This window comes from Methylobacterium sp. AC433 (assembly GCF_979253015.1).
Genome location: NZ_CEEDBN010000023.1, coordinates 1 through 53190, shown reverse-complemented (window position 1 = coordinate 53190; position 53190 = coordinate 1). Strand labels below are relative to the sequence as shown.

Genomic DNA, 53190 nt, shown 5'->3' with positions numbered 1-53190 from the left:
CCCCCACAACAGGGGATCCGCAAGAGCAAAATCGCCGCCCACGCTTCTCTTTCTCAGATTCACTTGTCAAAGAACACGATGCGACTACGGACAAAAACAGTTGGTCATCCAGCTTGGCGCCGGATCCCCATCCGATGATCTCTCTGTAGAAGCGCCGACGTGCTGCCAACCCCGTTGGCCGCCGCCGATGGGCCGGGGTATACGGACGCCGCCGGAGCCCGTCAACACCCAACATCACATTTTTACGACGCCCGTGCACGCAAGACCGCAGCAGCGCCGCGCGCTTGCGACGCCGGAATGCGTTCGACGCCCTCAACCTGGCACGGAGCCGGCGGACAGACGAGTCCATCGCGCCGGCCATCCACCGGGATCGTCGGCTCGGGTCCGCCGACGGCGCGTTCGGCGTCGCGACCGGGTCCGCGGCAGGGCGGTGAAATCCATTCACCACATCTTCACACGGTTGCCACATGACTGTGGGATGCGCGTCGGCCTCGCCGAAGCGAAGCCGTCGTTCGGTGCTTCGTCCGGCCTCGCTCCACCGCCCGGGCACGAGAATCGGGTCCGGGCGGGTTCCGAGGCCGGGCGGCTCAAGACCTGCGGGACCTCGGCCGCCGGTGCCGAAACGCTTGCTTCGGTCCGAGCGTCGCGCTCACATTGCAGTCGTCGAGAGGGGCGGACCGCGCCGGCCCCTCCGGGAAGGAAGCAGATCGTGACGAAGGCCCGGGAATCCGCCGAGCTGGTCTCGGCACTGGCGCAGTGCCGCACGGCGTTCATCGGCGTGGCCGCCATGAGCGGGCTCGTGAACGTGCTCTATCTCACCGGCTCGTTCTTCATGCTGGAGGTCTACGACCGGGTCATCCCGAGCCGCTCGGTGCCCACCCTGATCGGCCTCTGCATCCTCGCCCTCGTGCTCTACGCCTTTCAGGGCTTGCTGGAGGCCCTGCGCTCGCGCGTCCTCGCCCGCATCGGCGCGGCGCTCGACGAATCCCTGAGCGGGCGGGTGTTCGACATCGTGGTGCGCGCGCCCCTGAAGGGCGCGGCCCCCGGTGACGGCCTGCTGCCCCTGCGCGACCTCGACCAGCTGCGGGCCTTCCTCGGCGGATCGGGCCCCTCCGCCTTCTTCGACCTGCCCTGGATGCCGATCTACCTCCTGATCTGCTTCCTGTTCCATCCCCTGATCGGCGTCGCCGCCCTGGTGGGGGCGGCCGTGCTCGCGACCCTGGGCTTCCTCACCGACCGGGCGACCAAGCATCCGGCCCAGACCGCCACCGCCCACGGCCTGCGCCGGAACGGCCTCGCGGAGGCCGGCCGCCGCAACGCCGAGGTGCTCGCCGCCATGGGCATGCAGGGGCGCTTCGCCACCCGCTGGGCCCTGGCCAACCGCGACTACATGCAGTCCCAGCAGCGCGCCTCCGACATCGCCGGCGGCTACGGCGCCGGCTCGAAGGTGTTCCGCACCGCCCTCCAGTCCGGGGTGCTGGCGCTGGGCGCCTACCTCGTCATCAACGGCCAGGCCTCCGCCGGCATCATCATCGCCTCGTCGATCCTGGTGGCCCGGGCCCTGGCCCCGGCCGAGCTCGCCATCGCCAACTGGAAGGGCTTCGTCCAGGCGCGCCAGTCTTGGTCCCGCCTGTCGGACCTCTTCGCCCGCATGCCGGCCGGCGCCCAGCCGCACGCGCTTCCGGCCCCCGCCCGCGCGCTCCAGGTCGAGGGGATCAGCGTCGCGCCGCCCGGCACCCCGCGCCTCGTGGTCCAGGACGTCAGCTTCGCCCTCCAGGCCGGCCAGGGCCTCGGCATCATCGGCCCCTCGGCCTCGGGCAAGTCGAGCCTGGTGCGTGCCCTCGTGGGCGTCTGGCCGGCCGTGCGCGGCAAGGTCCGCCTCGACGGCGCCGCCCTCGACCAGTGGTCGGCCGACGATCTCGGCCCCCATATCGGCTTCCTGCCCCAGGAGGTGGAGCTGTTCGCCGGCACCGTGGCGGAGAACATCGCCCGCTTCGATCCGCAGGCGCCGTCCGACGCGGTGATCGCGGCCGCGCGCGCGGCGGGCGTGCACGAGCTGATCCTGCGCCTGTCGGAGGGCTACGACACCCGCATCGGCGAGGGCGGCGCCGGCCTCTCCGCCGGCCAGCGCCAGCGCGTCGGCCTCGCCCGGGCGCTCTACGGCGATCCCTTCCTCGTCATCCTGGACGAGCCCAACGCCAATCTCGACGCCGAGGGCGAGAACGCCCTGACCCAGGCGATCATCGGGGTCCGGCGGCGCGGCGGCATCTGCGTCGTCATCGCCCACCGGCCGTCGGCCCTGGGCGCGGTCGACCTCATCCTGATGATGTCCGACGGCCGGGCCCAGGCCTTCGGGCCCAAGGACGAGGTCCTCAAGCGCGTGCTGCGCCCGGCCTCGGTTCCCATGGACAAGCGGGCCGCCCCCAGCGCCCTGCAGGAGAGTGCATGATGGCCGTCGCCCTCAGCCCGATCGATCTGCAGCCCGCCCTCACGGCTCCGCGGCCCACGGCCCAGGGCTCGATCCGCCGCCACCTCGCCCTCAGCCTCGCCCTGGGCGCGGTGCTGGTGGTGGGCGTGGGCGGCTGGGCCACCTTCACCCAGATCTCCGGCGCCGTGATCGCGCCGGGCCAGTTGGTGGTCGAGTCCGACGTCAAGAAGGTGCAGCACCCCACCGGCGGCGTGGTCGGCGAGCTGCGGGTGCGCGACGGCATGCGCGTCAAGGCCGGCGACATCCTGATCCGCCTCGACGAGACCCAGACCCGGGCCAACCTCGACATCATCCTCAAGGCCCTGGACGAGCTCGCCGCGAGGCGCGCCCGCGACGAGGCCGAGCGCGACGGCGCCGCCGCCATCACCTTCCCGCCCGAGCTGCTGGCCCGCCGGGACGGCGATCCGTCCGTCGCCCACCTGATCGAGGGCGAGACCCGGCTGTTCAACGCGCGCGTGGCCGGCCGGGAGGGCCAGAAGGCGCAGCTGCGCGAGCGCGTCCAGCAGTTGCGCGAGGAGATCAAGGGCCTGACCGAGCAGGTCGCCGCCAAGGCGCGCGAGGTCGGCTTCATCACCGGCGAGCTGCAGGGCGTGCGGGAACTCTATGCCAAGAACCTGGTGCCACTGGCCCGCGTCAACGCCCTGGAGCGCGACGCGGCCCGCCTCGACGGCGAGCGCGGCCAGCTCCTCGCCGCGACGGCCTCGGCCCGCGGCAAGATCGCCGAGACCGAGCTGCAGATCCTGCAGATCGACGGCGACATGCGCACCGAGACCGGCAAGGATCTCGCCGAGATCCGCGGCAAGTGGTCGGAATACGTCGAGAAGCGCGTCGCCGCCGAGGACCAGCTCAAGCGCGTCGACATGCGCGCGCCCCAGTCGGGCACGGTGCACCAGCTGACGGTGCACACCATCGGCGGCCTCGTGACGCCCTCCGAGCCCGCCATGCTGATCGTGCCGGAGGCGGACCAGCTCGCGGTGGAGGTGAAGATCCAGCCGCAGGACATCGACAATGTCCGCCTCGACCAGGCGGCGGTGCTGCGCTTCTCGGCCTTCAACCAGCGCACGACGCCGGAGATCGACGGGGTGGTGTCGCGGGTCTCGGCCGACGTCACCTCCGACCCGAAGACCGGCATGAGCTACTACACCGCCCGCATCCGGGTGCCGGAGGACCAGAAGGAGCGCCTCGGCGCGGCCCGCCTGGTTCCGGGCATGCCGGTCGAGACCTTCATGCAGCTCGGCAACCGCTCGGTGCTCAGCTACCTGACCAAGCCGCTGACCGACCAGATCGCCAAGGCCTGGCGCGAGAAGTAAGGCCTGGCGTGACAAGGAAGACCTGGCGCGCGGAAGCGGGTCGGGTGCCGAAGGTGGTTTCCTGCCCGATCAGGGGGTCGGCGGACGCGCCGGCTTGAGGCGTCCGAGAATAGCCCGGATATGCGCGCGAAGCGCCGGGATTCCTTCGGTTGGTGCTTCGGCGTCCGGACTCGCAAGCTGCCCCTCGAGGCCCGTCATCGATCCGCATCTCCGAACGTCGCGGGACGTTTTTGCAGTGCAACAACTAAGACGTATGATCGCCCTGGGGTTGTCAATACCTGCTTGTAGCTAAATTGCGCATCCGGGCCAGCGACGGCATCGTCCCTGAACGAGACGCCCGATTCCCACCGGAACACGCCGGGATCGGGCAACGACCCCACGCCGACCACGACGCAGCACACATCTGATCGGCACGGCGCTTCCGATCCGCTTCGCATCCTCCCGGCCGGACGGGGATGCGAAGCGGGTCGAGCGGCAGGCCAGCGGAAGCGAAGGCGTCAGGCCCATGCCGATCCCTGCCTCCCAAGGGCCATTTCCCCGATGCGCTTCCACTTCGACCTGACCGACGGCCGAACCACGATGTCCGACGTGAAGGGGGCCGAAGCAGCCGACCTCGGGCAAGCCATCGACCAGGCCGAACTGGTCATCGAGGAACTGCGCGGGGCGGGCGAGTTGCTCGATGTCGACGGCCCCTGGGACCTCCTGATCCGGGACGCGGAGGGGCGGGTCCTGCACCGTATGCCGGTGGTGCGGACGGACTGAGCGTCCGGCGCGGGGCCGCATCGGCCGGGTCCGGGATCGACCCTCCGTGAGCCGGACCCGCCGGGATGACGATGCCGCGTGCCCGATCGGGTCCCCGCCCCAGGCATGGGGTCGTCGGGCACCGCGCCGGGCGTCGCGTCGGATCCGGCCCTGCCTTAGGAAGGGCAGACAGGTCTACGAAGGGCAGACATGGACGAGGCGGCGACGGGACGCGCGATGACGGGACGCGCGACGACGAGGCGGATGCGCCTGCGCACCGCCTTGGCCCGGATCCGGGCGGGTGCGGGCTGGATCGGCCTGCTCGCGGGCGGAGCGGCCCTGGCGGCCGCGGCGGTGCCCGTGCTCGCGCCGGCCTACCTCGCGAGCCGCCTCCTGACAGCCGCCGAGGATCCCGGTGCCCTGGCGGAGATCCGCCTGGAGCGGGCGGCCACGCCCGAGCGCCTGGAGGCGGGCCTCGACGCCGCGATCGCGGCGGAGGACGAGGACTTGGCCCGGAGCTTCCTGGCACTGGCCGAGGCCCGCGGCCTGCCCGTCGATCCGGCCCGCCGGGTACGCGCCGAGGCCCTGGCACAGGGCCGGGTGGCTCGCGCGGCGCGGGACTTCGCCGCCGGCGCGGTCTCGGGCACCGCGGAGGGGATGGCAGGCCTCGCCGGCACCCTCGCGGCCGACGTCACCGGGATCGGCGACCTGCGCGACCTCCTTCGGGAGGGCGGACGCTACGCCCGCGCCGAGCCCTACGACCCGCTCCTCCTCGGCATGGCCCTGGTCGGCCTGCCGCTCACCCTCTCGACCTGGACGGCCGGGGCGGGGGCGGGCCCGCGCGCGGGCCTGACCGTACTGAAGGCGGCCCGGCGCGGCGGCCGGCTCTCGCCCGCCCTGGCGGCGAATCTCGGGCGCACGGTGCGCACCGGCATCGACGGGGAGGCCCTGGCCCGCGCGGTCGGCGCCTCCGCCCGCCTCGACCTCGCCGGCGCCCGGACGGCCGCGAGCCTCGCCATCCGCCCCGGTACGGCGACGCGCCTGACGGCCCTCGCCGGCGACGCCCTCGCCCTCGGCCGCCGCACCGGCCAGCGCGGGGTGATGCAGGTGCTCGGGCTCGCCCGGGACCCCGCCGACGTCGCCCGCGCGGTCCGCCTCGGCGAGCGCCTCGGTCCCCGCACCCGCGCCGCCCTCGCGCTCCTCGGGCGCGGCGCCCTGGCCCTCGGCGCCGGCCTCGCGGCCCTCGCGAGCGCGCTGCTGGCCGGCCTGGCCTGGTGCCTCGGCCTCGCCCTGTTCTGCCGCCGCCTCGGATTGCTGATCGGCCGCATGGTCTGGCGCCGCCCCCGGGCATCGGCGGCAGGCCCGGCAGAGGTCGGGGCAATCGGGGCCGGATGAGCCCGCCCCGCAGGCCGCCGCGACGAAGGCATGCGGCTGCGCCACACGGGTGTTCGGGCCGGTGGCAGACCATCGGCGAACCCGACGCCAGGGGCGGTCGGCTCAGGCCGCGCGCAGGCCGCCGAGGGCCACCTCGTCCGCCGGCGCCGATGCGTCGGCCGGCGTCGCGGGCGTGGGCGCCCGGCAGACCCGGTTCCGCCCCCCGGCCTTGGCCTCGTAGAGCGCGGCATCGGCCTGTCGCGTCGCGTCCTCGAAAGTCCCGGCCTCCGGGGACATCATGGCGCCCCCGATGCTCACGGTCACCGGCAGGGGCCCGGCCGGGAGGGGAAACGACGCGTCGGCGATGCAGGCCCGCAACCGTTCGGCCACGCTGAAGAGTTCGTTCGCATCGATGCCGGGAAGCACCACGAGGAACTCCTCCCCGCCCCAGCGGGCGACCATGTCCGTCGACCTCAGCACGGCCGTCATCCGGGCCGCGAACGCCGACAGAACGAGGTCCCCGCCCTCGTGCCCATGGCGGTCGTTGATGGCCTTGAAGTGATCGATGTCGAGGATCAGCACGCCCCCCGCCGGGCCGGCCCCCGGGTGCGGGAAGCGACGGCTCAGCATCTTCTCCAGGCCGCGGCGGTTGGACAGGCCGGTGAGCGGATCGGTCTCGGCGAGACGAAGGAGGGTGCGGTTGGCGCGCTCGGCGGTCATCGCGACGAATCCGAAGTAGATGAATACCCCCATGACCTGATCCAGGACCATGGAGATGCGCGCGCTCTCGGCCGAGGCGACCGGCCGGTCGGTTCCGATCATCATCCCGATAGAGAGCAGGAAGATGAGGGCGTAGGACCCGAACGCCACGGTTTCGATGGACTGCGCCCAGAGCCGCTCGGCCCCGGCCGAGAGGCGGACGGTCTCGAACACGGCGAGGAGGGTCGGCAGGAGGCAGCAGGCGAAGACCGCCGCAAGGGCCAGCCGGGTGGAGATGCCGAGGCCGTGGAGGGCCGGGTAGATCAGGCCGGGGAGGGCCGCGAGGACGAGGGCGAGCCCTAGCCGAACCGGTCGCCCGAAGAAGCTGCGCAGGCCGGTCCAGGCGAGGACGAGGCTTCCGCCGTAGAGCCCGTAGACGATCGTCGCGACGAGCAGCGGGGGCAGTTCGTCCGGCCCCGACCACATCATGACGAACGACCCCGTCATCGACAGGCCCATGGCGCCCATCCACTGCCAGAGATGAGTCTGGCGGCGCTGGCTCAGGACCAGAACGAGGAAGACGCACACGTAGGCGCACCGGCTGGTCGCGCTGGAAAAGTGCAGCGTATAGAGATCAAGCGTCATCGAACGACACGCTCCAGATCAGGAGAGCCACAAGGCCTCGCAGTACATGCCGGTCACGGATCTCTGTCATGTCTGGACTGGTTAGTAAAACGGCGGTCGATCCGGGCATTGCGGGCAGACCAGGGAGGGTGAACGATTTTCTTGAAATCCGATTCGTTTTTTCAGACAAAATCGGACCCAGCGAAGAGTAGCTCAGGACATATTAAAGATGGCACAATGTTTGGGCATCAATAGTCTGTAAAAGGTTTGGACCGATAGGATGGGGCTCCCGGAGAGGGAAACCGCGGGAGGCACGCTCCCGGCGGGTGTCCCCTCGGGGCGGCGAATCTCGACGCCGTCGCGCGGCGCATCCATCCGAAAGCAGATACCATGTCGGCGCTGACCCTACGCCCGATCCCGATCCTGGTCGGCCTCCTCGCCCTCGCGCCGGCAGCGCGGCCGGCTTCGGCGGCGGAGCCGGCCGCGCCGGGCGATGTCGCGGGCCTTCGGGCCGGGGACTGGCTCGTCCGCGGCCGCGTGTCCGGGTCGATTCCCACGGAACGCCACTCGCAGATCGACCTGATCGGCGGACGGGTCGACACGCCGGTGGCCATCCTCCCGGACGCCGACCTCTCCTACTTCCTCACGGATCACATCGCCGTCGAGGTCCAGGCCGGCGCGTCCCGGACCCGCCCGAGCATCCGGGGCACGCTGGTGGGCGACATCGCGGTCGGGTCGATCTGGAACGCGGCGGCGATGGGGATGGTGCAGCTCCACATCCTGCCGGGCGCGCGCCTGAACCCCTACCTGGGCGTCGGCCTCGCCGCGACGACGCCCCTGGCGATCCAACCGGCGAAGGGCATCGCCGACTTCCGGCTCAAGTCGCAGATCAGCCCCGTGCTCCAGGCCGGCTTCGACTATCACCTCAGCGGCCGCTGGTTCGCGAACGCCATGGTGAAGTACGTCTTCGTGCCGAGGCAATCCTACGGCCTCGGCGGCGTCGGGGTGGAAGTCGACCTGAACATGCTCATCGTCGGCGCGGGCCTCGGCTACCGGTTCTGAACGGCGGGCCGCCCGGCGCTCCTCACAGGTCGAGCACGTCCACCGCGTTCCCCAGCCGCGCCCGGGCCAGGTCGGCCACGTGGCGGTGGTGGGTGAACAGGATCGGCTGGATCGTGTCGCCCACCGCCGCCAGGGCCTCCAGGCCATGGGCGGTGCGGGCGTCGTCGAAGGTCAGGAAGAGGTCGTCGCCGATGAAGGGCGCGGGCTCGGCCCGGGCGGCGTAGTCCTCCAGGTAGGCCAGCCGCAGGGCGAGGTAGAGCTGGTCGCGGGTGCCCTCGCTCAGGCCCTCCACGGGCACGAGCGCGCCCGTGGCGCGGCGCCCTGCGAGGCGGGGGGTGTCGGCGGCGTCGTAATCCTGCGCGAGGCCCGCGAAGGCGCCCCCGGTCAGGGCCCCGAACAGGGCGCCCGAGCGGGCGAGCAGCGGGTCCTGCTGGCCGGCCCGGTGGCGGCCGATGGCGGTGCCGAGCATCAGGCTCGCGAGCTTCAGCACCGCCCAGTGCCGGGCGTTGGCCTGGAGTTCGGCCTCCGCCGCCTTGCGCTGGGCCAGCGCCAGCTCGGCGCCGATGCCGCCCTCGAGCTCGGCGCGGCGGCGCTCGTGCCGGTCGCGGTCGGCGAAGGCGAGCTTGCCCCGCTGGTCGAGGTCCTCCTCCTCCGCCGCGAGATTGGCGAGCCGGCCCTCGATGTCGTCGCCGGTGAGCGCGGCGAGGTCCGCCCGGAGGTCGGCCTCGGCGAGGCCGTCGGCGGCCCGGGCGAGCTCGGCCCGGCGCTCGGCGAGCTCGGCCTGGCAGGCCCGGCGCGCGGTGAGGCGCGCATGGATGGTCTCCGGGTCGGTGCCGGCGGGAAGCGCCGCCGCTGCCCCCTCGCCCATGAGGGCGACGAGGTCGGCGCCCGCGGCCAGTGCCGCCCGGGCCGCCTGCGCCCGGGCCGCCTCGGCCGCATCGCGCTGGCGCGCCAGCTCGGCCCGGCGGGACTCGCCCTTGAGGGCGTTCTGCAGGCGGGTGTGCAGCGCCTTCATGGCCGCGGTGGGGGGCAGGGCGGCGAGGTCGGGCGCCACCGCCCCGGTCAGGCGCGCCACCGCCCCGCGATAGACCTCGATATCGCGAGCGATGCCGTTGACGCGGCCGAGGCGGTTGTCGCGCTCGGACAGGGCCGCGGGCACGGCCCGCCAGGCGGCCAGCGCCACCTCCGCCTCGTCCGTCGAGGCTGCGCCCATCAGGCCGAGATCGGCGATGGCGGCCTCCCAGGCGCTGCGCCAAGCGGCCTCGCGGGCCAGGGCCTCGGCGAGGGCCGCATCCGTGCGGGCGATCTGCTCGGCGGCGGTCTCGGCACGGGTCTTGGCCTCGCGCACCGTCTCCCAGCGCAGGGCGAGCTCGGCGACCCGGTCCTCGAGGCGGGTGAGCATCCGGCCGAGATCGAGCCCGTCGAGGTCGGGCAGGCCCGCCCGGCGGCTGAGATCGGCCAGGGGCGCCCGGCAGGCCTCGGCCCGGGCGGCCATGCGGGCCTGCTCCAGCCGGGTGGTCTCCAGCCCCTGCGCGGCATCCTGCAGGGTCTCGACCTCGGTGAGCCAGGCGGCCATCTCGGCCGGTGCGGCGGGGTCGATCCCGCAGGGCGCCCAGGCCGCGCGCCAGGCCGCGGCGCCCTCGGCCAGCCGGGTTTCGCAGGCGGCGAGGGCCTCGTCCGCCGCGGCGGCCTCGGCCTGCTCGGCGGCGAGGCTGCGGGTGTCGGCGCCCTGCTCGGCGACACGGGCCGCGTCGCTCACGAGGTCGTCGGCCGCCCGGTCGGCGGCGGCCAGAGCCGCCCCGAAGCGGGCGAGGGCGTCGGGAGCGCCCCCGGGCAGGTCGGCCAGGAGGGCGTCGCGGCGGGCGCGCAGGTCGAGGAGGTCGGCCAGGCTCGGGATCGGCCGCCCCGCCGCCCGGGCCTCCAGGCGGGCACGGCGCTGGGCCACGGCCGCCCGGGCCGCCGCCAGCCGGTCGGCGGCCCGGTCGCGCTCGCGCAAGGCCCCGTCCAGGGTGCGGCGGTAGCGCGCGACCGCCTCGGCCGAGGGCGGGCGCCCGGCGGTGTAGGCGTCGAGGTCCGGGATCGGCGGGCTGAGGCGGCCGGCCTGGGCCCGGATCGAGGCCGCCTCGCGAGTGAGGGCGGCGTCGAGGTCGTCGCGCCGATCGAGGTCGCGCCGCAGGCCCGCGAAGGCCTTGAGATCCGTCCGCAGGGGCGCCGGATCGGCGAGGACGCCCGCCTCCTCCATGGCGGCGGCGAGGCGGTCCCGCTCGGCCTGGCGGGCGGCGAGGTCCTGGCGCAGGCGGGCGATCGTGGCGGCGCCCTCGCGGCCGGCGCGGATCAGGCCCTCGATGCGGGTCCGGGCCGCGTCGGAGGGCTGGCGCGCGCGCAGGGCCTCGGCATCGGGCAGGCCGATCCGCGCCGCGAGCTGGGCGAGCTCGCGCGCGAAGGCGTCGGCCTCGCCCTGGATGCGGGGCAGGTCGAGGCCGCCCTTGTCGAAGCGGTCGGTGCCGCGGAACGACTCTAGGATCTCGTCGGCCCGGGCGAGCACGCCCTCGTCCACCGGCACCTGCTCGAGCACCAGGGCCGCTTCCGCCGCGGCGGCCTGGGTGCGGGCCGCGGCCTCCGCCGTCGTCCGCAACGCCGCCAGGGCTTGGCCGAGGCGGTCGATCCAGGCCTCCGGTACCCCGATCAGGTCGGGCTCGGCCTCGGCGCGGGCGGCGGCCGCATCGATGGCCTGGAGGAGCGGACCGACCCGGCGCAGGCGGGTGAGCCGGGCCTGCTCGGCGGCGATGCGCCCGCGCTCCGCCTTGAGGGCAGCCAGCGCCGCCCCGGCCGCCTCGATCTCGCCGTTGAGGTCGCGCCAGTCGCCCGCCCGCAACTCCCCGGCGCGGATCGCCTTGCGGGCCTCGTCGTAGCGGCCGAGCGCTTGGTAGAAGGTCCGGCTCTGGGCGGCGCGCGGCATGAAGATGTTGGCGGCCTCGCCCTCCAGCTCGGCCTGGAGGCCGCTGTAGCCGCGCAGGCCCGAGGCCGCCGCGAACAGGCTGGCGCCGACCTCGCCCTCGGCATCCATCATCTCGGCCGCCCCCGCCCGCAGGGCGCGGGCGTCGAGGCCGAAGGCGCGGCAGAACACCTCGCGGGAGAGACCGCCGAGGAAGGGCGCCAGGGCGTTCTCGGGCAGGGGGCCGTCGGCCGCGTCCACGAGGGTGTTCCGGTTGCCCTTGCGCCGCCGGAAGGCGAGGCGGCGCCCGTCGGCGGCGCGGATCTCGGCACCGATCCGCATCTGCGGCATGTCGTGCAGGAAGTCGTAGCGGGTGCGCGTCTCGATGCCGAACAGGAGGTCGGTGACGGCGCTCAGCGCCGAGCTCTTGCCGGCCTCGTTGGCCCCCAGCACCACGTGCAGGCGCGCATCCTCGCGGAACGTGACGGTGCGGCCCGTGAAGGGGCCGTAGCGTTCGAGGGCGAGGGAGAGGAGACGCATCGGAACCTTGCGGAGGTGCGGGTCTGGAAATCGGGGTCCGACGTTTGGTCCCGGCCGGGACCATCCGCAAGCGCCGGGACGGACCGGCGCAGCGTCATCCGGCGGCCGGCCGGGATTCACGCCGGCTGCGGACCAGGGACGCGATCGCCCCGCCGATGCAGGCCACGATCAGGAGGGCGATGACCAGGAGGGTGACCGTCCGGTTCCAGAGCCGGTTGAGGCCGAGATCGGTGGTGGCGAGGTCCGGGCGCACCGGGTCGGCCAGGACCGCGAGGCGGACCTCGCCGGCCTGCAGCCCGGCGAACACGTAGTTCACCCGCCGCGTCACCGCGCCGCTGGGCGCGGGCAGGCTGAGCGTCGCATCGCAGATGTGGAGGATAAGCTTGGCGCTGCAGGAGCCGTCGCGCACCCTGGCGCCGGGAACGGGCTGTGCGCTCGCGCGGACCTGCCAGTCGGAGGCCACCACCGGCGCGGTGTAGACCGCGCAGGCCACCAGGATGCCCCCGAGGCACGCGACGCCGAACAGGATCCAGAACGCGTTCATCCAGCCCAGGGCGTGGGACGGCAGGAGGGGGGGAACGGGGGCAGCCGTGGGAGCGGGCGCGACGGGCGAGCGCCGCTCGGCGGGTCCGGCATCGGCCTCGGCCAGGAGCCGCCGCGCCTCCGCCATGGCCCGGTAGCGGCCGATCGCGTCGGCGAAGTCCTGCGGCGTCATCCGGCGCGGCAGGCCGAGGGCGATCGTGACGATCCGGCGCTTCGGGTCGAGGGTCAGGCCGCGCCCGCCCGGTACGCGCCCGGGGAATGGCGTCTGCGGGGACAGCAGCAGGCGGGTGACGAGGCCGGTCCGATTCACCGTCATGTCGAGGTCGGCGATCTCGCCCCAGGCGATCGTGCGGTCGAGGCCGGGCACGGCGAGCCCCTCGGGACGCAGGATCAGGGTGGTCCGCTCGCCCCGCCACAGTCGATAGGCGCCGAGCGCGCCCAGGAGGGCGCCGAGAGCGAGCGTCACCGCGGCCACGAGGCCGGCCTGCCCGGTCGCGAGGCCGGGGAAGCCGAGGCCGACCAGTCCCAGGGCCGCGGCGGCGAACAGGCCGCCGGCCACCAGCAGGACGATGGCGCCGGGGCGGCTGTTGTCGCGCAGCACCCAGTCCGCCTCGTCGACGGCCTCCGCCGTCGCCTCCAGATGAGCCCGCACCGCCGCCTCGTGGTCCCGGACCGCCCCGAGGAAATCCGCCGTCGCGCCTCGGCAGAGCCCGGCGGGATCGGCGAAGTAGCCGCCGAGCTGCCCGAGGGCGTGGGGCGGCGGCGTGGCGGCGGCCCGCGCCAGGAGGTCCGGGTCGAGGGCGACGCCGAGGGCGGCCACGCGCTCGCGGGTCGGCGGATGGGTGTCGGTGGGGTGGGCCTGCTCCGCCTCCAGGTGCAGGCCCGGATCGTCGAGGCCTCGGGCGACGGCGCGGTCGAGGGCGGCGGCCACGAGGTCGGCGGGCGCCCCGCCGGGCGTCTCGGCCGCCGCGTCGAGGGCCTCGGCGATGCGCGGCTGGACGGCCCCGGTGCGCAGCAGCGCGCGGGCGGCGGCCTCCGGCGTGGTGAGCCCAGCGCCGGCCGCGTCGGCCGCGAATTCCCGGGTCCGGCTCCAGTGGCGCACGGCGAGGTGGAAGCGCTCCATCACGAACAGGCCGAGGCGCAGGGACGGACCGAGCAGCCCGAGCGAGCCCTGGTGGCCCGCCGCCACGGCGTCGAGGGAGCGCCCGACACCGGCATAGATCGGCAGGAAGCGCTGGCTGTAGGCGGTGTCGCCGCCGGCATAGTGGGCGAGCTCGTGGCCGATGATCGCCGCGACCTCGTCGCCCCGCATCAGCGCGAGGTAGGGCAGGGGCAGGTAGAGGATCCGGCCGGTCAGGCGCTCGCCGCCGGGTTCGAGCACGGCCGGGCCGGCGCTGACGAAGAAGCCGCCGGTGAGGCCGACCACGACGGCCTCCGGCCTGAGAGCGCCGAGGCGTTCGGCGAGGCCCTCGGTGAGGCGCCACAGCCCGGGCGCCTCGGCCGGCGAGACGCGGCGGCCGAAGATCGGCAGCGGGTCGGGCTCGAAGGCGGCCAGCGCCCGGCGCAGGCCCAGGACCGTGCGGCCGGCGGCCCACAGGATCGCCCCCACGGCGACTGCGGCGATGCCCAGGAGCTTCATCCCATGGCCGCTCAGGCCGGATTGCGCCAGGAGCCCCGCCTCGAAGATCACGGCGGCGACGGTCGCGGTGGCCGCCGCCAGGATCTGGAGCGCGAGGGTCGCCGGCAGCAGGCGCCGCACCAAGGAGAAGCCGCGCACCAGGGCGTCGCGCGAGCTGCGGCCCACCCAGCCGAGCGCGGCCCCGGCCAGCAGCACCAGGACCGAGAGAAGGGCGGCGAGCCCGCCCCCCGCCACCACGACGGGGGGCAGCAGGCGGCGCCAGTCCATCAGCGTGGTCAGGGTCGCGGCCTGGTCCTCGGCCGCGCGCGCCTTGTCGACGGCGAGGGGTCCGCCGTAGACTTGGCCGCCCTGGCGGAACTGCAGGCGGAAATCGACGCGCCCGTCCCGCGGCGTCCGCGCGGCGAGATCCGCGACGATCGCGGACAGGCGCGCCTGCTCGGCTGCGAAGGCGGCCCGGTCGTCTTCGGCCCGGCGCCCCTCCCAGAGCCCGAGCAGCACGAAGGCGAGCGGCAGCAGCACCGTCGCGGCGACGAGGCTCGCGAGGGCGCGCAGGCGCAGGGGCGGGCGCGAGGGAGACGAGCTGGAAATCGGACAAACCTCCTCGGTGCGGGATCTCGGGGGCCGGCGGGTTCGGGCCGGGTTCTAGCAGATCCGCCCGGAGAGGCGTCCCAGGATCACCGCCTCGGCCTCCGCGCAGAGGGCGTCGAGGTCGGCGGCGAGGTCGTCCTCGGCGGCGAGGCCGGCCGGCATCTTGGCGGCGATCTCGGCGAGGGCCGCCCGGGCACGGGCGCGGAATTCCGGCTCGTGGTCCACCGCCGCCAGCAGGGTGGCGGGGTCGATGGCCGCGAAGGCCTCGGGGCGGGCCTCGGCGACGGGCCGGCGCGGGCGGGCGGTCTCGATCTTCAGGCGTTCCAGCCAGATGTCCTCGTGGATGCGGTGGGCCGCCGCCTGGATCTCGGCGGTGAGCCCGTCGCGGTCGGCCGCCAGGCGGTCATGGGCCGGGGTCTCCCCCCGCAGGCGCACCCGCACGGCGATGAGGCGCGCCGCGGCGGCCTCCGCGAGGGGGCGCAGGGCCGCCTCGACGGCGGCGACCGCCGTGCGCTCGTCGGCCACGCCGGCGAGATCGACGTCGAGGGGATGGAAGCGGGCCTGGTCGACGATGAGGCGCTCGACGCCCTGCACCCGTCCGTCGGCCACGGACACGGCGACGGCGCCCTTGGCCCCGGATTCGCGGATGCTGCGCCCCTGGAGGTTGCCCGGGAACACGATCCAGGGGTCGCGGGCGAGCTCGGCATATTCGTGCACGTGGCCCAGCGCCCAGTAGGCGTAGCCCCGCCCCGCCAGGTCCGCCACCGAGCAGGGGGCGTAGGTGGCGTGCGCCGCGTGGCCGGTGCAGGAGGTGTGCAGGATGCCGATGTTGAACCAGCCCGGCAGGGCGGCCGGATAGGTGAGGGCGTAGTTCTCCTCCACCGCCCGGTTGGGGAAGCTGCGCCCGTGCAGCGCCACCTTGAAGGCCTCGAGGCGGTGGGTCTCGGCCCGGGTCGTCGGGAAGCTGCGCACGGATTCCGGCAGGGTGATCGAGCGGGTGATGACGCTCTCGGCGTCGTGGTTGCCGCGCACCAGGATGACCGGGATGCCGGCCCGGTCGAGGCGGGCGACCTGGCGGGCGAAGAACAGCCCGATCGTGTTGTCGGACCAGTCGCCGTCATAGACGTCGCCGGCCACGATCAGGAAGGCGGCGCCCCGCTCGATCGCCAGGGTGACGAGATCCTCGAAGGCCCGGCGCCCGGCCGAGGCGAAGCGCCGGGCGATGTCGGGGTCCTTGAGGGCGAGGCCGCTGAGCGGGCTGCCGAGATGCAGGTCGGCGGCATGGATGAAGGTGAACGCGGACATACTCTGCGGGGGCGAGGGGCCTCGGGAGGCTTCCGGGGTGGGGACGCGGAGGGCCAGGGTCGCGGGTTTGGCGCCCGATTGCAACCTGGGCGCTCACTCCCGACCGCAGGACCTCGCGAATCAAAGAGTTCCGGCCGCGGCCGCGCGGGCGGGCCTCAGTCCTCCAGGGTCATCAGGCTGGCATTGCCGCCGGCGGCCGCCGTGTTGTGGCTGACCACGCGCTCGCGGACCAGCCCCTCGACCGGGTAGGCCGCGGTGCCGGCGGCCGGATCGGGGCGAGGCCGGTGGATCGCCACGAGGGGCCCGGGGCGGGCGGCCAGGGCCAACGCGAAGGCCGTCAGGGCCTCGGACCCGCCCTCCCACAGGACCGCATCGGCCTCCGTCTCCGGATCGGCGGCACCGATGACGGCGCGCAGATCGCGGGGCAGGGCGGCGAGGAGCGCCTCGGCCGGCCCGGAGGGGCCGAGGACGACGCGGTTGCCGGTGGCCAGCGCCGCGCCGACCTGGGCCGCGAGGCCCGGCCCGGTCTCCGCCCGGCACAGGATCGTGCCGCGCGGATGCAGGCCGTAGCGGTTCTCCTCGCCCACCGGTCCCGGCAGCAGGCGCTCGCCGCCCACGGGGCTTTGGGCGATCAGCGCCGCGGCGGCCTCGGCCTCCCGGTGCCGGCCCTGGTCGCGCAGCCACCGGACCCAGGCCTGGGCCGCCGGGGCGGGCGGTCCGGGGGCCAGGCCGGTTCCGGCCGGGGCGGCGGACAGGAGGCGCCGCAGGGTCAGCGGACCGCCGGCCTTGGGGCCGGTGCCGGAGAGGCCGTGCCCGCCGAAGGGCTGCACCCCGACGACGGCGCCCACGAGGTTGCGGTTGACGTAGAGGTTGCCCGCCTCGCTCGCGGCGCAGGCCCGGGCGATCGCCGCGTCGAGGCGGCTCTGGACCCCGAAGGTCAGGCCGTAGCCGGTGGCGTTGACGGCCGCGATCGTCGCGTCGAACGCCGCGCGCTCGAAGCGCACCACGTGCAGCACCGGGCCGAAGACCTCGCGCGTGAGCGCGGCGACGGAGGGGATCTCGATCACGGTCGGGGCGACGAAGCTGCCCCGGTCGCAGGCATCCGGCAGGGCCGCCCGGTGGACGGGGTATCCGGCGGCGCGCATCGCGGCGACGTGGGCCTCGATGGCGTCGCGGGCCTCGGCGCCGATCACCGGCCCGATATCGGTCGCCAGCCGGTCCGGGTTGCCGACCCGGCACTCGGCGAGCGCCCCCTTCAGCATGGCCAGGGTCCGGTCGGCGATCTCCTCCTGCAGCGCCAGCAGGCGCAGGGCCGAGCAGCGCTGGCCGGCGGAATCGAAGGCCGAGACCAGGGTGTCGGCCACGACCTGCTCGGTGAGCGCCGAGGAATCGACCACGAGGGCGTTGAGGCCCCCGGTCTCGGCCACCAGGGGCACGGGGTGGCCATCCGGGTTCAGGCGCCCCGCGAGGGCGGCCCGGATGCCCGCCGCCACCGCGGTGGAGCCGGTGAACAGGACCCCGTTCACGCGCGGATCGGCGACGAGGGCGGCCCCGGTCTCGCCGCCGCCGGGCAGGAGCTGGAGGGCGCCGGCCGGCACCCCGGCCGCGCGCAGGATCCGCACCGCCTCGGCGGCGACCAGCGGGGTCTCCTCGGCGGGCTTGGCCAGGACCCCGTTGCCGGCGGCGAGCGCCGCCGCCACCTGGCCGGTGAAGATCGCCAGCGGGAAGTTCCAGGGGCTGATGCAGGCGACGGTCCCGAGGGGCCGGTGGGTGTCGGGGGCGAAGTCCCGGGCCTGCCCGGCATAGTAGCGCAGGAAGTCCTCCGCCTCCCGCACCTCGGCCAGCGCGTTGGCGGCCGACTTGCCGGCCTCGCGGACGAGGAGGCCGATCAGCGCGGGCCGGCGCGCGCTCAGCGCCGCGGCCGCCCGCACCAGGATCGCTTCCCGTGCCGCGCCCGGAAGCGCGGCCCAGGCGGCCGTCCCGGCCCCGGCCTGCGCCAGGGCCTCCGCCGCGAGATCCGGCCCGGCCTCGACCACGGTGCCGACGCGGTCCCGCCGGTCGGCCGGGTTGCGGAGGTCGCGGGCCGGCCCGGTGCGCTCGGCCTCGGCCAGCATCGGCACCGCCCGCCAGAGCTGCCCGCCCTCCGCCGCCAGGCTGCCCGCGAGGTCGGCGAGGTCCTGCTCGTCGGCGAGGTCGAGGCCGGGCGCCGCCGGCCGGTCGGGGAAGAGGTCGCGGGGCCTGCGGATCGCCGGATGGGGGGCGCCGAGCGGCTGCGCGGCCCGCACCAGCGCGACCGGGTCGGCGGCGAGGTCGGCCACGGCCACGCGCGCATCGGTGACCCGATTGACGAAGGAGGAATTGGCGCCGTTCTCGAGGAGGCGGCGCACGAGATAGGCCAGCAGCGTCGCGTGGGTCCCCACCGGTGCGTAGATCCGGCAGGGTCGGTCGAGCCCGCCCGGCCCCACCACCGCGTCGTAGAGCGCCTCGCCCATGCCGTGCAGGCACTGGAACTCGTAGCGCCCGATGTGGAAGTCGGGTCCCGCCAGGGTGTGGAGGGCGGCCACGGTCTGGGCGTTGTGGGTGGCGAATTGCGGGAAGAGCGCGTCGGGCGCGGCGAGCATCCGCTCCGCGCAGGCGCGGTACGACAGGTCGGTGTGGACCTTGCGGGTGAAGACGGGGAAGTCCTCCAGGCCCGCCACCTGCGCGCGCTTGATCTCGCTGTCCCAGTAGGCGCCCTTGACGAGGCGGACCATGAGGCGGCGCCCGGCGCGGCGGGCGAGGTCGACGAGGACCGCGATCAGCGTCAGCGCCCGCTTCTGGTAGGCCTGCACCACGAAGCCGAGGCCGTCCCAGCCGTCGAGGGCCGGATCGGCGCAGAGGGCCTCCAGGATGTCGAGGGAGAGGTCGAGGCGGTCGGCCTCCTCGGCATCGATGTTGAGGCCGATGTCGTAGCGGCGGGCGAGGCGCGCCAGGGCGGCGACGCGGGGGAGCAGCTCGGTCATCACCCGGTCGCGCTGGGCGCGGACGTAGCGCGGATGCAGGGCCGAGAGCTTGATCGAGATGCCGGGGCCGGCGAGGGGCCCGCGCCCGGCCGAGGCCGCCCCGATGACGTGAATGGCGTGCGTGTAGCCGGCCGCGTAGCGCGCCGCATCGGCCGCATCCATCGCCGCCTCGCCGAGCATGTCGAAGGAATGGGTGAAGCCGCGCGCCTCCTGGCGGCGGGCCTGGCGCAGGGCCTGCCCGATGGTCTCGCCGCAGACGTACTGGCCCCCCATGAGCCGCATGGCCTGGTGCACGCCCGCGCGGACCAGCGGCTCGCCGCCCCGGGCGACGAGGCGGGTCAGGCTGCCGGACAGGCCGGTCGCGTCCGCGGAGACCGCGAGGCGCCCGGTGATCACGAGCCCCCAGGTGGCCGCGTTGACGAAGAGCGAGGGGCTGTGCCCGAGATGGGCGGCCCAGTCCCCGTGCCCGATCTTGTCGCGGATCAGGGCGTCGCGGGTCTCCGCGTCCGGGATGCGCAGCAGCGCCTCGGCGAGGCACATCAGCGCCACGCCCTCGTGGGTCGACAGGGCGTATTCCCGCAGCAGGTCCTGGACCCCGCCGCCCGGTGGTCCCTTGGCGCGCAGGCGTCCGACGAGGTGCTGCACGAGCCGCGCGGTCTCCGCCGCCGCCTCGGGCGTCGTCGACACCGCGTCGAGGCAGGCCGCGACCCGGTCCGGCTCGGGCGCGTGCGTCTCCGCGGTCAGGCGCCGACGCAGGGTCGCCGGCGCGCTCCGCGGGTCCAGGAACGCGCCGAAGGGGCGGGGGGAGGACATCACCGGATCGGCAGGGCTCATCGCGGGCTCACGGTGTCGAACGGGTGCCCCAGGCCGGAAGGGAGGGGGCACGAGGCCATGCAGGCCGGGGCCGTCACGGACGAGCGGCGCCACCCGTGCCCGCTTCGGACGACCGTGACGAGACGACCCGTATCACCATCCGCCGGACGCGCCATCGGCGGACGGCCCGCGCCGGTGACAGGCCGGGCTCGTCCGTCCTCGGAACCGCGTGGCGCCCCCCCGCTCCACCCGCGAGGTTCCGCGTCCGCGCCTGTCCGGCGCCCGAGGCCGGAGGCGGCCCGGAACCGCGCCCTAGAGGTAATGCCGATACACGACGTGGGCGTCGGCATCCGGCTGAAGACCCGCCGTGCCGGAGGCGCCGCAGGGTCCCGCGGCGAACGGCGAAACCATGGCGACGAGGGTGAGCAGCCAGCGGAACGGACCTGCGGCAATCATCGGAATCTCCTCGGCCGGGCTTGGATCGGCGGGCTCGGATCGAATCGTCACCTGCGATGGCTGGGGCCCTCAGCTCCGGGCCCCGACTCTCCATGGAACGGCCGGGATCGGCGCGCGGTGCTGAGACGCACCCGCCCCGCCCTGTGGACGGCTCGGTGGACCCCAGGCGCGCCATCGCCTTTGACCGTAGGATGAGGCCATGGCTGCACGGGTCCTGGATCGCGACCGGTTCGCGAAGTGTCGAGCGCTGATGGAGCGCGGGGCCACCCCGGGCGAGCGCGCGGCCGGGCGAGAGGCCGCGACCCGGATCGCCGCGGCCGCCGGCCTCACGCTGGCCGCGGCGCTCGCGCTGGCGGAGGCCGGGCGCTCCGAGGCGGCGCCCGGCCCGGCCCCGGGCCGCGACCGGCCACGGCGGCCGGCCGAACGCACCTACGCCTGGGCAGAGCCGAGGCCCGCGCCGGAGCCGGTCACCGTGGAGGAACTGCGGCGACAGAAGGCGGCCGAGGACGCGCGCCGGAAGCGGGCGGCGGCGCGTGCGCGCAAGCGCCCGCAGCCCCCCGATCCGGCCTGGGAGCACTGGTCCGGCGAGGTCCGCGAGGCCCAGGCGGCCCGGGATCGAGCCTGGACCCGCCGGCGCCTGCCCGAATCCGACTGACGAGCGGGCCGGCCGCGCCGGAACGGGGGCCGGTTCGGGCTCAGAAAACCGACGGATCTCGATTTTGGGACGTGACCAAGGGTTCCAGCGCCTCCCATCCGTGATGAGAGGGACAACTTCGGATCCGGGGCGCCGTCCGGCGGTGAGCCCGGCCCTCAGACGAAGGCGACGTCGAGCCGGCCCTCGCTCTTCTGCACGACCCGGCACAGGCGTGAGGAGCGGTCGGCACCGATGACGAGCTTGAAGGTCTCGGGCACGCCGGCCGTGCTGTCGATCCTCAGCCCCGCCTCCGTCTCGGACAGGCTGCGCACGGTGCAGTCGAGGACCGAGCGACCGCCGTTGAACGAGATCTGGCCCGCCTTCAGCACGCGGCGGCGCATCGGCTGCTCCGGAGCCGGCGCCGGCTGCCAGGCCGCGCAGCGGTCGCGTCCCTCCGCCTTGGCGGCGTAGAGGGCGGCATCGGCGTTCTCCAGGAGCCCGTCGAGGTGGCCCACCGATGCATCCAGCGCCGCGACGCCGAAGCTGGCGCTGAGCGACAGGACGCCCAGCGGCGCGGGAATGCGCAGCCGCGCGACCGCCGCCCGAAGCTTCCCGGCGACGGTCATCGCGGCGTCCAGGTCGGTGTGCGGCAGCAGGACGGCGAATTCCTCGCCCCCCATCCGCCCGAAGGCGTCGGAAGCCCGAAGCTCGCTGCGGCAGGCCTCGGCCACGGCCGCCAGGACCCGGTCGCCGACGGGGTGGCCGTGCCGGTCGTTGATGGCCTTGAAGTGATCGAGGTCCAGCATGATGCAGCTGAGGGCGTGCCGGTGCCGCAGCGCCAGGGCCAGGGTTCGGCCGCACTCCTCGCGGAAGGCGCGGCGCGACAGGGCGCCGGTCAGGCCGTCGGTCATGGCGACGCGGCGCAGCGCGAGCTCGCTCATGACGATGTGCGAGAGGTCGGCCAGGGACTCGACGGCGGTCTCGGGAAAGGGCCGGGGCCGCGTATCCATGGCACACAGGGTGCCGATGCCGTGCCCGTCCGGCGTCCGCAGCGGAACACCGGCGTAGAAGCGGATGTGCGGGCTGCCGACCACGAACGGATTCTGCGCGAAGCGATCGTCGGCCCAGGTGTCCGGGATCACCAGGGCACGCGCCTCGCGTCGCGCCAGGTCGCAGAGGGAGGGTCCCTTCGGCGTCTCGCAGGCCTCCACCCCCGAGCGGGACTTGAACCATTGCCGGTGACCGTCGATCAGCGTGATGGTGGACATCGGCATGTCGAAGATCCGGCGCGTCAGCCGGGTGATGCGGTCGAAGGCCTCCTCCTGCGGCGTGTCGAGGATGTCGTAGCGATCGAGGGCCGCCAGTCGGTCCTGCTCCTCGATCTGCGCCTGGTCCTGCATCGTGTGGTCATCCATGGTTCCACGAAGATCTGGGCCACGAATGATTACGAAAGGCCTCACCACCTCGCTCGTCTTCACCGCAATCGCGAGACGGCCGCGGCACCCGATACGACCCGGATCGTTCCGCGGCACGGCTCGGACCGGGTCTCGGCGAGCCTGACCCGTGGTCCGCCTCGCCGAGCTCAGGCGAACGCCCGCCGCGCGGGCAGGCCTCGACGGGTCGGGCTCAATCGAGACGTGGGATCAGTAGCTCTGCGTCGGCCGGTCGAGCACGGTCCGGCCCATCAGGCTGGCGGCGAGGTCCACCATGAGGAGGGCCGTCCGGCCGCGCTCGTCGAGGAACGGGTTGAGCTCGACGAGATCGAGGCTGCCGACGAGGCGGGAATCGTGCAGCATCTCCATGATCAGGTGCGCCTCGCGGAAGGTCGCGCCGCCCGGCACCGTCGTGCCGACGCCCGGCGCGATGCCGGGATCCAGGAAGTCCACGTCGAGGCTGACATGGAGCCGGCCGCCGGCCGCGGCGACCCGGCCGAGGAAGGCGCGCAGCGGCGCGACGACGCCGGCCTCGTCGATGCTGCGCATGTCGTGGATCAGCACGCCGGCCTCGAGCACCGCCGAGCGCTCCGCGGGGTCGAGGCTGCGCGTGCCCATCAGGCAGACGTTGCGCGGGTCGATCGGCGCGGGGGGAGCCGGCAGGTAGCCGGAGAAGCCCCGGCGGCCGGTGGCGTAGGCGAGGGGGACGCCGTGGAGGTTGCCGCTGGTGGTGGTGTCGAGGGTGTGGAAATCCGCGTGCGCGTCCAGCCAGAGCACGAAGAGGGGCCGTCCCTCCAGCGCCGCCCGGCGCCCGAGCCCCGACAGGGTGCCGGCCGACAGGCTGTGATCGCCCCCGAGGAAGATCGGCACCGCCTCGGCGCTGTGCGCATAGGCGGCCTCGGCCAGGGCCTCGGTCCAGGCCGCGAAGGCGCCGAGGTGGCGCAGGGCGCCGTTGGGATGGGCCCGCGCCACCGCGGCCGGCGGCGCGAGATCGCCCGCATCGACGATGTCGAGCCCGAGGCCCGAGAGGGTCTCGGCGAGGCCCGCGGCCCGGTAGGCGCTCGGCCCCATGTCGCAGCCGAGGCGGCCGGCCCCCTCCTGCACGCGGGCGCCGAGGAGGAGGCAGCGTGGGTTCGTCATGGCGTCGTCTCGCTCCGCATCGGGTCGATCGGCGCCCTCGCCAGGGCCGTGCCGCGGCCGGTTCCGCCGCGATCCGGCCCGCCGGACGGGACGGCCCGGGCCGAGACTAGCCGATCCGCGTGACGGTCGTGCCGGGACCGCCGCCGCAGGCTTCCGGCCTCCATGTTTTGTTAACCATTCCGGCCACAGCCTGCGCAGGAACTGTCGGCGCCTCCGCGCGGCCGGGACGGACGCCCCGCCGCCGGGCCGCGAATTCGGCGGCGCGTCCTTAATCCCGCCCGTTTCTCCGAGCCCATTGGGGCGGGTCGGGGCCCTGGATCACGCAGCGGCCGCGACCTCGAACAAGGAGTTTCCCATGATCAAAACGCTGCTGGCGCTCTTCACCGTCGCCGCCGTCCTGACGATCCGGGCTTTCCTGAAGCTTCTCTGGCTGCCGTTCCAAAGCTTCGGCGGCCTCCTGCGCGGCCGTCCGGCCGCCACCTGAGCCGGTCCGCGATCGGACGTCACGACCCGGACGCGGCGCGCGCCGCGGCAGGCTTCCGGCGCGGCTTGCCCGATTGGGACTTACCCGATTTGGACCTGCCGGAGTTCGGCTTGCTGGAATTCGACTTGCTGGAATTCGACTTGCCGGAATTCGACTTGCCGGACCGCGATGGCGACGAGCCCGCCGGGACCGACATCGGCTCGGCCGGACCCGGCCGCGCCTGGCGCGCCGCGCGCCCCGTCTGCGACGCCGCCGCGTGGGCGTCGAGAAACCCGCGGCAGGCCTCGAACTGCGTCTCGATCTCGGGCGGGCAGTCCAGGCCGCGCTCCGCGGCGAGACTGCGGGCATAGCGCAGCATCGCGGCGCTCGGCGGACGCGCCCCACCGGGCGCCCCCACCCGCGCCGCGGCGGGTCCGGCCTCGGCATCCAGGAAGGCGCGGCAGCGGGCGAGGCTGCTCTTGCAGCCACGGGGCAGGGCGATGCCCTTGCGCGCGGCCAGCGACACCGCGAAGGCGGCCATGGCCGGCGTCGGCGGGCGGTCCCCGCCGGCGCGGCCCCGTCCGTGCCCCCGCGATGGCGGCGGCGCCAGGCTCGGATCCAGGCTGACCACCCCCGCCTCGGCGATGGCGGAGATCAGGCCGTCGAGGCGCGCGCGCGTGCGCGCCCGGAAGGCCTCGGCCCGGGCGCGGGCCTCCGCCCGCGTGGGCGCCCGGCCGATCTCGGCGAGCTCCGCCTCGAACATCGCCCGGCCCACCGGGTCGCCATAGGCCGGGAAGACCCGCCGCACCGCCGCGATGAAGGCGAGCCCCACCTCGGTCACCGTGAGGGCCGGATCCTTGCCTTCCCCCAGGGCGAGGTAGTGGCTCTTCAGGAGCTTGGGCAGGATGCTGTCCCGGGTCGCGGCCGTGCCGAGCCCCTTCGGCTCGTTCGGGTTGACCGGGTTCTCCAGCGCCCGCTTCGCCGCCGGGTCGTCCACCTGGTCGATCAGGCGCCCCATCACCACGGGAAGCTCGCCCCGGGTGATCCGCCGGGGCGGCTCGGTCACGGCCTCGGCGATGTCGGCGCCCGCGGCCGTCGCCGCCTCTCCGTCGTCGACCGCGGGCAGGCGGGCGGCGCGCGCCTCGTCCTCGGGCCGGGCCTTGCCGGGCACGAGATCGGCCTCGACGTCGGCCTCCGCCCCGTAGAGCGCGCGCCAGCCCGGCACGCGCACGACGCGCCCGCTGACCGCGAAGCGCTTCGCGCCGAGAGGCGTCGCCACCTCGGCCGCCACTTCGGTGCGCGCATCGATGCCGTCGGGCAGGTGGGCGGCGGCGTAGGCCTTGGCCACGAGCTCCCAGAGGCGGAAGAGGTCCGCCTCGAGCCGCCCGCGCTCCGGCGCCTTGCGCAGGGGGACGATGGCATGGTGCTCGCCCGGGTCCTTGACGTAGTGCCCCCTCGCCCCGCGCCGGATGACGGGCGCGTCCGCGGTGAGGAGGGGCCGGAGGTCCACCAGCACGGAGCCGATGGCGGCCATCACCGCGCCGGCATCCCCGGCCTGCCCCTCGGGCAGGCTTTCCGACTCGGTGCGCGGGTAGCTGAGATAGCCCTGGTCGTAGAGATCCTGCGCGAGCCGCGCCGTGTGCTGCGGGTCCCAGCCGAAGCGCTTGGCGCAGCGCCGGGCCAGGGTGTCCTTCGAGAACAGGCGCGGCGGCGCCCGGCGCACGTCCTTCTGGGCCACCGCCAGGGGCCCGGACCAGGCGGCCGCCGCCGTCCGGATGGTCTCGGCCGCGGAGCGCTCGAAGATCCGCTCCTTCGGCAGGTGCCACAGGGTCAGGGCCGCCCCCGTGCCGGTCTCGACGTGCAGCGCCACCTTGAAGAATTCCTGCGGCACGAAGGCCCGGATGCGCGCCTCCAGGTCGGCCAGGATGGCGAGGGTCGGCGTCTGCACCCCGCCGAAGCGCCAGGGCTCGCGGAAGGCGGGCGGGCGCAGGCGCAGGGAGATCGCGCGCGTGCCGTTGAGGCCGAGATGGTAATCCTCGTATTGCCGGCACAGCGCCTCGAGGTAGGCGGCGTAGTCCTGCTCGCCGGATTCCGGCTCGCGGGCCAGGGTGGCGAAGGCCCGCCGGACCGAGACGTCGTCGAGGGCGCCGAGCTTCAGGCGGTCGACCCGGCCGCGCCAGCCGAGATGCTCCAGCACCTCCCAGGCGATCATCGAGCCCTCCCGCCCCGGATCGGTGGCGATGATGACGCGCTCGACGCCGCGCAGGGCCTGGCCGATCGCCGCGAGCTTGCCCGCATGCGACTGGCCGGAGCGGCCGGTGCCGCAGATCACCGGAAGGGTGTCGAGGACGATGGGCAGGGTCTCGAACTGCCAGGACTTCCATTCGGGCCGGATCCGGCCCGGCTCCTCCGCGGTGAGCAGGTGCCCCTCGGCGGCGACGCAGACGGTGCCGGGCGAGCGGAAGAAGCGCTGGAGCTGGCGCATCGCCGACGGCTTCTCGAAGAAGAACAGCGTGCGGCCGGAGGGAGCGGAGGACTTGGTCGGAGACATGGCCGAGAACTCGGCCGGAGGCATGGACAGGGACATGGGCGCGGGATCGGGGGGCCGCGATCAGGCGGCCTGCCCGAGGACGTCTCCGCCCCGGAGCCGGCCCCGCTGCGCGTCCCGTCCGGGTCGCGCACGCTCGGGCGCCGCCGGCGGATCGACTGACAGGAAGGGCCGGACCAGGACGCGGCGGCCGCGCAGATCGTGCACGGTCACGTGCCACTCCGCCCAGTTCCCCGCCTCGCCGAGGCTGCGCATCACGTCCCGCGCCACCGCCTCGGCCCGGCGCACCAGGCGATGGGGCGCCCGGATGTCGTTCCCGACGGCATCGAACACGCATTCGCGGCCGTTGGTGCAGTGGAAGCGGTAGCGGGCCATGCTGCTCGGACTCCCTCGTCGACGCCCCTCACGACGGCGTCGAGTTCACTCTCTGTTCTCATATGAGGGCAAGGGGGCGCGGATGGCAAGGGCTGTTCCGGCCGGTGCCCGCCCGCCGCCGAAGGCCCCGCGAAATCCCTTGCCCCCGAGGGCCGGCGTCCCGGTCGCCCGCGCGCTCCACCGCCGGGCACCCCGGCTGCAACGCGAGGCCATCGCCACTTCAATAACATTTGAGAATCACATTTGATATTTTGGCGTGATCTGCATAAGGCTGGGGCTCTTCGGATATGAGGAGCGATTCGCTTGAAGCTCACTTTGCTGAGAGCCGCCGAACCCGGTCGGAGTCCCGAGCCGCCGATCGCGCGACGAAGCATCGACTCCATCCAGTGGGCACGCGGCATCGCGGCACTCGGCGTGTTTCTGTTTCACCTCGACATGAGCATCACCGAGAAATTCGGTCCTACGTGGTGGTCGGGCTGGTTCTTCGGCGGGGCGACGGGCGTCGAATTCTTCTTCATCCTCAGCGGCTTCATCATCCTCCACACCCACCTCCAGGACATCGGCCGGCCCGACCGCTTTTCCAGCTTCGTCACCAAGCGCTTCATTCGGCTTTATCCGATCTATTGGCTCTGCGTGCTGCCGCTCGGACTCGCGCTGCTCGCCGGAGCGGGGGCCAACGGCCATCGTGACCTGACGGTCGTCCAATTCGTCATGGATCTGCTGCTGATCCCTCGCGAGGGCGTCCGGGTTCTTCAGCCCGCCTGGACTCTGCAGCATGAACTGGTGTTCTACATCGCTTTCTCAGCGATGATTTTTCATGCCAGACTTGGCCTATTGGCCCTTGTGCTCTGGCAAGTCGCCTGCCTCGCGACCCTGATCTTCGATCTCATTCCCGTCGGCTATCAGAACATGCAGCCGCTTGCCCGATTCCTGGGTCACGAGAATTTCGGCTTTGCGATCGGAATGCTCATCGCCTGGATCTACCGGGAATACGGTCGCGGTCAGGCGATGCTGTTCCGCCTCATCGGCGCCGCGGGCGCCGTGGGGGTCGGGGTCGCTCTCTGGCTGCGCGGCGCCTCGGGCGTGGTCATCCTGCCGAACGCGGCCGCCGAGGCGCTTCTGTTCTTCGCGCTCTACGCGATGGTCATGATCGGCCTCCTCACCGTGCGCGTGGCCGGGCCTTCGCGCGTGGGGGCGTCGCTCGGGCTTCTCGGCTCGGCCTCCTACGTCCTCTACCTCATCCACGAGCCCATCATCTCGGCCTCGATCAAGGTCGCCCAGAGCCCGCTCCTGGCGGGTCGCGCGACGGGTCTGGTCGCGGGACTGGTGATCCTCCTGGTAGGGATCTCCGCGTCGATCGCGGTCCACAAGCTCATCGAGCAACCCCTGCTCGTGCTTCTGAGGAACGCGGCCTTCGGACGCCGGCCCGCTTCCGGGATGGCCGCCCAGGCGTCGTAGCGCCGCGATCACAGGCGAGGGTCACCCGATCGGATCGGGAAGGACCGATGGGGACCCGTCGCGGCGAAGCCCGCGCGGGCCGAGGAAGCGACCGCGCCGGTCACGCAGGACGACCGGCGCCCCCCCCCCGCCGCCGGCGAGGCCGGCCCTCACGATGCGGGCGCGCGGCTCACCGCGCGGTCGGGTCGGGAAGCTTGAAGTCCGGTCTGTCCAGGGCGGTGTCGGGGCGAACCCTCCCGATGAAGCCGCCCTTTCCGTTGTCGGTCTCGGGCCGCACGGGAAGCGCGCCATCCGTTGTCCGCGTGAGCGGATTCTGGCTCCCCGCCGCGATGTCGGGATTGAGCGCACTGGGATCGACGCTCTTCAGCCTGGGGGCCTCGCCGTTGACGCCCTCCCGTGCCAGTCGATAGGCGAAGACGACGTCCCTGTTCCCCAGGGCGGTCACCGCTTCCGTGATGCGGCGGCTGACACTGGCATCGCGCGACTCGCAATAGGCGGAGACGCGCCCGAGGCCGTATCCGATCGCCTGACGCTGGTCCGGAAGGGCCGTGCGGGCCAGCCGCAGGAGCGCGGACAGGGCCTGAGGGCTCGCCAGAGCCAGCGTGTCGACTTCCGCGGAAAGGCCGCGCTGGTCATTCGGATGACGCGAAAGCAGCTCGGACGGCCGCTCCAGGAAGGCCTCCACGGCCACGTCCGATATCCTGCGCTTGGGTATGCAGACGGCCGACGCGGAGGGCACCGAGACAGCCAGGATCAAGGCGCTCACGAGGCCTGTCCTTGAGAATGGTCCCAATGCGCGATCCCCCTTCAGCCGGCTCATCAGGACAGACGGTCTTGCGACCTCACCGTCTCCGGTGCGTGGAGATCCCGACTGTCCAGATTGTCCGCGGAGACGGTGTAAGTCATCACCGAGCGTACCGCAACGAAGGGGGACTGCCGCGGCGGTGCCTCCGCGCCACCGTCGGCGCCCGGCCATCGACGGAGGACGGGACGGCATCGCCGCCCTCGGCAGGTCCGCGTGCTCGGATCCGCCACGCCGTCGGCGCGAGACCAGCGGTGCCCAGGGCCAACGGGCATCGGAGCGAACGGAAGCCGGGACGCGCCCTCGGCCGGGTCATGCGCGCCGTCCAGGCCCACCGTGTCGCGGCCGGCTCCGTCTCAGGGCGGTGCGTTGCCCGTCCGCTCCTCGACCGCAGCATCGTAACCGGCGGTCCACCGGGCGTGCGCCTCGGTGCCCTCGGCATAGGGGCAGTCCTCGCGGCGCAGGCCCTTGCCGGGCGCGTAGAAGCCCAGGGCATAATGGTCGAGGTTGTCGTCGGGTGGCTCGGTCATGAACGCTAGGTAGAGCGCCAGGCCGCCGCTCCAAGCGTCGCCTCGCCTCCGCATTTCCCGACGCGCGACTCGGGCTGGCATTTTACTGCGCAACCCACACGCCGATTGCAGCATTATGCATATAGCCCCTTCATTCCGAACGGGGCAATCGGAGTACGGCAGATGAGTGCTGGCTATCCGCTCCTGTTCCTCGCGTTCGGAACGCTCGGCGGCCTCCTGTTCCTGGCCCTCGGGGCCCGCAAGCAGGTGGCAGACCTGAAGAACGACCCGGCGCGCTCCAGCATCATCCGGGACCACGGTGGCGCACCGCGGCAGAACATGCCGGGCACGGAGCACTGACGCGCCATCCGGGTGCGCCCGCGCCGTGTCCGGCAGGCTATGAGGCTCCGGTCGTCGCGGGCGCGGCGAGGGCAACCCCACCGCCAGCCTTCCGGATGTCGGCGGCCTCCATCCGTCGCCGAAGCTCCCGCTCGCGGAGCCCGAAGCGCCGCCGGGCAGCGTCCAGCCGAACCTGCGGCGCGCCCTGCGCACCACGTCAACCCTGTCCGCGGTCTTCCAGGCGATCCCCTTCCGACCGCTGCGGCCCCCGGGAGTCACCGCGCAACGTTCAGGGGCATCCCGGCGCGGACCGAGCGGTCCCGGCCTCGCGTCGAACGAAGCGGGTCGCGAGGCCCGCCGCAGAGAGCCGCCTGTCGCGCAGGCGTCGCCCAACTTGCTCAACATCGAGGCTTCCAGCCCCGTCACGGGCTCAGGACCGTTCTGGCGGAAGGGGTGGGATTCGAACCCACGGTGGAGTTGCCCCCACGGCGGTTTTCAAGACCGCTGCCTTAAACCACTCGGCCACCCTTCCGTGCCGGCGGTTCTATCGGAGAACGCGGGGCGCGGGAATGGGAAAACGCGGGGTCAGGGCGCGAGGCGGGTGAGGCGGTCGAGGAGGGCGCGGTCGTGCAGGAGGGCCATGCGCTCCTTGGGCGTGAGCCAGGCCCGGGCCTCGGCGATCGTCTCCGCCTCCACCACCTTGGCCTGGGCCAGGGCCCGGTCGGGATCGATGGTCCCGCGCGGGCGCGGGGCGGTCTCGGGCAGCATCGCGGCGTGGGCCGCGGCGAGGCCGCGATCGGCGTGGAGGGCCGTGAGTGCGTCCGCGTCGTCGAGGCCGGATTCGGCGTTGCGCCGGCCGAGGGCGCCGGCCTGCGCGGCGATGGCCGGGGGGGTGCGCTCCTCCGGGGTCATCAGCAGGCCGAGGCGCTTCAGGGCGAGCCCGAGGCCGAGCTGGCCGCTGGCCCAGGAGATCGGGATCGCCAGCACCAGGCCCAGGATGGTGGGCGACATCCAGAGGAACAGCGAGGTGGCGATGGCGAAGGCCGCCACCCCGGTGACCAGCCCCAGCGCCATGTGCCAGCGGTGGCGGCGCACGATGTCGCCCCAGGGGATCGAGCCGTCGTCGCGCCGCTGCGGGTTCCAGCCGGTGTCGCGCCCGAGCAGGATCTGGAACACCGAGCCCGACTGGATCAGCATCGCGATGGGGGCGATGAGCGCCGAGAGCAGGATCTCGATCAGGCTCGACAGGACGAGGCGGATCGCGCCGCCGCAGGCCCGGCGCACCGGGCGATCGATGAGGGCGAGGATCAGTCCCAGAAACTTCGGCGCGAGCAGGATGCCCATGGTCAGGCCGAAGAGCTGGAGCGCGCGCACGGGATCGAAGCGCGGCCAGACCGGGTAGAGCCCGAACTCGGAGGTGAAGTATTCCGGCCGCACCCAGGCGGTCTGGAGCACCAGGGCGATACCGACCACGAGCTGGGCCAGCCACAGGGGCGAGGCGACGTAGCCGGCGATACCGGTGGCGAAGTGCTGGCGGGAGGCGAGCGCCAGCCCCGCCGTGCCGATGATGCGGCTGTGCTGGAGGTTGCCCTGCGCCCAGCGCCGGTCGCGCACCGCGACGTCGATGAGCGAGGGCGGGCTCTCCTCGTAGGAGCCGGGCAGGGCGGGCAGCATGGTCACGCTCCAGCCGGCCCGCCGGATCAGGGCCGCCTCCACGAAGTCGTGGCTGAGCACGTGGCCGCCGAAGGGCGGCTTGCCCTTCAGGTCGGGCAGGCCGCAGGCCGCCGCGAAGGCGCGGGTGCGGATGATGGCGTTGTGGCCCCAGTAATTGCCGTCGCGGCCCGACCAGACGGACAGGCCCGTGGCGATGACCGGCCCGTAGATCCGCGCGGCGAATTGCTGGACCCGGGCGAACAGGGTGTTGCGGTTGATGATGAGCGGCAGCGACTGGATGATGCCGGCATCCGGGTCGGCCTCCATGGCGGCGGCCAGATGCACGATGCAGGGGCCGGTCATCAGGCTGTCGGCGTCGAGCACCAGCATGTGGTCGTAGGCGCCGCCCCAGCGCGCGACGAAGTCGCCGATGTTGCCGGCCTTGCGGTGGTGGTTCTTCGGCCGGTGCCGGTAGTAGAGCCGGGCCTCGTCGCCCCAGCGGGCGCGCAGCTCCAGGAAGGCGCGCTCCTCGGCGATCCAGGCGTCCCCTTGCGTCGAATCCGACAGGACGAAGTAGTCGAAGGCCGCGCCGTGGCCGGTGGCGTCGATCTCGGCCCGCATCGCCTCGACGCCCGCGAAGGTGCGGGCGGTGGCCTCGTTGTAGACCGGCATCACCACCGCGGTGCGGGTGGTCAGCCGCGCCGGCAGGGCGGGGCTCCTCAGCCCGCGCAGGAGCACGAGGAAGCCCAGGATCGCGCCGGTGAAGGCCAGGGCGATCCAGGAGAAGTTCAGGGTGAAGAGGGCGAGGAGCACGTATTGCAGCGCCGTGGTGCCGCCCGAGACCGCCACCACCTCGTACATCTGCATCGCGCCGTAGCCCGTGAGGAGCGCCGCCCCGCCGAAGACGAAGGCGCGGGCGAGCCAGGGCTTGGCGTGGCGCGCGGCCGGCCGGTGGCCGCCGGCCGGATCCCAGCGATCGAGATCCTGCACCGGCATCGGCAGCGGCGCCTCGCGGGGCATCGCGGGGGCGAAGGGCAGGGCGGCCTGAGGCGCCGGATCGGCCGGGGCCGGGGCGCCGGGGGAGAGCGGGGATGCGGTCACGGGGTCCAACGGTAGAGCCAGGTTTCGGTGAGCGGCGTGCCGGCGCGCTGCAGGTTCAGCCGCAATTCGCAGGACTTCTCGCCCTTCGGATCGAGCTCGAAGGCCACCCGCAGGGTGTCGCGCTCGGGGTAGCGGTAGACGGTGCTCGACGGGATCGCCCCGGAGGCGGCGCTGAGCTGGGTCTGGAGGTCGCCCGGCGCCGCGATGCCCTGGCCGGTGAAGTCCACCAGGAACAGGCGCCGATTCTCGCCCCCGTGCCCGCTGCGGGTGCCCGAGACCAGGGCGACGCGTGGCGGCTCGGGGGGCTGCCAGCACCAGTGCTGGCGATAGCTGAAGGGCATCTCGGCCCCGGCCGCGAGGGTCGCCTTCGGGCGCCAGTAGGCGAGCACGTTCTCGTTGAACTCGGAATCGCTGGGGATCTCCAGCAGGGTCACCGCCCCCGGCCCCCAGGCGCCGAGGGGTTCGAGCCAGAGGGAGGGCCGCCATTCCCAGTGCTGCACGTCGTCCTGGAAGGCGGCGTAGTCCCGCGCCCGCTGCATCAGGCCGAAGCCCTTCGGGTTCTCGTCCACGAAGGAGGAGATCTGCAGGGTCTCGGGGTTGCGCACCGGGCGCCAGATCGCCTCGCCGACGCCCGTGCGGATCTGCAGGCCGCCGCTGGCGGAGGCGCCCGCGCGGGCGTCGTCCGCCCCGCGCCGGTCGTGGGGGCCGAACAGGTAGCTCGTGGTCATGCCGCCCAGGCCCAGATGGTCGATGGCCGCGCGGGCGAAGACCGTGCCCTCGACGTCGCAGAGGGAGGCATCGCCGGGGCGCAGGCTCATGCGCAGGGCCGCCGCGGCGGAGGGCGAATCGACCAGGGCATGCAGGACCAGGGGACCGCCGGGGCCGGGCCGCTCGATCCAGATCGCGCGGAACTCGGGGAATTCCTCGCCCTTGGCGTCGGCCGGGCGCAGGGTCAGCGCCCGGGCCGTGACGCCGAAGCCCTGGCCGGTGGCCAGCAGCCGGAAGAACGACGCCCCCTGGAACATCGCGAAGTCACTGAGCTCGCCCCCGCGGAAGCGGGCGCGGATGCGAAACCCCGAATAGCCGGGGTCGTCCTTGAGGACCGGCAGGGCGACGCCGTCCGTCTCGAACCGGGCCGGGTCGTAGGGCAGGGCGCGCACGACGCCCTCCTCCACCAGGGCGAGCGCCACGCGGGAGCGGAACACCGAGCCGCGATGCAGGGGCTCGATGGTGAAGCCCAGGGCCGCGTCGGCCCAGACCGCGCTGCCGGGCCGGGTGCGGATGGCGGCGTACTGCTCGCGGTTGAGGCCGGTGAGGGCGTCGGGCAGGTCGTTGGTGCGGGGGGCCACGTAGGGGGCCTTGGCGAGCGCCCGGGCCAGATCCGTGACGAGGCCGGGCTGGAACGGCGTACCGTCGGCGGGCAGGGCCGGGGCCTCGTCGGCGGCGGCCCGGCCCGGCAGGACGGGGAGCCCGCCGGCCAGGGCCGCGAGGGCCGTGGGCCTCAGGAGGGCCGCGAGGCCGGCCTGCCGCAGCAGGCTGCGGCGGCTGGGGCCGGCGGACGTGGCGTCGAGGAGATCCGGGTTCGGCGGCGTCATCGGGTCCGTCTGATCGGCGCGGGGCGCGCGCGGAGAAGGCGAGGGGCTTGAGGGCGGTCTACCACGCGGAGCCCTGAACCGGTGCTTAAGCCGTCCCGAACCGCGGCGGTCAACGCCGAAGGGCTCCGGACCGTTCGTTCGGCCCCGATCAAAGCCTGCGTGAGGCGGGTCGCCGCGGCGCGCGCGGGGTTCGGACTTGAAACGGCCCCCGCCGCGCTTTAGCCCGCGCAGGAGCACTTCAGCCCGCGCAGCAACAGACGGCGCGGCCAGCGGCGGAATCCTCGATGACGGACCAGACGACCAGGATCACGGGGCGCAGCCTCACCGCCATCGTGCTCGCCGCCGGCAAGGGCACGCGGATGCGCTCGGACCTGCCGAAGGTGCTGCACCGGGTCGCCGGCCGGACCATGCTGGGGCACGTGCTCGCCGCGGCGCAGGGCGCCGGGGCCGGCCGCATCGCCGTGGTGGTGGAGCCGGGCCAGGAGGCGGTGGCCAGAGAGGTCGCCGCCCTGGCGCCCGGCGCCGCGACCTACCCCCAGGCCGAGCGCCTCGGCACCGCGCACGCGGTGCTGGCCGCCCGGGCCGCCCTGGAGGCGGGCGACGACGACGTGGTGATCGCCTTCGGCGACACGCCGCTGATCACCGCCGCGACCCTGGCGCGCCTGCGCGCACCCCTGGCGGAGGGGGCGGCCGTGGCGGTGCTCGCCTTCACGACGCCGAACCCGGCCGGCTACGGCCGGGTGCTGACGGACGGGGCGCGCGTGCTGGCGATCCGCGAGGAGAAGGATGCGAGCGCCGAGGAGCGGGCGGTCACCCTGTGCAATGCCGGGCTGATGGCCCTGTCGGGGGCCCGCGCCCTCGCCCTCCTCACCCGGATCGGCAACGCCAACGCGGCGGGCGAGTACTACCTGCCCGACGCCGTCGCCCTCGCGGTGGCGGACGGCCTGCCCGTGGCGGTGGTGCCGGTGTCGGAGGCGGAGGCGCAGGGCGTCAACGACCGGGTCCAGCTCTCGGTGGCCGAGGCCGAGATCCAGGGGCGCCTGCGCCGGGCGGCCCAGGTGGCGGGGGCGACCCTGATCGCGCCTGAAACCGTTTTCTTCAGCATCGACACGGTGTTGGGGCGGGACGTTCTCGTGGAACCTCACGTGGTGTTCGGGCCCGGCGTGAGCGTGGGCGATGCCTGCGTGGTGCACAGCTTCTCGCACCTGGAGGGCGCCACCCTGGCGGCCGGCGTCCAGATCGGCCCCTATGCCCGCCTGCGCCCCGGCGCGGTGCTGGAGACGGGGGCGCGCATCGGCAACTTCGTCGAGGTCAAGAACGCCCGGATGGGGCCGGGCGCCAAGGCCAACCACCTGACCTACGTGGGCGACGCCGAGGTCGGCGCGGGGGCCAATCTCGGGGCCGGCACCATCACCTGCAACTACGACGGGGTGAACAAGCACCGGACGCGGATCGGGGCGGGCGCCTTCATCGGCTCGAACACCGCCCTGGTGGCGCCCGTCAGCGTCGGGGCGGGCGCCATCGTGGGTGCCGGCTCGGTGATCGCGGCGGACGTCCCCGAGGACGCCCTGGCGGTCTCGCGGACCCGTCAGCGCAACCTGCCCGGCTGGGCGCCGGGCAAGCGCGCGGCCCTGCAGGCGGAGAAGGCGGCGCGGGCCGAGGCACCGCGGGACAGGACACCGCGGGACAAGACGCCGTAGGACGGGCCATCGGACGGCGGCGAGGCTTTTCGACGGGGCATGTCGATGGGATTTGCGCGGCTCGCCGGCGGGGACGGCGCCCCGGCCGGCAAGCCCGTGTTCAGGATTGCCGGGCCAGACTGCCTCCTCGACCGGCCTCCGGGCCGGGTGGCTGGCGCGCGCCCGTCCCGATCCGGTACAAGCCCGGGCGGACCCGTTCGCGCCCGATCCGAAGTACCGGCCCCGATCCCCCGTGCCGGCCCCTTGAGAGACCCAGACCCATGTGCGGAATCGTTGGCATCGTCGGACGGGACGCCGTGGCCGGGCAGCTGGTGGAAGCCCTGCGCCGGCTCGAATATCGCGGCTACGACTCGGCCGGCATCGCCACCCTGACCCAGGGGCACCTCGAGCGCCGGCGCGCCGAGGGTAAGCTCTACAACCTCGAGATGCGCCTGCGCGACGCGCCGCTGGCCGGCAGCATCGGCATCGGCCACACCCGCTGGGCCACGCACGGCCGCCCCAACGAGACCAACGCCCACCCGCACGCCACGGCGCGCCTCGCCGTCGTGCACAACGGCATCATCGAGAACTTCCGCGAGCTGAAGGCCGAGCTCCAGGCGCAGGGCGTGCGCTTCGAGAGCGAGACCGACACCGAGGTGGTGGCCCAGCTCGTCAGCCACGCCATGGACCAGGGCCTCGGCCCCGTCGAGGCGGTGGCCGCCTGCCTGCCGCGCCTGCACGGGGCGTTCGCCCTCGGCTTCGTCTTCGCCGGGCACGACGACCTCCTGATCGGCGCCCGCCACGGGGCGCCGCTGGCCATCGGGTTCGGCGAGGGCGAGACCTATCTCGGCTCGGATGCCCTGGCGCTGGCCCCCTTCACGGAAGCGATCACCTATCTCGACGAGGGCGACTGGGCGATCCTGTCGCGCGCGGGCGCCGAGATCCGCGATCAGGCCGGCCGGCCTGTCACCCGCGAGCGCCAGCGCATCGTCGCCCAGGCCTTCCGGGTGGAGAAGGGCAACCACCGCCACTTCATGGCCAAGGAGATCCACGAGCAGCCCGAGGTGGTGGGCCGCACGCTCGCCCACTACGTCGACCTCGCCCAGGGCCGCGTGGCGCTGCCCGAGGCCCTGCCCTTCGACTTCGCCAAGCTCTCGCGGATCTCGATCACCGCCTGCGGCACGGCCTACTATGCCGGCCTCGTGGCCAAGTACTGGTTCGAGAGCCTGGCCCGGCTTCCCGTCGAGATCGACGTCGCCTCGGAGGCGCGCTACCGCGAGCCGCCGCTCGACCGGGACGGGCTCACCCTCGTCATCTCGCAATCGGGCGAGACCGCCGACACCCTGGCGTCGCTCCGCTACGCCAAGGCGCAGGGCCAGCACACCCTGGCGGTGGTCAACGTGCCGACCTCCACCATCGCGCGGGAGGCCTCGGCGGTCGTGCCGACGCTGGCCGGCCCCGAGATCGGGGTCGCCTCCACCAAGGCGTTCTCGTGCCAGCTCACCGTGCTGCTGTGTCTGGCCATCCATGCGGGCCGGGCGCGCGGCACCCTCGGCGCCGAGGCGGAGCGCCGCCTGGTCGACGCGCTGATCACCGTGCCGGGCCTGATGGCCGACGCGACCAAGCTGGAGGGCGCGATCGAGATACTGGCCCGCGAGGTCGCCAAGGCCCGCGACGTGCTCTACCTGGGGCGCGGCACCAGCTACCCGATGGCACTGGAAGGCGCCCTGAAGCTCAAGGAAATCAGCTACATCCACGCGGAAGGTTATGCGGCGGGCGAACTCAAGCACGGCCCGATCGCCCTCATCGACGAGAGCGTGCCGGTGATCGTGATCGCCCCCCACGACGCGATCTTCGAGAAGACGGTCTCGAACATGCAGGAGGTGGCCGCCCGCGGCGGGCGCATCATCCTGATCGGCGACGCCAAGGGCGCGGCCGCGGCCGGCCTCGACACCATGGCCACCGTGACGATGCCCGACCTCGACCCGGTGGTGGCGCCCATCGTCTACGCGGTGCCGATCCAGCTCATCGCCTATCACACCGCCGTCTTCATGGGCAAAGACGTCGACCAGCCGCGCAACCTCGCCAAGTCCGTCACGGTGGAATAGGGCGCCGGTTCCGGGACGCGAACGAGAAGGGGGTGCGGACCGGCCGGTCCGCGCCCCCTTCTTTCCATCCGGCGGGAACCGGGCGCCGCGCGCCCGGTCCGTGTCGGCTCACGTGGCCGGCTGCAGGGCCGGGAGCTCCGAGTCCAGCGGCATCGGGTTGCCGCCCATGGCGGCGGCGAGCTTGACGTCGTCGACCTCGCCCTCCCAGCGGGCGACCACGATGCAGGCCACCGCGTTGCCGATGAAGTTGGTGATCGCGCGGCACTCGGACATGAAGCGGTCGACGCCGAGGATCAGCGCCATGCCGACGACCGGCACCGAGGGCACCACCGCGAGGGTCGCCGCCAGGGTGATGAACCCCGAGCCGGTGACGCCGGCCGCGCCCTTCGAGGAGAGCATCGCCACGAGGAGCAGCAGGCCCTGCTCGCCGTAGGTGAGCGGCGTGTCCGTCGCCTGGGCGATGAAGAGCGCCGCCATCGTCATGTAGATGTTGGTGCCGTCGAGGTTGAACGAGTAGCCGGTGGGGACCACGAGGCCGACGACGGGCTTCGAGCAGCCGGCGCGCTCCATCTTCTCGAGGAGCGAGGGCAGGGCCGACTCGGACGACGAGGTGCCGAGCACCAGCATCAGCTCTTCCTTGATGTAGCGGATGAGCTTGATGATGGAGAAGCCGTTGTAGCGGGCGACCAGGCCGAGGACGCCGAGGACGAAGATCGCCGAGGTCAGGTAGAAGGCGCCGACGAGGTAGGCGAGGTTGGCGAGCGAGGCGATGCCGTACTTGCCGATGGTGAAGGCCATGGCGCCGAAGGCGCCGATGGGGGCGACCTTCATGATGATGTTGACGACGCCGAAGATGGCTTCCGACAGCACCTTGATGATGTCGAGCACCGGCTTGCCGCGGTCGCCCAGGAAGGCGAGCCCGAAGCCGAACAGCACCGAGAAGAACAGGACCTGGAGGATCTCGCCGCCCGAGAACGCTCCCACCGCCGTGGTCGGGATGATGTTCATCAGGAAGTCGGTGATCGACTGCGTCTTCGCCTTGTCGGCGTACATCGCGATCGACTTCGGATCGAGGGACTTCGGATCGATGTGCATGCCCGCGCCCGGCTGGACGAGGTTCGCCACGATCAGGCCGACGATCAGGGCCAGGGTCGAGAAGGTGATGAAGTAGATCAGCGCCTTGCCGCCGACGCGGCCGACCTTCTCGAGGTTGGTCATGCCGGCGATGCCGGAGACCACGGTGAGGAAGATCACCGGCGCGATGATCATCTTGACGAGCTTGATGAAGGCGTCGCCGAGCGGCTTCATGTCCGCGCCGACCTGCGGGTAGAAGTGGCCCAGCGCGATGCCGATCGCCACCGCGACCAGGACTTGGAAATACAGGGTCCTGTAGATCGGCTTGGGCTTGGGCGGCGCGTGCGGCGCGGTGAGGGGCAATGGTACAGCGGCCATGATGGCGTTCTCCCGGTTGGTCTCTCGAAGGATGTCGGCTCGGCCCGGGGCCAGCGCCCCGCCTCCGTCCGCTCTTGGTCTTGCGCCTGCGGGCTCCCGCCGGCCCGCTCGCGCCCTGGCGGGGCGCGGGAACGGGGGCGAGGGCCGCTCGGCCGGTAGCCCTGCGCTTCGTGCAGGGCAGCCTTACTCTCCCGGAATGGCAACCGCCGTGCCAGCGGCACGGCGCACGAAACTTTTTGTTAAACGCCTGATATCAGGATCGTTTTTTCCATGACCCCGCGCCGCTCCCAGGATCGCCTTGCGAAAACCCGGACCCGGCCGCGGAATCCCGTCCGAGAATTCGCAGAGGGGCGGCGGGCATGACGCCGGAGGCCATGACACCGGAGGCCATGACACCGGACACGATGACGCCGGACACCCTGACGCCGGGGGACCGGCCGATCCCGGCACACCGTGCGAAGGTGCACGTGCCGAGCCGCCGGAGCCTCGTGCTGCTGGCCAGCGTCACCGCGATCCTGCTCGCCGTCTGGGTCGCCGGCGGCGTCGCCGAGCGCTGGGCCCTGGCCGACCTGCGCCGCACCGCCGAGGCGACGCTGGGGCTTCAGGTCGGGGTCCTGGCGGCCGAGATGCAGAAGCAGGCCTCGCTGCCCCTGGCCCTGGCGGCCGACCCGGAGATCGCCGCCGCGGCGGAGGCCGCGCCGCCGGAGGCCCTGATCGGCCGCGTGAACCGGCGCCTCGCCCAGGTCGCCGAGGCGACGGGCTCGGCGGTGATCTACGTGATCCGGCCGGACGGGATCACGGTGGCGGCCAGCAATACGGAGGGGCGCGGCAGCTTCCTCGGCCGGGACTACGCCTTCCGGCCCTATTTCCGGCAGGCGATGCGCGACGGGGCCGGCTCGCAGTTCGCGCTGGGCACCGTGAGCGGGCGCGCCGGCCTCTACCTGTCCCGGCGGATCGGGAGCGCCGGCGGCGTCGTGGTGGTCAAGATCGAGTTCGACGCGGTCGAGGCCGCCTGGCGGGCGGCGGGGGACGGGGTGTTCGTCGCGGATGCGCGCGGCATCGTCCTCGTGGCGAGCGACCCGGCCTGGCGCTTCACCACTCTGCGGCGGATCGACGAGGCCGAGCGCCGGCGCATCCGCGAGGCCCTGGAATTCGGCGACGCCCCCCTCGACGACATGCCGCTCTATCCGGCCGCCGGCACGGCGGACCTCGTGCGCGTCGGCCAGGGCGCGCGGCCGGCCTGGGCCGCGCTGCGCCTCGACGCGCCGATCCCCGGCACCGCCTGGCGGCTCACCACCCTGACCTCCCTGGGCGGCACGGTGGAGCGCGAGCGGGTCCAGGCCTGGATCATCGCCGCCCTGGTCACGGGCCTGGCCTGCCTCGGCCTCACCGCCCTCGCGGGCCGGGGCCGGCGCAACCGCGAGCACCTCGCCCGGGCCTCGGCCCAGCGGGACGCCCTGGAGGCCCGCGTCCGGGAACGCACCCTGGAGCTCACGGCCGCCAACGGGATGCTGCGGCTCGAGATCGAGGAGCGGCAACGCGCCGAGGCCGAGCGCGAGCGCCTGGGGCGCGAGCTCGCCCAGGCCGGGCGCCTGGCCGCCCTCGGGCAGTTCGCCGCCAGCATGGCCCACGAGATCAACCAGCCGCTCGCCGCCATCCGCTCCTACGCCGACAACGCCGCCATCCTGGTCCGGCGCGGCCGGACGGAGGAGGCGGCGGAGAACGCCTTCGCCATCGGCCGCCTCACGGACCGCATCGGCGGCCTCACGCGCCAGCTCAAGGGGTTCGCGCGGCGCTCCTCCGCCAAGCGGGAGCCGGTGGCCCTCGCCGAGATCCTGCGCAACGCCCTGGAGCTGGTCGAGGCCCGGGCCTCGGCCGCCGGCATCCCGCTGGTGACGGAGGCGGGCCCCGACGGCCTGCGGGTGCTGGGCGACGGGCCACGCCTCGAGCAGGTCGTCGTGAACCTGCTCCAGAACGCCCTCGACGCCGTGCAGGGCCGGCCCGATCCCCGCGTCGCCCTGCGGGTCGTCGTCGAGGCACCGGACCGCGTCGCCCTCGAGGTCCGCGACGGCGGGCCGGGGATGCCCGAGGCGGTGCGGGCGCAGGTCTTCGACGCCTTCTTCACCACCAAGGCGGACGGGCTCGGGCTCGGGCTCGCCATCGCCCGCGGGATCGTCGAGGATTGCGGCGGCAGCCTCACCGTCCGGGACGATCCGGCGGGCGGTACGATCTTCCGCATGGCGCTGGCGAAGGCCCCGGCCTACGAGACGGCCGGAGCAGCCGGACCGGCGGAGACGACGACGTGAGCGAGAACAGGGATGGGGCCACCTCGGCCGAGCGGGTCGTCTTCATCGACGACGAGGCCGATGTCTGCCGCGCCAACCGCCAGAGCCTGGAGCTCGACGGATTCCGGGTGGAGACCTTCGGGGCGGCCGGGCCGGCCCTGACCGCGATCCTCGCCGACCCGCCCGGCCTCGTCATCACCGACGTGCGCCTGCCGGACCTCGACGGGGTCGCGCTGTTCGCGCGCCTGCGGGCGATCGATCCCGAGCTGCCCGTCATCCTGATCACCGGCCACGGCGACATCCGCATGGCGGTGGGGGCGATGCGCGACGGCGCCTACGACTTCCTGGCCAAGCCCTACCCGGCCGAGGCGCTGCTGGCCTCGGCGCGCCGCGCGCTGGAGCGCCGCCGCCTCGTCCTGGAGAACCGCCAGCTGCGGGCGCGCCTCGACGCGGCCCTGGAGGAGGATCCGGCCTTCCTCGGCGTGTCGCCCGAGATCGTGCGCCTGCGCCAGCTCGTGCGCGAGGTGGCGCAGGCCGACGTCGACGTGCTCGTCTTCGGCGAGACCGGCGCGGGCAAGGAGGTGGTGGCGAGCGCGCTGCACCGCTGGGGCCGGCGGGCCAAGCGCAACTTCGTGGCGATGAATTGCGGGGCGCTGCCCGACAGCGTGGCCGAGAGCGAGCTGTTCGGCCACGAGGCGGGGGCCTTCACGGGCGCCATGAAGCGCCGGGTCGGCCGGATCGAGCACGCCCAGGGCGGCACCCTCTTCCTCGACGAGATCGAGAGCATGCCGCTCAACCTGCAGGTGAAGATCCTGCGGGTGCTGCAGGAGCGCAGGGTCGAGCCGCTCGGCGGCAACGACAGCCTGGCCATCGACATGCGGGTGGTGGCCGCCACCAAGGTCGATCTCGGCCAGGCGGCGGCGCAGGGCACCTTCCGCGACGACCTCTACCACCGGCTCAACGTCATCACGATCGCGATCCCGCCCCTGCGGAACCGGCGCGAGGACGTGATCCTGCTCTTCCAGGAGTTCCTCCGGCGGGCGGCCGCCCGCTTCGGCCGCGAGGTGCCGGCGATCACCGGCCCGGTGCTGGAGCACCTGCGCCGCCACGACTGGCCCGGCAACGTGCGCGAGCTCGGCCACTTCGCCGAGCGCTACGCGCTGGGCCTCGGCACCCTCGAGCTCGCGGCGCCGGAGATCGTCACCGCCGGCACCCTGGCCGAGCAGGTCGACCGCTTCGAGCGCGGCCTCATCCGCGAGGAACTGATCATGGCGGGCGGGGATGTCCGGCTCGCGGCGGAATCCCTGGGGACGCCGCGCAAGACCCTCTACGACAAGATCGCCCGCCACGGGCTCACGCCGACCGACTACCGCTGAGGGTCCCGGCCGGGGCGGGGAGGCCGGCTCCGGAGCCGGTCTCCCTCGGTCACGTCAGTCGACGACCTTGCCGTCGGGGCCGACCTTGACCTTCTGCTCGCGGTCGCCGAGCGCCACCTTGATGTCGTACCGCACCGAGGCGCCCTCGCGCTCGACCTCGGCCTCGTAGGCCTTGCCGCCGCCGGCCTTCTGCTCGGCGATCTTCAGGGCGTCCTTGAGCGAGGTGGTGGCCTTCTGGAAGTCGGCGGGCTTCAGGCGGGTGAAGTAGCGCTCGATCGGCTGGTTCTCGGTCTTGTAGAGGGCGCCGCTATCGGCGTTGATGCCGTACTCGACCAGCTTGCCGTCGGGGTACACGACCTTGATGCTGTAGTGGTTCGGGTTCTTGCTGTCGGCCTTCTCGAAATCGGCGTCGATGGCGCGGCCCTTCTCGCCCTGCTGCTCGGCGGTGGTCAGCGCCTGGGCGAGGCTGACCTTGCTGGCGGCGGCGACCTGATACTCCTTCATGTCCTTCTCGGACTTGGCCATGTCGGTCTTTGTCGTGTCGGTCTTGGTCGTCTCGGTCTTGGGGGCGGGCGTCTGGGCCAGCGCGAGGCCGGAGCTCATCGCGAGGAGGCCGGCGGCGGCGGCGAGGCGGTGCATCATGGCGGGTCGTCCCTTTTCGGGTGTCGTTGAAGGACCCTGGAAACGACCGGCGGGCCGGTTGGTTGCTCCGCACCAACCGCCGCGTCGCCCGCGCCTCAGCGGGGCGAGGCCCCCGTCGACGCGAGGGCGCCGAGGCCCGGGTGCCGCGTCGCGGAATCAGGACCTTGGACCGGCGCTTGCCGGGCCGCCCGCCGCGGGCCGGCATAGCGGGCGAGCTTGCGCGCCGCGAGAGCGAACAGGCCCGCCAGGGCGAGGAGGGTCGCGTCGAACCACAGGAAGCGCGCCTCCCCGGCCGGCAGCCCGGCCCAGCGATGATCGACCAGGGCGAGGTCGGCGGCCAGGACCGCGAGATAGAGGCCGGCCGTCGCGGTCAGCGCCGCGCCCCAGGCCCGGCGCGACGGGCCGGCAAGGGCCGCGAGCGTGACGAGGAGCCAGGTCGCGAAGAAGGCGCCGATCTCCCAGTCGGCCCGGCCGGACAGGGTGGGGGGCACGAGGCGGTTGGCGAGGAAGTAGGCCGCGATGGCCGCCGGGAGCCCGGCGACGGCGCCGATGTTCAGGGCCTGGACGAGGCGCAGGCCGAGGAAGCCCCGCTCGCCGGGCCGGGGCAGGCGCGCCACCGACCAGAGCACGAGGCCGGTCGCCACCATGGCCGAGCCCATCAGCCCGCACAGGAAGAACAGGATGCGCAGGGCCGGTCCGGCGAAGTGCGCCTCGTGCAGGCCGACCAGGGTGGTGAAGGTCCGGGTCGCCGGCTTGAGGCCGCCCTGCCGGACCTCCCGCACCGCGCCCGTCGCCCCGTCGAAGGCGACCTGCGGGTGCTCGTGCGAGAGCCCGTGCGGCTCCTCGAACACCGCCGTCACCACGGCATGCGCGTCCCGCGGGTTTGCGATCGACAGCCGCTCCAGGGGCTCGGACACCCGCGCCATGGCCTCGCGCACCATCGGGCCGATGGGCGCCAGGGTGCCGGGCTGCCCGGCGGGCGGGCGGGGGGCCGGGATCTGGCCGCTCTCGGCGAAGAAGGTCTGGGCCTCGCCCCGGTAGGCCGTGGTGATGCCCCAGGGCATGTACATCACGCTCAGGGTGACGATGCCCGTGTAGGTGATCATCAGGTGGAAGGGCAGCGCCAGCACGCCGGTGACGTTGTGGGCGTCGAGCCAGCCGCGCTGGGGCGCCTTGTCCCGCCGCAGGGTGAAGAAATCCGCGAAGATGCGCCGGTGCGTGACGATGCCGGAGATCAGCGCCACCAGCATGATCATGGCGCAGAGGCCCACGATCCAGCGGCCCCAGAGCGGGGGCATGTGGAGCTCGAAGTGGAAGCGGTAGAGGAAGTCGCCGCCCTTCGTGTCGCGGATCGCGGCCGGCGTGCCGGTCGCCGGGTCGAGGCGGGCCTGCCCCGGCGGGGTGCCCGGCCTGGTCCGCCAGAACAGGTCGATCACCGGGCTGTCGGGCGTCGGCAGGCCGATGGACCAGGTCCGCGCGCCCCCCGCATGGGCGGCCAGGTGGGCGACGCCGAGCTCGGCCGCCCGCGCCAGGTCGTCGGCCGAGAGCGATTCCACCCGCGGGAGCTCGGGCCGCATCCAGCGCGAGACGTCGGCCCGGTAGTAGCTCGCCGTCCCGGTGACGAAGACCGCCAGCAGGACCCAGCCGACGACGAGGCCGGACCAGGTGTGGAGCCAGGCCATGGCCTGGCGGAAGCTCGTTCCCATGCGTCCTCCGGAAGGCTGGGGCGGCGCCGGCGCGCGCTACCAGCGGTAGCGCAGGGTGGCGTAGACGGTGCGGGGCAGGCCGTAATAGCAGTTCGAGTAGCTGAAGCAGCCCGTGACGGTGCGCGCGTCGAGGAGGTTCTGCGCGTTGACCTGCATCGTGAAGCCGTTGAGCGTCGCGTCGAGGTTCTTCAGGTCGTAGGACAGCACCGCGTCCACGAGGACGCTCTCCGGAACCTTGAAGGTGTTGGCCGGGTCGCCCCAGGAGGAGCCGAGATAGCGCACGCCGCCGCCGAGGCCGAGGCCCAGCAGGGGACCGCCGGTGAAGCGGTAATCGGCGAACAGGGAGATCGTCGTGTCCGGGATCTGGACCGGCACCCGCCCGAGCAGCGGCACCTGCCGGTTGGTGACCTGGTTGAGCGTCGTGGTGATGTCGCCGACGACGCGGGCGTCGATGACCGAGATGCCGCCGACGACGTTCAGGCCCTCGGCCAGGGTGGCCCGCGCCTCGAATTCCAGGCCCTGCACGCCGACCGCGCCGGTCTGCACCACGAAGGCCCGGTTGACCGGATCGGTGTTCGTCGCGTTCGAGCGGCGGATGTCGAAGGCGGCCGCCGTGAGCAGGATGTCGGTGCCGGGCGGCTGGTACTTGATGCCGGCCTCGAACTGGTCGCTGGTGATCGGATCGGGGATGCGCCCGATCGAGCCGAAATTGGCGTCGAAGATCCGCCCGGCGGTGATCGGCTCGAAGGCCTCGCTGTAGGAGACGTAGGGCGCGAAGCCGTTGTCGAAGAGGTAGAGCAGGCTGGCCCGGCCGGTGAAGGCTTCCGAGGGCACGTCCTGGTTGGTCACGACGTTCGTGGCGAGGCTGCGGGTCGGGCCCGAGGTGCGCGCCCAGTCGTAGCGGCCGCCCAGGGTCAGGACGAGGCGGTCGAACTTCACCTGGTCCTGGACGTAGATTCCGGTCTGCTCCGCCGTGATGCGCGCATCCGTGGTGAAGGGCGGCGTCGGGATGTTCATGTCGTAGTTGGGGTCCAGCACGTTGAGGCTGGGCGCCGCCGGGAAGGCCGACGACAGGGTGCGGGTCTCGAAGCTGCGGTGATCGACGCCGACGAGCGCCGTATGGGCGAAGCGGCCGGTGTCGAACTTGCCCACGAGGTTGTTGTCGATGGTGTAGGCGTCGATCCCGACCCGGGTGGCGATGCGCGAGCGGTCGATGAGCGGGCCGCTGGCGAAGGGGCCGGTGCTGTCGTTGAAGGCGCCGTAGACGCTGCGGTAATCGCCCTCGGTGCGCAGGTAGCGCGCCGCCGAGTGGAGGTGCAGGGCGTCGTTGAAATCGTGGTCGAAGATGTAGCCGATCGAGGCCTGGGTCCGGTCGGAGCGCTCGAAGTTGCGGTCGCCGTCGTAGAAGTTTACCGGCAGCCGGCCGCTGGTCCCGTTGCCGAAGTTGCGCGGGAACAGCGTGCCCACGGCGGGAAAGCCCCCGTAGAAGCCCGAGAATGGATCGCGCTCGTAATTGCCGATGATGGTGAGCGAGGTGTCGGCGGAGGGCCGCCAGGTCAGGCTCGGATTGATGAGGACGCGCTCGACCCGGGTGGTCACCGCCGGGCCGTCGCCCGTCCAGCCGAGGCCGACGACGCGGTAGGCGAACTGGTCGGCCAGCGGGCCGGCCTCGGCCGGGATCGGGCCGCCGACATCGAAGCCGCCGCGCACCTCGCCGAAGCCGCCGCCCTGCACGAAGATCTCGCCGTGCCGGACGAAGCGCGGAACCTTGGAGACGAAGTTGACGATGCCGCCGGGGCCGGACTGACCGTAGAGCACCGAGGCCGGCCCCTTGATGACGTCGATGCGCTCCACGCGATAGGGATCGACGGAGGGAGCGGCGTCGCGGTTGCCGGGCAAGGGCAGGCCGTCGAGGAAGAGCGGGGCCAGGAAGCCGCGGATATAGAACTGGTCGGTTCGCGTGGCGCCGGAGCCGCCGCGCTGCTCGGTGGTCACGCTCGGCGAGTAGCGCAGCGCCTGGTTGAGGGTGAGCGCGTTCTGGTCCTCGATCTGCTGGCGGCCGATCACCGAGATCGACTGCGCGGTCTCGACGATCGGCGTGTCGGTCTTGGTGGCGACCCGGCTCTGGCTGGCCACGTAGCCGCGCACGGGTCCGACCGCGCCGCCGGGCTGGCTGCCCGAGGCGTTCCGGCCGGTGCCGGCGCCTTCCACCGAGAGGGTGTCGAGGGTCACGGTCTCGACGGCCGCCTGTGCCCGCGCATCCCGGACCGCGAACCCGACAGCAACGCCGGACAGGAGCGTCGCCATGAGGCAGCGTTGCGCTGCTTTGGTGACGACACGGGAACTCTCATTCGACGCAAAACGGTTCACAGCCAAAGACCATTCCAACGAGCTTACGAAGGCGATGCCGCGGACGTGAATTGCATTACTATCCGTGGCACGCGAACGTCTTGGCAGAATCCATAATTCATCTGCAAGTTATATGTTTTTTACTTATTCCAAGGTGGAACTGCGGCGCGACCGCCTCGCCCGCACGGCGTTTAATCCTCACGGGCGCGAAGAAAATCGCGGTGCGACCCGAAATCCACGGCCGGGGGGCCGGGACGCGGATGCGCGCATGGGGGGAGGGCAGGGCGGACCGAGGGCCTGGACCTGATCCGGGCGCGGCGCGGACACATCACCATCCTCGACCGCCCGACCCTGCGGATCCTGGCCGATGGCGGCTCCGGCGCCGTCGAGGCCGAGCACGCCCGGCTGATCGGGGCGGCCCGTCCCTCCTCCCGCCCCGGATTCAGGCCGCCAGCGGCAGGGCCTCCGGCGCCGGGGCGGCGGCGCGGATGCCGAGGAAGGCCTCCACCGCGCCCAGGGTGTCGAAGGCCATGAATTCCGGCCGCAGGGGGGCGGGAAGGCCCGCGAAGGTCAGGCTCCGGAAGGTGTCGGGATGGGGATAGAGCTGGTAGGGGCCGCCCGCATCGAGCGGCGGGAACAGGATCGCCACCTTCCGGTCGCCGAGCCGGACGAGGCGGGTGCTGCTGTAGGACAGGGTCTCGATCCTATAGGCGGTCCGCTTCGACGTGCCCTTCGTCATGATGCCTCGCATGGTTCCGTCCTCGCTCGCGTCTCGTATGAAAAACCCCGCACAGACTCCGCCCCGCCCGGTCTCAGGCCGCCCGCGCCAGCGGCATGGTCTCGCGGAAGGCGAGGAGGAGGACGCGCCGGCCCTGCGCGTCGTGGACGTCGACGATCCAGTCCGACCAGTCGAGCCCGGCCCCGACCCGCTCCATGGCGTGCAGGGCCACCTCCACGGCATGGAAGCGGACCTGGGTCGGGTCGGCGAGGGCGAGGCCCTTCGGGTCGATGATGGCCACGTGGCCGTCGGTGCAGTGGAACCGGTAACGGGATCGGGACTCACGCGGGACGGTCATGGCCGGGCCTCCAAGGCTCCGGATTCTCCCGTCGGGAGCGTCACCCGGGCCGGTTGTCCGGACTTCGCGGCCGGATCGTGCAACGTCGTCGAACCGATATAAGTTCTTCTTTTGTTCTCATCAAGATTCCGGCCCCGCGCGTTCTGACGCGGCCTTGCGGCAAAGCTTGCCGGCCGGCGCGGGGCCGATCCCGTTCCTAGCCGCGCTCGCGCAGCCACTGGCCGAGCCTGGTCCAGCGCCGGGCCTGCCGGCTTCCGGACACGGCCGTCCGGATCGCCCGGGGCTGGCCGACCAGCACCACCAGCTGCCGGCCCCGGGTCACCGCCGTGTAGAGGAGGTTGCGCGCCAGCATGGTGAAGTGCTGGTTGACGATCGGGATCACCACGGCCGGGTACTCGGAGCCCTGGCTCTTGTGGATGGTGGTGGCGAAGGCCGGCACCAGGGTGTCGAGCTCGCCGTACGGATAGGCGACCTCGCGCCCCTCGAAGGACACGATCACCGCCTGATCCTCGGCATCGAGGCGCACGACCCGCCCGAGATCGCCGTTGAAGACGTCGCGGTCGTAGTCGTTCTGCGTCTCCATCACCCGGTCGCCGGGCGAGAAGCGCCAGCCGAAGCGCTCCACCGCGGTCTCGGGGGGCGGGTTCAGCACGCGCTGGAGTTCGTGGTTGAGGTTGCGGCTGCCCAGCACCCCGCGCAGCATCGGCGTCAGCACCTGGACGTCGCGCAGGGGGTCGAGGCCGAAGCGGGCGGGGATGCGCCGGGTCACCACCTCGATCAGCCGGGCGAGGCCGATCTCGGGATCGTCCACCGCGATCCAGTAGAAATCCGCCGCCGCGTGCGCGGATGCGCCCTCCCGCACCGGAGGCACGGCCTCCGGCACCGGGGGCAGGGCCTCCGGCATCAGGCCGCGGTTGATGCGGTGGGCGTTGACGACGATCCGGCTCGCCGCGGCCTGGCGGAACACCTCGGTGAGGCGGGCGACCGGGATGCGCTCCGAGGCGATGAGGTCGGCCAGGACCTGGCCCGGCCCCACGGAGGGCAGCTGGTCGACGTCGCCCACGAGGAGCAGGGCCGCCCGCTCCGGCACCGCCTTCAGGAGGGCGTTCATCAGCGGCACGTCGATCATCGAGGCCTCGTCGACGACGAGGAGGTCGCAGGCGAGGGGGTTGTCGGCGTCGCGGGCGAAGCCGCCCCGGGCCGGGTCGACCTCCAGCAGCCGGTGGAGGGTCCTGGCCGGGAGCCCGGTCTGCTCGGTCATGCGCTTGGCCGCCCGGCCGGTGGGGGCGGCGAGGAGCACGCGCACGCCCTTGGCGACGAGGATGCGCAGGAGCGAATCCAGCGTGCTGGTCTTGCCGACGCCGGGGCCGCCGGTGAGGACGCAGAGCCGGGCGGCGAGCAGGGTGGCGAGGGCGGCGCCCTGCGAGGGCGACAGGGTCCGGCCCGTGCGGGCCTCGACCCAGGGGATCGCCCGGGCGGGGTCGATGGCGGGCCAGGGCGGAGCCCCGTCGCGGCGCTCGAGCAGGCGCTCGGCGATGGCGCGCTCGGCCCCGTGCAGGCCCTTGAGGAACAGGCAGGTCTCGCCTTCGATCGTGTCCGCCACCACGTCCGCGCCGCGCAGTTCCAGGGCGATGGCGAGGCGGATCAGGTCGGGCTCGACCTCGAGCAGGCGCTGGGCCAGGGCCACGAGGCGCTCGGTCGGCAGGGCGCAATGGCCCTCGTCGGTGGCGGTCTGGAGCGCGAAGGTGACCCCGGCGCGCAGGCGCCGGGGCGCCTCGCGGGCCATCCAGAGCCGCATCGCGATGGCGTCGGCGGTGCGAAAGCCGATGCCGCGGACGTCGCGGGCGAGCCGGTAGGGATCCTCGGTCATGACCGCGATGGCCTCGCGCCCGTAGGTCCGGAAGATGCGCACGGCCCGGGCGGTGCCGACCCCGTGGGCGTGCAGGAAGACCATGATCTCCCGCACCAGCCTCTGCTCGGCCCAGCCGCGCAGGATGCGGGCGGCGCGCTTGGGACCGATCCCCTCCACTTCCGTCAGGCGGCCGGGCTCCGCCTCGATGACCGCGAAGGTGTCCGCGCCGAACAGGGCCACGATGCGCCGCGCCATGGCCGGGCCGATGCCGCGCATCGGTCCGGAGGCGAGGTAGCGCTCGATGCCCTCGCGGCCCGTCGGCGGCGTCACCCGCAGGGTCTCGGCCCGGAACTGCAGCCCGTGCTGGCGGTCGCTGGTCCACCGGCCCGAGGCGGCGATCCACTCGCCGGCCGCGATCGCCGGGGCGTGCCCCACCACCGGCACGAGGTCGCGCCGGCCCGCCGCCTGGACCTTGAGCACGCAGAAGCCGGTCTCGGCATTGTGGAAGGTGACGCGCTCGATCGTGCCCGCGAGGGTGTCGCGGGGCTCCGGGCCCCGAGACGCCTCGCGCGCCTGCGGTTCGAGATCTCCCGGGCGGATCATCCTGTTCACGCCACCGGCCCCGCCTGACGATCAGGCCGCGCGGCGGCCGGGCTTCTTGGCTCAGGCCGCGCGGCGGCCGGGCTTCTTGGCTCAGGCCGCGCGGCGGCCGGGCTTCTTGGGAGGCCAGCCCAGGGCGACGAGGCGGGCGCGGGCGTAGTCGCGGACCTCGTCGCGGGTGCCCGGCGGCATCCGGGCGAGAACCTGCTGGGTCTCGGCGTCGAGCATCAGGTCGGTGACGGCGTCGATGCTGTCCTGCGCGTCGATGCGGCGCTTCAGGTCGGCCTCGGCCTCGGTCACCTCGTCGAACGGGTCGGGATCCGCGAAGGCGTCGTCGACGGCCCGGAACGCGGCCGGGGACCCGGCCCGGAACTCGTCCGCCTCCTCCTCGGAATAGACGAGGCCGTGCAGTTCCAGGAGCTTGAGGATGACCCGGTCCTTGGCGCGCTTCTCGGCCATGGCGTAGACGTAGCCGGCCTGCTTGCCCGAGACCCGGTAGTTCACGTTCACCAGGGCCTCGCCGATGGACCACTCGACCCGCTCGGTCCCGGCCTTGGCGCCCGCCATCCGGCCGGTGACCAGGATCACGGCCTCGTCGCGCTCGGCCCGCACCAGGGTCGGCGGGTCGAAGGCGATGCCGGCCTGGGCGGCGATGCGCTCCAGGGTCCGGTGGTAGATCACCGCCGTGCCCTGCACCCGCCAGACATTGCCGCCGAAGGGTTCGCCGTAGCGGACCAGGATGTCCGCGATCTGCTTGTCCGCCGTTCTCATCGGGCCTTCCCGTCGAGGCTGCCCAGGAGGCTGGGCGCAGGCCGTGACCCACGGCCACGTTCCTGATATGTTCCAGAAGGTGTGATGTGGTCCCTGGGCCGTGTCATGACAAGTGGGCGCACAAGTGGATGCGTTGACTCCGAACCCGCCGTAGAAGAGGCGCCGGACCTCTGCTGTCCTCCGGAGCCGCAGCGCGAACAGGAGCGCCGATGACCTCGCTGATCTTCTCCGTGTCGAGCCCCGAGGGCGACGGCACTTACCGGATGGAGGCGACGAAGACCGCCCGTGGCGTGCGTTTCACTTGCACCTGCCCGGAGGGCGTCGCGCAGGAACATTGCGAGCACCGCATCGCCCTGCTCCTCGGGGAGGTCGGCCACCTCGCATCGGTCGATCCCGCGGCGGTCGCGGCGCTCTCCGCCCTGACCCGCGGCTCGCCCCTGATGCACGCCGTTCACCGACTGGCGCAGGCGGAGGCCGCCGAGGCCGAGGCCCGCGCCGACCTGGCGCGCGCCCGGCAGGTCCTCGCCACCATCCTGGACGGCTGAGCGGCGGAACTCTCAGGCAGCCGAAATCTCGGGCGGCTCAGCCCCGGTCGGGCCGCGCCTCCCAGATCGCCGCCTCGACGAAGGGGCGCTTCAGCTGCGGGCCGGCGGCGCTGCGCAGGACGAAGTCGTTGGCGCCGGGATGGCGGCGGATCGCCTTGCCGAGGTTGAGCCGGTAGCCCGCCCCGAACACGAAGGGCGGCGCCATCGGGTCGTCCATGTAGGCGTCGACGGCCGCCGTCACCTCGGTCGCGGGAATGAGGCCCAGGTCGCACAGGGCGCGAATCGTCAGCTTCTCGGTCATGCACTCCTCCATAGGCCCCCGGAGGGCGCCGCCGCAACGCGGCCCGTCGCCCGGCGCGCGGACGCGGTCTTGAGCCGCGGGAGCGCAGGGGCTACCTCTGGGCACGGGGCCAAGCTTGCCGGAACCCCGGCTCCGCGCCCCGCGCGGGGCAGGGGCGTTCGGACAAGGGGCGTTCCGAGACGCCGTCCCCCGGCCGAGAGTGCGATCCCCTTGTCGCCGATCAGGCGGTCGTTGCCCTCGGTCCCGCCGAGGACGACGTGCTCGCCGCCGCTGAACTTC

The 53190-nt window shown here is 73.3% G+C and carries 36 protein-coding genes, 1 tRNA gene and 1 pseudogene; 14 read left to right on the top strand and 24 right to left on the bottom strand.

Translation table 11 applies throughout. The features are described from left to right. Positions 1–787: 787 nt before the first annotated feature. From AC0IWM_RS22160 to AC0IWM_RS22145, 4 genes are all read left to right on the top strand, one after another. A complete protein-coding gene (locus AC0IWM_RS22160) occupies positions 788–2449 on the top strand; it encodes a type I secretion system permease/ATPase (protein WP_471758608.1) in 1662 nt (553 codons plus the stop codon). Further along, entirely contained in the window at positions 2449–3798 is a 1350-nt protein-coding gene (locus AC0IWM_RS22155; RefSeq protein WP_471758606.1) for an HlyD family type I secretion periplasmic adaptor subunit, read from the top strand. The genes AC0IWM_RS22160 and AC0IWM_RS22155 overlap by 1 nt, the downstream gene beginning before the upstream one ends. A gap of 540 nt (positions 3799–4338) precedes the next feature. Then, on the top strand, positions 4339–4560 hold the full coding sequence (locus tag AC0IWM_RS22150; RefSeq protein WP_056472859.1) for a DUF6894 family protein: 222 nt from the start codon (positions 4339–4341) through the stop codon (positions 4558–4560). A 216-nt stretch (positions 4561–4776) separates the two neighbouring features. Continuing rightward, positions 4777–5934: a hypothetical protein gene (locus tag AC0IWM_RS22145; RefSeq protein ID WP_471758604.1), complete on the top strand. Its 1158-nt coding sequence runs from the start codon at positions 4777–4779 to the stop codon at positions 5932–5934. Between the two features lie 102 nt (positions 5935–6036). Here the strand turns inward: AC0IWM_RS22145 and AC0IWM_RS22140 are convergent, their stop codons facing one another. Continuing rightward, positions 6037–7257, bottom strand: coding sequence for a GGDEF domain-containing protein (locus AC0IWM_RS22140; RefSeq protein WP_471758602.1), 1221 nt, complete (start codon positions 7255–7257; stop codon positions 6037–6039). 369 nt (positions 7258–7626) lie between these two features. Between AC0IWM_RS22140 and AC0IWM_RS22135 the strand changes: the two genes are divergently transcribed. Next, on the top strand, positions 7627–8298 hold the full coding sequence (locus AC0IWM_RS22135) for an OmpW/AlkL family protein (RefSeq protein ID WP_471758600.1): 672 nt from the start codon (positions 7627–7629) through the stop codon (positions 8296–8298). A gap of 22 nt (positions 8299–8320) precedes the next feature. On the opposite strand, the gene AC0IWM_RS22130 is transcribed toward AC0IWM_RS22135, so the two are convergent. From AC0IWM_RS22130 to AC0IWM_RS22110, 5 genes and pseudogenes are all read right to left on the bottom strand, one after another. Further along, positions 8321–11773 carry an AAA family ATPase gene (locus AC0IWM_RS22130; protein WP_471758598.1) on the bottom strand — a complete coding sequence of 1151 codons (3453 nt, stop codon included), beginning with the start codon at positions 11771–11773 and terminating at the stop codon, positions 8321–8323. A gap of 580 nt (positions 11774–12353) precedes the next feature. After that, a pseudogene (locus AC0IWM_RS22125) lies at positions 12354–14474 on the bottom strand (M48 family metalloprotease); the annotation flags it as partial. Positions 14475–14597: 123 nt separating this feature from the next. After that, positions 14598–15848, bottom strand: coding sequence for a metallophosphoesterase family protein (locus AC0IWM_RS22120; RefSeq protein ID WP_471758596.1), 1251 nt, complete (start codon positions 15846–15848; stop codon positions 14598–14600). A gap of 155 nt (positions 15849–16003) precedes the next feature. Beyond that, positions 16004–19663: a bifunctional proline dehydrogenase/L-glutamate gamma-semialdehyde dehydrogenase PutA gene (gene putA, locus AC0IWM_RS22115; protein WP_471758594.1), complete on the bottom strand. Its 3660-nt coding sequence runs from the start codon at positions 19661–19663 to the stop codon at positions 16004–16006. Positions 19664–19975: 312 nt separating this feature from the next. After that, positions 19976–20119: a hypothetical protein gene (locus AC0IWM_RS22110; protein ID WP_471758592.1), complete on the bottom strand. Its 144-nt coding sequence runs from the start codon at positions 20117–20119 to the stop codon at positions 19976–19978. A gap of 199 nt (positions 20120–20318) precedes the next feature. Between AC0IWM_RS22110 and AC0IWM_RS22105 the strand changes: the two genes are divergently transcribed. After that, positions 20319–20774, top strand: a complete 456-nt coding sequence (locus AC0IWM_RS22105; RefSeq protein WP_471758590.1) for a hypothetical protein — start codon at positions 20319–20321, stop codon at positions 20772–20774. Positions 20775–20929: 155 nt separating this feature from the next. On the opposite strand, the gene AC0IWM_RS22100 is transcribed toward AC0IWM_RS22105, so the two are convergent. Then, positions 20930–22168, bottom strand: a complete 1239-nt coding sequence (locus AC0IWM_RS22100) for a sensor domain-containing diguanylate cyclase (RefSeq protein WP_471758588.1) — start codon at positions 22166–22168, stop codon at positions 20930–20932. A 228-nt stretch (positions 22169–22396) separates the two neighbouring features. Continuing rightward, complete coding sequence (rocF, locus tag AC0IWM_RS22095; RefSeq protein ID WP_471758586.1) at positions 22397–23326, bottom strand: arginase; 930 nt, start codon at positions 23324–23326, stop codon at positions 22397–22399. A 355-nt stretch (positions 23327–23681) separates the two neighbouring features. Here rocF and AC0IWM_RS22090 point away from each other — a divergent pair, with 355 nt between their 5' ends. Further along, positions 23682–23810 (top strand): hypothetical protein, encoded by a 129-nt coding sequence (locus tag AC0IWM_RS22090; protein ID WP_272481505.1) that lies wholly within the window; start codon positions 23682–23684, stop codon positions 23808–23810. Positions 23811–23829: 19 nt separating this feature from the next. On the opposite strand, the gene AC0IWM_RS22085 is transcribed toward AC0IWM_RS22090, so the two are convergent. Beyond that, complete coding sequence (locus AC0IWM_RS22085) at positions 23830–26376, bottom strand: type IA DNA topoisomerase (protein ID WP_471758584.1); 2547 nt, start codon at positions 26374–26376, stop codon at positions 23830–23832. Positions 26377–26400: 24 nt separating this feature from the next. Beyond that, entirely contained in the window at positions 26401–26712 is a 312-nt protein-coding gene (locus AC0IWM_RS22080) for a DUF6894 family protein (protein ID WP_471758582.1), read from the bottom strand. Between the two features lie 303 nt (positions 26713–27015). On the opposite strand from AC0IWM_RS22080, the gene AC0IWM_RS22075 reads away from it, so the two are divergent. Then, entirely contained in the window at positions 27016–28170 is a 1155-nt protein-coding gene (locus AC0IWM_RS22075; RefSeq protein ID WP_471758580.1) for an acyltransferase family protein, read from the top strand. A gap of 169 nt (positions 28171–28339) precedes the next feature. On the opposite strand, the gene AC0IWM_RS22070 is transcribed toward AC0IWM_RS22075, so the two are convergent. Together AC0IWM_RS22070 and AC0IWM_RS22065 are read right to left on the bottom strand one after the other, a co-directional pair. Next, positions 28340–28936, bottom strand: a complete 597-nt coding sequence (locus tag AC0IWM_RS22070; protein ID WP_471758578.1) for a hypothetical protein — start codon at positions 28934–28936, stop codon at positions 28340–28342. 392 nt (positions 28937–29328) lie between these two features. Continuing rightward, positions 29329–29502, bottom strand: coding sequence for a ribosome modulation factor (locus AC0IWM_RS22065; protein WP_471758576.1), 174 nt, complete (start codon positions 29500–29502; stop codon positions 29329–29331). A 162-nt stretch (positions 29503–29664) separates the two neighbouring features. Between AC0IWM_RS22065 and AC0IWM_RS22060 the strand changes: the two genes are divergently transcribed. Continuing rightward, the gene (locus tag AC0IWM_RS22060) at positions 29665–29841 is read left to right on the top strand and encodes a hypothetical protein (protein WP_471758574.1); all 177 of its coding nucleotides are present in this window, start codon (positions 29665–29667) and stop codon (positions 29839–29841) included. A gap of 421 nt (positions 29842–30262) precedes the next feature. On the opposite strand, the gene AC0IWM_RS22055 is transcribed toward AC0IWM_RS22060, so the two are convergent. The 3 genes from AC0IWM_RS22055 to AC0IWM_RS22045 all read right to left on the bottom strand — a co-directional run bounded on the left by AC0IWM_RS22055 (position 30263) and on the right by AC0IWM_RS22045 (position 34169). Then, positions 30263–30352: transfer RNA gene (locus AC0IWM_RS22055), tRNA-Ser, on the bottom strand. Between the two features lie 53 nt (positions 30353–30405). After that, positions 30406–32583, bottom strand: coding sequence for a glucans biosynthesis glucosyltransferase MdoH (mdoH, locus tag AC0IWM_RS22050; RefSeq protein WP_471758572.1), 2178 nt, complete (start codon positions 32581–32583; stop codon positions 30406–30408). Beyond that, entirely contained in the window at positions 32571–34169 is a 1599-nt protein-coding gene (locus AC0IWM_RS22045) for an OpgD/OpgG family glucan biosynthesis protein (RefSeq protein WP_471758570.1), read from the bottom strand. The genes mdoH and AC0IWM_RS22045 overlap by 13 nt, the downstream gene beginning before the upstream one ends. Positions 34170–34453: 284 nt before the next feature. Between AC0IWM_RS22045 and glmU the strand changes: the two genes are divergently transcribed. Both glmU and glmS read left to right on the top strand, forming a co-directional pair. After that, positions 34454–35869: a bifunctional UDP-N-acetylglucosamine diphosphorylase/glucosamine-1-phosphate N-acetyltransferase GlmU gene (gene glmU, locus AC0IWM_RS22040; protein WP_471758568.1), complete on the top strand. Its 1416-nt coding sequence runs from the start codon at positions 34454–34456 to the stop codon at positions 35867–35869. Positions 35870–36129: 260 nt separating this feature from the next. Then, positions 36130–37956, top strand: a complete 1827-nt coding sequence (glmS, locus tag AC0IWM_RS22035) for a glutamine--fructose-6-phosphate transaminase (isomerizing) (protein WP_471758566.1) — start codon at positions 36130–36132, stop codon at positions 37954–37956. Between the two features lie 108 nt (positions 37957–38064). On the opposite strand, the gene AC0IWM_RS22030 is transcribed toward glmS, so the two are convergent. After that, positions 38065–39408, bottom strand: a complete 1344-nt coding sequence (locus AC0IWM_RS22030; RefSeq protein ID WP_471758564.1) for a dicarboxylate/amino acid:cation symporter — start codon at positions 39406–39408, stop codon at positions 38065–38067. 389 nt (positions 39409–39797) lie between these two features. Between AC0IWM_RS22030 and AC0IWM_RS22025 the strand changes: the two genes are divergently transcribed. Then, positions 39798–41714 (top strand): sensor histidine kinase, encoded by a 1917-nt coding sequence (locus tag AC0IWM_RS22025; RefSeq protein WP_471758562.1) that lies wholly within the window; start codon positions 39798–39800, stop codon positions 41712–41714. Then, the gene (locus tag AC0IWM_RS22020; RefSeq protein ID WP_471758560.1) at positions 41711–43069 is read left to right on the top strand and encodes a sigma-54-dependent transcriptional regulator; all 1359 of its coding nucleotides are present in this window, start codon (positions 41711–41713) and stop codon (positions 43067–43069) included. Before AC0IWM_RS22025 ends, AC0IWM_RS22020 begins: the two co-directional genes overlap by 4 nt. A 54-nt stretch (positions 43070–43123) precedes the next feature. Here the strand turns inward: AC0IWM_RS22020 and AC0IWM_RS22015 are convergent, their stop codons facing one another. The 7 genes from AC0IWM_RS22015 to AC0IWM_RS21985 all read right to left on the bottom strand — a co-directional run bounded on the left by AC0IWM_RS22015 (position 43124) and on the right by AC0IWM_RS21985 (position 52065). Beyond that, positions 43124–43711, bottom strand: coding sequence for a PepSY domain-containing protein (locus tag AC0IWM_RS22015; protein WP_471758558.1), 588 nt, complete (start codon positions 43709–43711; stop codon positions 43124–43126). Between the two features lie 95 nt (positions 43712–43806). Further along, a complete protein-coding gene (locus AC0IWM_RS22010) occupies positions 43807–45417 on the bottom strand; it encodes a PepSY-associated TM helix domain-containing protein (RefSeq protein WP_471758556.1) in 1611 nt (536 codons plus the stop codon). A gap of 36 nt (positions 45418–45453) precedes the next feature. Further along, the gene (locus AC0IWM_RS22005; RefSeq protein WP_471758554.1) at positions 45454–47724 is read right to left on the bottom strand and encodes a TonB-dependent siderophore receptor; all 2271 of its coding nucleotides are present in this window, start codon (positions 47722–47724) and stop codon (positions 45454–45456) included. A gap of 484 nt (positions 47725–48208) precedes the next feature. After that, positions 48209–48517 carry a hypothetical protein gene (locus AC0IWM_RS22000; protein ID WP_471758552.1) on the bottom strand — a complete coding sequence of 103 codons (309 nt, stop codon included), beginning with the start codon at positions 48515–48517 and terminating at the stop codon, positions 48209–48211. Between the two features lie 61 nt (positions 48518–48578). Beyond that, positions 48579–48842 carry a DUF6894 family protein gene (locus AC0IWM_RS21995; RefSeq protein ID WP_471758550.1) on the bottom strand — a complete coding sequence of 88 codons (264 nt, stop codon included), beginning with the start codon at positions 48840–48842 and terminating at the stop codon, positions 48579–48581. A gap of 196 nt (positions 48843–49038) precedes the next feature. Then, entirely contained in the window at positions 49039–51297 is a 2259-nt protein-coding gene (gene recD2, locus AC0IWM_RS21990) for an SF1B family DNA helicase RecD2 (protein ID WP_471758548.1), read from the bottom strand. 90 nt (positions 51298–51387) lie between these two features. Further along, entirely contained in the window at positions 51388–52065 is a 678-nt protein-coding gene (locus AC0IWM_RS21985) for a trna delta -isopentenylpyrophosphate transferase (protein ID WP_471758546.1), read from the bottom strand. 209 nt (positions 52066–52274) lie between these two features. Between AC0IWM_RS21985 and AC0IWM_RS21980 the strand changes: the two genes are divergently transcribed. Continuing rightward, positions 52275–52610: a hypothetical protein gene (locus AC0IWM_RS21980; RefSeq protein WP_471758544.1), complete on the top strand. Its 336-nt coding sequence runs from the start codon at positions 52275–52277 to the stop codon at positions 52608–52610. 37 nt (positions 52611–52647) lie between these two features. Here AC0IWM_RS21980 and AC0IWM_RS21975 read toward each other — a convergent pair whose 3' ends face one another. Further along, complete coding sequence (locus AC0IWM_RS21975) at positions 52648–52911, bottom strand: hypothetical protein (RefSeq protein ID WP_471758542.1); 264 nt, start codon at positions 52909–52911, stop codon at positions 52648–52650. Between the last annotated feature and the right edge of the window lie 279 nt (positions 52912–53190).

What these genes read in the sequence shown, in the direction of transcription:
- AC0IWM_RS22160 (WP_471758608.1), top strand. Translation starts at nt 788, where the DNA reads ATGAGCGGGCTCGTGAACGTGCTCTATCTCACCGGCTCGTTCTTCATG.
- AC0IWM_RS22155 (WP_471758606.1), top strand. Translation starts at nt 2,449, where the DNA reads ATGGCCGTCGCCCTCAGCCCGATCGATCTGCAGCCCGCCCTCACGGCT.
- AC0IWM_RS22150 (WP_056472859.1), top strand. Translation starts at nt 4,339, where the DNA reads ATGCGCTTCCACTTCGACCTGACCGACGGCCGAACCACGATGTCCGAC.
- AC0IWM_RS22145 (WP_471758604.1), top strand. Translation starts at nt 4,777, where the DNA reads ATGACGGGACGCGCGACGACGAGGCGGATGCGCCTGCGCACCGCCTTG.
- AC0IWM_RS22140 (WP_471758602.1), bottom strand. Translation starts at nt 7,257, where the DNA reads ATGACGCTTGATCTCTATACGCTGCACTTTTCCAGCGCGACCAGCCGG.
- AC0IWM_RS22135 (WP_471758600.1), top strand. Translation starts at nt 7,627, where the DNA reads ATGTCGGCGCTGACCCTACGCCCGATCCCGATCCTGGTCGGCCTCCTC.
- AC0IWM_RS22130 (WP_471758598.1), bottom strand. Translation starts at nt 11,773, where the DNA reads ATGCGTCTCCTCTCCCTCGCCCTCGAACGCTACGGCCCCTTCACGGGC.
- AC0IWM_RS22120 (WP_471758596.1), bottom strand. Translation starts at nt 15,848, where the DNA reads ATGTCCGCGTTCACCTTCATCCATGCCGCCGACCTGCATCTCGGCAGC.
- putA (WP_471758594.1), bottom strand. Translation starts at nt 19,663, where the DNA reads ATGTCCTCCCCCCGCCCCTTCGGCGCGTTCCTGGACCCGCGGAGCGCG.
- AC0IWM_RS22110 (WP_471758592.1), bottom strand. Translation starts at nt 20,119, where the DNA reads ATGATTGCCGCAGGTCCGTTCCGCTGGCTGCTCACCCTCGTCGCCATG.
- AC0IWM_RS22105 (WP_471758590.1), top strand. Translation starts at nt 20,319, where the DNA reads ATGGCTGCACGGGTCCTGGATCGCGACCGGTTCGCGAAGTGTCGAGCG.
- AC0IWM_RS22100 (WP_471758588.1), bottom strand. Translation starts at nt 22,168, where the DNA reads ATGGATGACCACACGATGCAGGACCAGGCGCAGATCGAGGAGCAGGAC.
- rocF (WP_471758586.1), bottom strand. Translation starts at nt 23,326, where the DNA reads ATGACGAACCCACGCTGCCTCCTCCTCGGCGCCCGCGTGCAGGAGGGG.
- AC0IWM_RS22090 (WP_272481505.1), top strand. Translation starts at nt 23,682, where the DNA reads ATGATCAAAACGCTGCTGGCGCTCTTCACCGTCGCCGCCGTCCTGACG.
- AC0IWM_RS22085 (WP_471758584.1), bottom strand. Translation starts at nt 26,376, where the DNA reads ATGTCCCTGTCCATGCCTCCGGCCGAGTTCTCGGCCATGTCTCCGACC.
- AC0IWM_RS22080 (WP_471758582.1), bottom strand. Translation starts at nt 26,712, where the DNA reads ATGGCCCGCTACCGCTTCCACTGCACCAACGGCCGCGAATGCGTGTTC.
- AC0IWM_RS22065 (WP_471758576.1), bottom strand. Translation starts at nt 29,502, where the DNA reads ATGACCGAGCCACCCGACGACAACCTCGACCATTATGCCCTGGGCTTC.
- AC0IWM_RS22060 (WP_471758574.1), top strand. Translation starts at nt 29,665, where the DNA reads ATGAGTGCTGGCTATCCGCTCCTGTTCCTCGCGTTCGGAACGCTCGGC.
- AC0IWM_RS22045 (WP_471758570.1), bottom strand. Translation starts at nt 34,169, where the DNA reads ATGACGCCGCCGAACCCGGATCTCCTCGACGCCACGTCCGCCGGCCCC.
- glmU (WP_471758568.1), top strand. Translation starts at nt 34,454, where the DNA reads ATGACGGACCAGACGACCAGGATCACGGGGCGCAGCCTCACCGCCATC.
- glmS (WP_471758566.1), top strand. Translation starts at nt 36,130, where the DNA reads ATGTGCGGAATCGTTGGCATCGTCGGACGGGACGCCGTGGCCGGGCAG.
- AC0IWM_RS22030 (WP_471758564.1), bottom strand. Translation starts at nt 39,408, where the DNA reads ATGGCCGCTGTACCATTGCCCCTCACCGCGCCGCACGCGCCGCCCAAG.
- AC0IWM_RS22025 (WP_471758562.1), top strand. Translation starts at nt 39,798, where the DNA reads ATGACACCGGACACGATGACGCCGGACACCCTGACGCCGGGGGACCGG.
- AC0IWM_RS22015 (WP_471758558.1), bottom strand. Translation starts at nt 43,711, where the DNA reads ATGATGCACCGCCTCGCCGCCGCCGCCGGCCTCCTCGCGATGAGCTCC.
- AC0IWM_RS22010 (WP_471758556.1), bottom strand. Translation starts at nt 45,417, where the DNA reads ATGGGAACGAGCTTCCGCCAGGCCATGGCCTGGCTCCACACCTGGTCC.
- AC0IWM_RS22005 (WP_471758554.1), bottom strand. Translation starts at nt 47,724, where the DNA reads ATGGCGACGCTCCTGTCCGGCGTTGCTGTCGGGTTCGCGGTCCGGGAT.
- AC0IWM_RS22000 (WP_471758552.1), bottom strand. Translation starts at nt 48,517, where the DNA reads ATGCGAGGCATCATGACGAAGGGCACGTCGAAGCGGACCGCCTATAGG.
- AC0IWM_RS21995 (WP_471758550.1), bottom strand. Translation starts at nt 48,842, where the DNA reads ATGACCGTCCCGCGTGAGTCCCGATCCCGTTACCGGTTCCACTGCACC.
- recD2 (WP_471758548.1), bottom strand. Translation starts at nt 51,297, where the DNA reads ATGATCCGCCCGGGAGATCTCGAACCGCAGGCGCGCGAGGCGTCTCGG.
- AC0IWM_RS21985 (WP_471758546.1), bottom strand. Translation starts at nt 52,065, where the DNA reads ATGAGAACGGCGGACAAGCAGATCGCGGACATCCTGGTCCGCTACGGC.
- AC0IWM_RS21980 (WP_471758544.1), top strand. Translation starts at nt 52,275, where the DNA reads ATGACCTCGCTGATCTTCTCCGTGTCGAGCCCCGAGGGCGACGGCACT.
- AC0IWM_RS21975 (WP_471758542.1), bottom strand. Translation starts at nt 52,911, where the DNA reads ATGACCGAGAAGCTGACGATTCGCGCCCTGTGCGACCTGGGCCTCATT.